Annotated in this window: 57 protein-coding genes and 1 pseudogene (1 of these 58 running past the window's edge); 25 read left to right on the top strand and 33 right to left on the bottom strand. The window is 70.5% G+C overall.

Features of this window, described 5'->3' with window-relative positions; all coding sequences use genetic code 11:
- Positions 1 to 287 carry the 5' portion of a DUF3093 domain-containing protein gene (locus BM199_RS19785; RefSeq protein ID WP_245788482.1) on the bottom strand. Its footprint begins 226 nt before the window's first position, so only the first 287 of its 513 coding nucleotides appear in the window; its start codon is at positions 285 to 287; its stop codon lies beyond the left edge, outside the window.
- 66 nt (positions 288 to 353) lie between these two features.
- On the opposite strand from BM199_RS19785, the gene dut reads away from it, so the two are divergent.
- The 3 genes from dut to BM199_RS19770 all read left to right on the top strand — a co-directional run bounded on the left by dut (position 354) and on the right by BM199_RS19770 (position 2,846).
- Positions 354 to 809 carry a dUTP diphosphatase gene (gene dut, locus BM199_RS19780; protein WP_091674759.1) on the top strand — a complete coding sequence of 152 codons (456 nt, stop codon included), beginning with the start codon at positions 354 to 356 and terminating at the stop codon, positions 807 to 809.
- Positions 810 to 860: 51 nt separating this feature from the next.
- Positions 861 to 1,547, top strand: coding sequence for a DUF3710 domain-containing protein (locus tag BM199_RS19775; RefSeq protein ID WP_091674758.1), 687 nt, complete (start codon positions 861 to 863; stop codon positions 1,545 to 1,547).
- A gap of 87 nt (positions 1,548 to 1,634) precedes the next feature.
- Positions 1,635 to 2,846, top strand: a complete 1,212-nt coding sequence (locus tag BM199_RS19770) for a GDSL-type esterase/lipase family protein (protein ID WP_091674757.1) — start codon at positions 1,635 to 1,637, stop codon at positions 2,844 to 2,846.
- Here BM199_RS19770 and BM199_RS19765 read toward each other — a convergent pair.
- On the bottom strand, positions 2,836 to 3,552 hold the full coding sequence (locus tag BM199_RS19765) for an alpha/beta hydrolase (protein WP_245788471.1): 717 nt from the start codon (positions 3,550 to 3,552) through the stop codon (positions 2,836 to 2,838). The genes BM199_RS19770 and BM199_RS19765 overlap by 11 nt on opposite strands.
- Positions 3,553 to 3,656: 104 nt before the next feature.
- Here BM199_RS19765 and BM199_RS19760 point away from each other — a divergent pair, with 104 nt between their 5' ends.
- Together BM199_RS19760 and BM199_RS19755 are read left to right on the top strand one after the other, a co-directional pair.
- Positions 3,657 to 4,037, top strand: coding sequence for an OB-fold nucleic acid binding domain-containing protein (locus BM199_RS19760; RefSeq protein WP_091674755.1), 381 nt, complete (start codon positions 3,657 to 3,659; stop codon positions 4,035 to 4,037).
- Between the two features lie 80 nt (positions 4,038 to 4,117).
- Complete coding sequence (locus BM199_RS19755) at positions 4,118 to 4,930, top strand: DUF3159 domain-containing protein (RefSeq protein ID WP_425425553.1); 813 nt, start codon at positions 4,118 to 4,120, stop codon at positions 4,928 to 4,930.
- A gap of 74 nt (positions 4,931 to 5,004) precedes the next feature.
- On the opposite strand, the gene BM199_RS19750 is transcribed toward BM199_RS19755, so the two are convergent.
- Together BM199_RS19750 and BM199_RS19745 are read right to left on the bottom strand one after the other, a co-directional pair.
- Positions 5,005 to 5,661: a potassium channel family protein gene (locus BM199_RS19750; protein ID WP_091674754.1), complete on the bottom strand. Its 657-nt coding sequence runs from the start codon at positions 5,659 to 5,661 to the stop codon at positions 5,005 to 5,007.
- Complete coding sequence (locus tag BM199_RS19745) at positions 5,661 to 6,326, bottom strand: potassium channel family protein (RefSeq protein ID WP_091674753.1); 666 nt, start codon at positions 6,324 to 6,326, stop codon at positions 5,661 to 5,663. Before BM199_RS19745 ends, BM199_RS19750 begins: the two co-directional genes overlap by 1 nt.
- A 209-nt stretch (positions 6,327 to 6,535) precedes the next feature.
- Here BM199_RS19745 and BM199_RS19740 point away from each other — a divergent pair, with 209 nt between their 5' ends.
- From BM199_RS19740 to BM199_RS34600, 3 genes are all read left to right on the top strand, one after another.
- Positions 6,536 to 8,599, top strand: a complete 2,064-nt coding sequence (locus BM199_RS19740) for an APC family permease (protein ID WP_091674752.1) — start codon at positions 6,536 to 6,538, stop codon at positions 8,597 to 8,599.
- The gene (locus BM199_RS19735; protein WP_091674751.1) at positions 8,596 to 9,804 is read left to right on the top strand and encodes a class I SAM-dependent RNA methyltransferase; all 1,209 of its coding nucleotides are present in this window, start codon (positions 8,596 to 8,598) and stop codon (positions 9,802 to 9,804) included. Before BM199_RS19740 ends, BM199_RS19735 begins: the two co-directional genes overlap by 4 nt.
- Positions 9,805 to 9,882: 78 nt before the next feature.
- Positions 9,883 to 11,145, top strand: a complete 1,263-nt coding sequence (locus BM199_RS34600; protein WP_091674750.1) for a DUF2786 domain-containing protein — start codon at positions 9,883 to 9,885, stop codon at positions 11,143 to 11,145.
- A gap of 34 nt (positions 11,146 to 11,179) precedes the next feature.
- Here the strand turns inward: BM199_RS34600 and BM199_RS19725 are convergent, their stop codons facing one another.
- Together BM199_RS19725 and BM199_RS19720 are read right to left on the bottom strand one after the other, a co-directional pair.
- Positions 11,180 to 12,730, bottom strand: coding sequence for a GMC family oxidoreductase (locus tag BM199_RS19725; RefSeq protein WP_091674749.1), 1,551 nt, complete (start codon positions 12,728 to 12,730; stop codon positions 11,180 to 11,182).
- Positions 12,727 to 14,232, bottom strand: coding sequence for an aldehyde dehydrogenase family protein (locus BM199_RS19720; RefSeq protein WP_091674748.1), 1,506 nt, complete (start codon positions 14,230 to 14,232; stop codon positions 12,727 to 12,729). Before BM199_RS19720 ends, BM199_RS19725 begins: the two co-directional genes overlap by 4 nt.
- Before the next feature lie 305 nt (positions 14,233 to 14,537).
- Between BM199_RS19720 and dxs the strand changes: the two genes are divergently transcribed.
- The gene (dxs, locus tag BM199_RS19715; RefSeq protein ID WP_091674907.1) at positions 14,538 to 16,469 is read left to right on the top strand and encodes a 1-deoxy-D-xylulose-5-phosphate synthase; all 1,932 of its coding nucleotides are present in this window, start codon (positions 14,538 to 14,540) and stop codon (positions 16,467 to 16,469) included.
- Between the two features lie 2 nt (positions 16,470 to 16,471).
- Positions 16,472 to 17,389, top strand: coding sequence for a homocysteine S-methyltransferase (mmuM, locus tag BM199_RS19710; RefSeq protein ID WP_091674747.1), 918 nt, complete (start codon positions 16,472 to 16,474; stop codon positions 17,387 to 17,389).
- Here mmuM and BM199_RS19705 read toward each other — a convergent pair.
- Genes BM199_RS19705 through BM199_RS19690 form a run of 4 tightly spaced genes read right to left on the bottom strand, consistent with a single transcriptional unit; the run spans position 17,386 to position 22,965 of the window.
- Positions 17,386 to 18,807 (bottom strand): aminobutyraldehyde dehydrogenase, encoded by a 1,422-nt coding sequence (locus BM199_RS19705; RefSeq protein WP_177242697.1) that lies wholly within the window; start codon positions 18,805 to 18,807, stop codon positions 17,386 to 17,388. The genes mmuM and BM199_RS19705 overlap by 4 nt on opposite strands.
- Complete coding sequence (locus BM199_RS19700; RefSeq protein ID WP_091674746.1) at positions 18,804 to 20,471, bottom strand: thiamine pyrophosphate-binding protein; 1,668 nt, start codon at positions 20,469 to 20,471, stop codon at positions 18,804 to 18,806. Before BM199_RS19700 ends, BM199_RS19705 begins: the two co-directional genes overlap by 4 nt.
- Entirely contained in the window at positions 20,468 to 21,448 is a 981-nt protein-coding gene (gene speB / locus BM199_RS19695) for an agmatinase (protein ID WP_091674745.1), read from the bottom strand. The genes BM199_RS19700 and speB overlap by 4 nt, the downstream gene beginning before the upstream one ends.
- On the bottom strand, positions 21,445 to 22,965 hold the full coding sequence (locus BM199_RS19690) for a sodium:solute symporter family protein (RefSeq protein ID WP_091674905.1): 1,521 nt from the start codon (positions 22,963 to 22,965) through the stop codon (positions 21,445 to 21,447). Before BM199_RS19690 ends, speB begins: the two co-directional genes overlap by 4 nt.
- Positions 22,966 to 23,070: 105 nt before the next feature.
- On the opposite strand from BM199_RS19690, the gene BM199_RS19685 reads away from it, so the two are divergent.
- The 6 genes from BM199_RS19685 (at position 23,071) to BM199_RS19660 (ending at position 28,305) form a co-directional block, all read left to right on the top strand.
- Positions 23,071 to 24,582: a PucR family transcriptional regulator gene (locus BM199_RS19685; RefSeq protein WP_091674744.1), complete on the top strand. Its 1,512-nt coding sequence runs from the start codon at positions 23,071 to 23,073 to the stop codon at positions 24,580 to 24,582.
- 200 nt (positions 24,583 to 24,782) lie between these two features.
- Complete coding sequence (locus tag BM199_RS19680) at positions 24,783 to 25,457, top strand: response regulator transcription factor (protein WP_177242696.1); 675 nt, start codon at positions 24,783 to 24,785, stop codon at positions 25,455 to 25,457.
- Positions 25,458 to 25,508: 51 nt separating this feature from the next.
- Positions 25,509 to 26,648, top strand: a complete 1,140-nt coding sequence (locus tag BM199_RS19675) for a sensor histidine kinase (protein WP_091674743.1) — start codon at positions 25,509 to 25,511, stop codon at positions 26,646 to 26,648.
- Positions 26,649 to 26,765: 117 nt separating this feature from the next.
- Positions 26,766 to 27,590 (top strand): aldo/keto reductase, encoded by an 825-nt coding sequence (locus BM199_RS19670; protein WP_091674742.1) that lies wholly within the window; start codon positions 26,766 to 26,768, stop codon positions 27,588 to 27,590.
- A 41-nt stretch (positions 27,591 to 27,631) separates the two neighbouring features.
- Positions 27,632 to 27,913: a type II toxin-antitoxin system Phd/YefM family antitoxin gene (locus BM199_RS19665; RefSeq protein WP_091674741.1), complete on the top strand. Its 282-nt coding sequence runs from the start codon at positions 27,632 to 27,634 to the stop codon at positions 27,911 to 27,913.
- Entirely contained in the window at positions 27,910 to 28,305 is a 396-nt protein-coding gene (locus tag BM199_RS19660) for a type II toxin-antitoxin system VapC family toxin (RefSeq protein WP_091674740.1), read from the top strand. Before BM199_RS19665 ends, BM199_RS19660 begins: the two co-directional genes overlap by 4 nt.
- Before the next feature lie 60 nt (positions 28,306 to 28,365).
- On the opposite strand, the gene BM199_RS19655 is transcribed toward BM199_RS19660, so the two are convergent.
- From BM199_RS19655 to BM199_RS19635, 5 genes are all read right to left on the bottom strand, one after another.
- Entirely contained in the window at positions 28,366 to 30,474 is a 2,109-nt protein-coding gene (locus BM199_RS19655) for a 3-hydroxyacyl-CoA dehydrogenase NAD-binding domain-containing protein (protein WP_425425552.1), read from the bottom strand.
- Positions 30,474 to 31,709 carry a thiolase family protein gene (locus tag BM199_RS19650; protein WP_091674739.1) on the bottom strand — a complete coding sequence of 412 codons (1,236 nt, stop codon included), beginning with the start codon at positions 31,707 to 31,709 and terminating at the stop codon, positions 30,474 to 30,476. Before BM199_RS19650 ends, BM199_RS19655 begins: the two co-directional genes overlap by 1 nt.
- A 111-nt stretch (positions 31,710 to 31,820) precedes the next feature.
- Entirely contained in the window at positions 31,821 to 33,062 is a 1,242-nt protein-coding gene (locus BM199_RS19645; RefSeq protein ID WP_091674738.1) for a ribonuclease D, read from the bottom strand.
- A gap of 289 nt (positions 33,063 to 33,351) precedes the next feature.
- On the bottom strand, positions 33,352 to 34,068 hold the full coding sequence (locus BM199_RS19640; protein WP_091674737.1) for a response regulator: 717 nt from the start codon (positions 34,066 to 34,068) through the stop codon (positions 33,352 to 33,354).
- 825 nt (positions 34,069 to 34,893) lie between these two features.
- Entirely contained in the window at positions 34,894 to 35,460 is a 567-nt protein-coding gene (locus BM199_RS19635; protein WP_091674736.1) for a DUF3000 domain-containing protein, read from the bottom strand.
- Between the two features lie 87 nt (positions 35,461 to 35,547).
- Between BM199_RS19635 and hemE the strand changes: the two genes are divergently transcribed.
- From hemE to BM199_RS19620, 3 genes are all read left to right on the top strand, one after another.
- On the top strand, positions 35,548 to 36,639 hold the full coding sequence (gene hemE, locus BM199_RS19630; RefSeq protein ID WP_091674902.1) for a uroporphyrinogen decarboxylase: 1,092 nt from the start codon (positions 35,548 to 35,550) through the stop codon (positions 36,637 to 36,639).
- Positions 36,636 to 38,063: a protoporphyrinogen oxidase gene (gene hemG, locus BM199_RS19625; RefSeq protein WP_091674735.1), complete on the top strand. Its 1,428-nt coding sequence runs from the start codon at positions 36,636 to 36,638 to the stop codon at positions 38,061 to 38,063. The genes hemE and hemG overlap by 4 nt, the downstream gene beginning before the upstream one ends.
- 167 nt (positions 38,064 to 38,230) lie before the next feature.
- Positions 38,231 to 38,602 carry a hypothetical protein gene (locus BM199_RS19620; RefSeq protein ID WP_245788470.1) on the top strand — a complete coding sequence of 124 codons (372 nt, stop codon included), beginning with the start codon at positions 38,231 to 38,233 and terminating at the stop codon, positions 38,600 to 38,602.
- 26 nt (positions 38,603 to 38,628) lie between these two features.
- Here the strand turns inward: BM199_RS19620 and BM199_RS19615 are convergent, their stop codons facing one another.
- The gene (locus BM199_RS19615) at positions 38,629 to 39,336 is read right to left on the bottom strand and encodes an RraA family protein (protein ID WP_091674734.1); all 708 of its coding nucleotides are present in this window, start codon (positions 39,334 to 39,336) and stop codon (positions 38,629 to 38,631) included.
- A 91-nt stretch (positions 39,337 to 39,427) separates the two neighbouring features.
- On the opposite strand from BM199_RS19615, the gene hemQ reads away from it, so the two are divergent.
- Positions 39,428 to 40,120 (top strand): hydrogen peroxide-dependent heme synthase, encoded by a 693-nt coding sequence (gene hemQ / locus BM199_RS19610; RefSeq protein ID WP_091674733.1) that lies wholly within the window; start codon positions 39,428 to 39,430, stop codon positions 40,118 to 40,120.
- A 9-nt stretch (positions 40,121 to 40,129) separates the two neighbouring features.
- Positions 40,130 to 41,485 carry a CoA transferase gene (locus tag BM199_RS19605; protein WP_091674732.1) on the top strand — a complete coding sequence of 452 codons (1,356 nt, stop codon included), beginning with the start codon at positions 40,130 to 40,132 and terminating at the stop codon, positions 41,483 to 41,485.
- 3 nt (positions 41,486 to 41,488) lie between these two features.
- Here BM199_RS19605 and msrB read toward each other — a convergent pair whose 3' ends face one another.
- The 4 genes from msrB to BM199_RS19585 all read right to left on the bottom strand — a co-directional run bounded on the left by msrB (position 41,489) and on the right by BM199_RS19585 (position 44,690).
- A complete protein-coding gene (gene msrB, locus BM199_RS19600) occupies positions 41,489 to 41,914 on the bottom strand; it encodes a peptide-methionine (R)-S-oxide reductase MsrB (protein WP_091674900.1) in 426 nt (141 codons plus the stop codon).
- Between the two features lie 22 nt (positions 41,915 to 41,936).
- Positions 41,937 to 42,236, bottom strand: coding sequence for a hypothetical protein (locus BM199_RS19595; protein ID WP_091674731.1), 300 nt, complete (start codon positions 42,234 to 42,236; stop codon positions 41,937 to 41,939).
- Between the two features lie 43 nt (positions 42,237 to 42,279).
- The gene (locus BM199_RS19590; RefSeq protein ID WP_245788469.1) at positions 42,280 to 43,797 is read right to left on the bottom strand and encodes a serine/threonine-protein kinase; all 1,518 of its coding nucleotides are present in this window, start codon (positions 43,795 to 43,797) and stop codon (positions 42,280 to 42,282) included.
- Between the two features lie 131 nt (positions 43,798 to 43,928).
- Positions 43,929 to 44,690 carry a TVP38/TMEM64 family protein gene (locus tag BM199_RS19585; RefSeq protein ID WP_425425551.1) on the bottom strand — a complete coding sequence of 254 codons (762 nt, stop codon included), beginning with the start codon at positions 44,688 to 44,690 and terminating at the stop codon, positions 43,929 to 43,931.
- Positions 44,691 to 44,756: 66 nt separating this feature from the next.
- Here BM199_RS19585 and BM199_RS19580 point away from each other — a divergent pair, with 66 nt between their 5' ends.
- Positions 44,757 to 45,317, top strand: a complete 561-nt coding sequence (locus BM199_RS19580) for a GNAT family N-acetyltransferase (RefSeq protein WP_091674730.1) — start codon at positions 44,757 to 44,759, stop codon at positions 45,315 to 45,317.
- A gap of 13 nt (positions 45,318 to 45,330) precedes the next feature.
- A complete protein-coding gene (gene ligD / locus BM199_RS19575) occupies positions 45,331 to 46,350 on the top strand; it encodes a non-homologous end-joining DNA ligase (RefSeq protein WP_091674729.1) in 1,020 nt (339 codons plus the stop codon).
- A gap of 22 nt (positions 46,351 to 46,372) precedes the next feature.
- Here ligD and BM199_RS19570 read toward each other — a convergent pair whose 3' ends face one another.
- From BM199_RS19570 to BM199_RS19515, 12 genes are all read right to left on the bottom strand, one after another.
- Positions 46,373 to 47,956 carry an alpha/beta hydrolase gene (locus BM199_RS19570; RefSeq protein ID WP_177242695.1) on the bottom strand — a complete coding sequence of 528 codons (1,584 nt, stop codon included), beginning with the start codon at positions 47,954 to 47,956 and terminating at the stop codon, positions 46,373 to 46,375.
- Between the two features lie 267 nt (positions 47,957 to 48,223).
- Positions 48,224 to 49,300 (bottom strand): ATP-dependent DNA ligase, encoded by a 1,077-nt coding sequence (locus tag BM199_RS19565; RefSeq protein ID WP_177242694.1) that lies wholly within the window; start codon positions 49,298 to 49,300, stop codon positions 48,224 to 48,226.
- Positions 49,301 to 49,328: 28 nt separating this feature from the next.
- The gene (locus tag BM199_RS19560) at positions 49,329 to 49,934 is read right to left on the bottom strand and encodes an alkaline shock response membrane anchor protein AmaP (RefSeq protein WP_091674727.1); all 606 of its coding nucleotides are present in this window, start codon (positions 49,932 to 49,934) and stop codon (positions 49,329 to 49,331) included.
- Entirely contained in the window at positions 49,931 to 50,467 is a 537-nt protein-coding gene (locus BM199_RS19555) for a DUF6286 domain-containing protein (RefSeq protein ID WP_091674726.1), read from the bottom strand. Before BM199_RS19555 ends, BM199_RS19560 begins: the two co-directional genes overlap by 4 nt.
- 34 nt (positions 50,468 to 50,501) lie before the next feature.
- Positions 50,502 to 50,867, bottom strand: coding sequence for an Asp23/Gls24 family envelope stress response protein (locus tag BM199_RS19550; RefSeq protein ID WP_091674725.1), 366 nt, complete (start codon positions 50,865 to 50,867; stop codon positions 50,502 to 50,504).
- A 2-nt stretch (positions 50,868 to 50,869) separates the two neighbouring features.
- Positions 50,870 to 51,046 carry a hypothetical protein gene (locus BM199_RS19545; protein WP_091674724.1) on the bottom strand — a complete coding sequence of 59 codons (177 nt, stop codon included), beginning with the start codon at positions 51,044 to 51,046 and terminating at the stop codon, positions 50,870 to 50,872.
- A 47-nt stretch (positions 51,047 to 51,093) separates the two neighbouring features.
- Positions 51,094 to 51,372 carry a hypothetical protein gene (locus tag BM199_RS19540; RefSeq protein ID WP_091674896.1) on the bottom strand — a complete coding sequence of 93 codons (279 nt, stop codon included), beginning with the start codon at positions 51,370 to 51,372 and terminating at the stop codon, positions 51,094 to 51,096.
- A gap of 1 nt (position 51,373) precedes the next feature.
- A complete protein-coding gene (locus BM199_RS19535; RefSeq protein WP_091674723.1) occupies positions 51,374 to 51,700 on the bottom strand; it encodes a hypothetical protein in 327 nt (108 codons plus the stop codon).
- Positions 51,701 to 51,762: 62 nt separating this feature from the next.
- The gene (locus BM199_RS19530) at positions 51,763 to 52,236 is read right to left on the bottom strand and encodes an Asp23/Gls24 family envelope stress response protein (protein WP_091674722.1); all 474 of its coding nucleotides are present in this window, start codon (positions 52,234 to 52,236) and stop codon (positions 51,763 to 51,765) included.
- A 130-nt stretch (positions 52,237 to 52,366) separates the two neighbouring features.
- Positions 52,367 to 52,801, bottom strand: coding sequence for an Asp23/Gls24 family envelope stress response protein (locus tag BM199_RS19525; protein ID WP_091674721.1), 435 nt, complete (start codon positions 52,799 to 52,801; stop codon positions 52,367 to 52,369).
- Entirely contained in the window at positions 52,798 to 53,397 is a 600-nt protein-coding gene (locus tag BM199_RS19520; RefSeq protein ID WP_091674720.1) for an RNA polymerase sigma factor, read from the bottom strand. Before BM199_RS19520 ends, BM199_RS19525 begins: the two co-directional genes overlap by 4 nt.
- Positions 53,394 to 54,107: a pyrimidine reductase family protein gene (locus BM199_RS19515; RefSeq protein WP_245788468.1), complete on the bottom strand. Its 714-nt coding sequence runs from the start codon at positions 54,105 to 54,107 to the stop codon at positions 53,394 to 53,396. Before BM199_RS19515 ends, BM199_RS19520 begins: the two co-directional genes overlap by 4 nt.
- A gap of 156 nt (positions 54,108 to 54,263) precedes the next feature.
- Here BM199_RS19515 and zapE point away from each other — a divergent pair, with 156 nt between their 5' ends.
- The gene (gene zapE / locus BM199_RS19510; protein WP_091674718.1) at positions 54,264 to 55,310 is read left to right on the top strand and encodes a cell division protein ZapE; all 1,047 of its coding nucleotides are present in this window, start codon (positions 54,264 to 54,266) and stop codon (positions 55,308 to 55,310) included.
- Here zapE and BM199_RS19505 read toward each other — a convergent pair.
- Complete coding sequence (locus BM199_RS19505) at positions 55,299 to 55,892, bottom strand: phosphatase PAP2 family protein (protein ID WP_245788467.1); 594 nt, start codon at positions 55,890 to 55,892, stop codon at positions 55,299 to 55,301. The genes zapE and BM199_RS19505 overlap by 12 nt on opposite strands.
- Before the next feature lie 55 nt (positions 55,893 to 55,947).
- On the opposite strand from BM199_RS19505, the pseudogene BM199_RS19500 reads away from it, so the two are divergent.
- Positions 55,948 to 56,225: pseudogene (locus BM199_RS19500) on the top strand (IS701 family transposase); the annotation flags it as partial.

The raw sequence follows: 56,225 nt of genomic DNA, 5'->3' as shown, positions 1-56,225 counted from the left end.
GTGAAGCGTACGGGCAGGCGTGCCTCTCCGGCGCGCAGTTCCGTTTCCCCGGAGGGCACGTCGGTCACCTCGACCTTCGCCCGTCCGAGCGAGATCAGCAGTGCCGCCGCGAGCGGGAGCAACACCGCGTACGGGAGCCAGGAGCGCACACCGGGATAGCCCATGTGCACCTCGGCGGCGAGCAGTGCGGCGGCGAGCAGCGGCAGCGGCCAGCCCCACCAGGGCACATAGAGCCGCTCGACGTACCGGGTACCGGCCCTGGCCCGCTTTCCGCTCGTCTCCACCACGTCGCCTACCCGCCGATCACCCGTACTCGTGCTACCGATCACCATCTCAGGGTAGTCTCGCCGCCCGTGTCCAGCGTGCAGGTCCTGCTCTCCAGAATTGATCCCGGCGTCCCCGTCCCGTCCTACGCCAGACAGGGCGACGCCGGCGCCGATCTCGTCACCACGACCGACCTGGTCCTCGAACCCGGTGCCAGGGCGCTCGTCGGCACCGGGATAGCCATCGCCCTGCCCCCGGGATACGCGGGTTTCGTCCACCCGAGGTCCGGCCTCGCGGCACGGGCCGGGCTCTCCGTGGTGAACACTCCGGGGACGATCGACTCCGGCTACCGCGGCGAGATCCGTGTCTGTCTGATCAACCACGACCCGCACGAGCCGATCGTGCTGTCGCGGGGCGACCGCATCGCCCAGCTGGTGATCCAGCGGGTCGAGCACGCGGAGTTCGTCGAGGTCGGCGAACTCGACGAGTCGGAGCGCGGTGCGGGCGGCTACGGTTCGACGGGTGGACATGCCGTTCTCGGCTAGCGGATGTCACACGGCTAGATTGAGCTCACTGGGGAAGGGAACGGAGAGCTAGTGGGGATTTTCGGACGTAAGCGCAGGCCTGCCGAGCAGAACGGGCAGGCGGAGGGGCGGTCCAGGGGACGGCATGCCGCCCCGGACGACGACGAGCTGCCCGGCGCGGACGAGGGGGAGTGGGACGATCCGCAGCCCCTGGAGAGTCCCGATGGACCGTTCGACATCGCCGATGCGCCGGAGGACGAGATCCCGCGCATCGATCTCGGCTCGGTCCGGGTGCCCGTCCCCGACGGTGCGCAGGTGCAGGTGGAGATGGACCAGGCAGCCGGCAACGTCAGGGCGGTCCACGTGGTGACCGGACAAGGCCAGGTCACGGTGAGCGGTTACGCCGCACCCCGATCCGGTGGCCTGTGGGACGAGGTGGGCACGGAACTGGCGGAGCAACTGCGTAAGGACGGTGCCCAGGTCGCCACCGGTGACGGCGAGTGGGGCATGGAGTTGTCGGCCGTGCTGGGCGAGGTCGCGTTGCGATTCGTCGGCGTTGACGGCCCACGGTGGATGCTGCGCGGGGTCATCGCGGGTCCGCAGTCGAAGGCGGCGGAAGCGCCGGGCACCCTGCGCGACATCGTCCGCCACACCATCGTGGTTCGTGGTGACGCGCCGATGCCGGTACGCACGCCGTTGCAGATCACCCTGCCGGACGCCGTCGCCGAGCACATCGCCGCGCAGCAGCAGGGCCAGTAACCCGGCTTCGTGGCGGGGACAGGGCCACGAAGCCGGTCAGCGGAAAACCATTGTGCGGATCAGGCGATCGGTTGGCAGGCTGCGATCATGAGCGCGCGCCCTGAGTCCGACACCCGCTACCACGGCACGCCCGTCACCGCGGACCTCCTGCGCGGCGCGCTCGAGGTGGAACGCACCGACCACGGTGTGCTGCCGCACCGGCTGCCTGCCTGGGCCCGCGCGCAGTTCTCGGACGGGCAGCTGGCCATGTCGGAGGCCCAGCCCTCCGGCGTACGGCTGGTGGTGCGCACCCGGGCCACCGTCGTCGAGCTGGACACGCTGCGCACCAAGGTGGGCTACCGGGACATCCCACCGCGTCCCGACGGCGTGTACGACCTGCTCGTCGACGGCAGGCCGGCGGGACAGGCCAGTACGACCGGCGGCAAGGTGCTGCTGCTGGACATGGCCACCGGGACGGCGGAGACCCGGCCCGGCCCGGTCGGCACCGTCCGCTTCGACGGCCTGCCGGACCGGGTGAAGGACGTGGAGATCTGGCTGCCGCACACCGAGATCACCGAACTGGTCGCCCTGCGGACCGATGCCCCGGTGGCGGCCGTGCCGCCAGAGGGCCGGCGGGTGTGGCTGCACCACGGCAGCTCGATCAGCCACGGCTCGAACGCCGCGAGCCCGTCGACGACCTGGCCTGCCCTCGCCGCCTCGGCCGGCGGCGTCGAACTGGTCAACCTCGGCTTCGGCGGCAGCGCCCTGCTCGACCCGTTCACCGCCCGCACCATGCGGGACACACCCGCGGACCTGCTCAGCGTTAAGATCGGCATCAACGTGGTCAACGCCGACCTGATGCGTCTGCGTGCCTTCACACCTGCGGTGCACGGCTTCCTCGACACCATCCGCGAGGGCCATCCCACCACGCCGCTGCTGGTCGTCTCGTCGATCCTGTGCCCCATCCACGAGGACACCCCAGGGCCTGGCGCCGTCGACTTCAGCACGGGGACCCTGCGGTTCAGCGCCACCGGCGACCCTGCCGAGCGCGCCGCGGGGAAGCTGACGCTCAATGTCATCCGGGACGAACTGGCCGGTGTCGTGCGGCAGCGGGCAGCCGACGACCCCAACCTGCACTACCTCGACGGCCGCGACCTCTATGGCGCGGCGGACTTCGCCGAGCTGCCGCTGCCAGATCAACTGCACCCGGACGCCGCCGCACACCGCCGGATCGGCGAACGTTTCGCCGCGGTGGCCTTCGGCGCGGGGGGACCGTTCGCAACCGGCCGTGGCTCCGCGCGTTTTGCCGTCAGAGACTGATTGCGTCGGCCCACGCCGCCGCCACCGTCCGCCCGAGAGACTCCCGGTCGGCGCCGAGCGCGGCCAGTGAAGTTTCCCGCACCGTCGCCGTCGGCAGTGCCGCCGCCCACTCCCGCGCCACCGCCGCGGGATGTACCGGGTCGTCGACACAGGCCGCGATGCCGACCGGAACCGTAAGACGGGCCAGTTCGCCACTGGTCGGTCCCGCATGGGCAGCCGCGGCGCGCAGACCCGCCACCAACCCAGCGCCGTGCCTGCGCCACGCGCGGCGCAGTTCGGCCGCGAGCCACGGCTCGATCCCGGCCGTGGAGATGGCCAGTGCGGCTTCGAGGCCCTCGCGTTCCACGAGATCGGCGGAGATGCCCGCGGCGACGGCCGCGGGGGCGTGCTGCGCGGTCCCGGTCCACGCGGGCAGTGCGGCGAGCACCCCGGCGCACCGGTCCGGATTGCGCACCGCCCACTCGGCCGCGAGGTGGGCGCCGAGGGAGATACCGCCCACCAGGACGGTCCCGGGTGCCGCGGCGGCGAAGGAGTCGAGCTCGGCAAGGTAGCCCTGGACGAGATCGGTGCCCCGCGGCGGGGCCGGTGTGTGTATCCGCACCCCGAGGGCATGCAGGGGCCCGGCGAACACCGAGCGGACGAACACCTCGTCGGAGCCCGTACCGGGCAGTAACACGGCCTGCATCCCAGGCATTGCGGACGTCACGTTGCGATCCTGACGCAAAGCGGCTTCCCTTGCCGGGAAAGAGTTACGCTGGATTCGCACGGGCCGTGAGTTGTCGGGGGCCCCGGAGCACAGGAGCACCGCATATGCCCGCCAAAGACGGCGGCTACTTCAGCCGGCTGGTTCGTAAGCTGACCAGCGAAGTCGAGGATCTCGACGCCCATGACCTGTCCGAGAAGTCGGAGGCCGGTGGGGCCCAGCGAGCGTGTGACTGCCGTTCGGGCCAGGAAGTAACCGTGCTCGGCAGGTTGCGCACCGTGGAGCTGTGCCCGAACACCGAGGCCGCCACGCTGGAAGCCGAGCTCTTCGACGGCACCGATGGCGTGACGCTAGTCTGGCTTGGTCGCCGCCGCATTCCCGGCATCGAGCCGGGACGCACGATCAAGGTGCGCGGCCGGATGGCCGACCGTAACGGCCGCAAGGTGTTGTACAACCCGTACTACGAACTGCAGACGACGACGTCCTAGGCATTCCAGGCGTCCTGGTAGTTCTAGACGCCCAACGCAGGCGGGTTGCCCGAACCGACGTGGATGAGTGATAGCGCATCGTGAGTGACCCCGCCCGAAGCGGTGATCAGGACACCAAGCCCGACACCGAGCCTGACACGGTGACCGCCGCCGGAGAGGCGACGAACACGCCCGAGCCGGACAGGCAGGACCCGGCGGACACCGAGCGTCCCGAGGCCGCGCCGACCATGCTCGAGCAGATGGGGGGCGTCTCCGGGCTCGCCTACTCGTCGGTCCCGGTCGTCGTGTTCGTCCTCGCCAACGCCCTCTTCGGGCTGCAGCCGGCGATCTGGTGCGCGCTCGGCAGTGCCGTGCTGATCACCGTGGTGCGGGTGGTGCGCAAGGAACCGCTCCAGCCTGCCATTTCGGGGTTCTTCGGAGTCGCCATCGCCGCGTTCCTCGCGTATCGGACAGGTTCGGCGAAGGGCTTCTTCCTCTTCGGCATCTGGGCGAGCGTCGTGTACGGCAGCGTGTTGCTGGCCTCGGTTCTGGTGCGCTGGCCGTTGGCCGGAGTGATCTGGAACGCGCTCAACGGCACGGGCATGGCCTGGCGGCGCGACAAGCAGTCGAGGCGTGACTTCGACATCGCCACACTGGCGCTCACCGCCGTGTTCGCCGCGCGGTTCATCGTGCAGCGGTGGCTCTACGACGAGGACCACACCGGCTGGCTGGCCTTCGCCAAGATCGCGATGGGATATCCGCTGTACGGGCTGGCGTTGCTGGTCGTGGTCTGGGCGGTCCGGCGGTCGGACAAGCGGCTCAAGGCGATCGAGGAGACCCGCGCGGCCGAGGAGGCCGACGTAGAGGCCCGGCTGCGCGCCAAATACGGCCAGACGCCCCCACGGGAAGCCTGAACGGGGCGGTCCTGGGATGTCCCCAATGCCACATTGGGGAACTTCCGCGGGGGGCGTGCGGGCGCACCCGTGCCCTAGTAGCCGAGGGCGGTGCGGATGTCGGATTCGACGTCGGCGTGCGCCACGAACAGGAGTTCGTCGCCGGGCTCCAGCGGGTCCTCCGGCTGCGGGACGATGACCCGATCGCCACGCAGGATCGTCACCAGCGCGGCGTCCCGGGGCAGGTTGAGATCCCGCACCGGCCTGCCCGCCAGCGGCGTCTCCTCGGGCAGGGTCAGTTCGACGAGGTTGGCCTGGCTCTGCCGGAAGGTCATCAGCCGGACCAGATCGCCGACGCTCACCGCCTCCTCGACCATCGCCGCGAGCATCCGCGGCGTGGAGACCGCCACGTCCACACCCCAGGAATCGGTGAACAACCACTCGTTGGCCGGGTTGTTCACCCTGGCCACCACCCTGCGCACCGCGAACTCGGTCTTGGCGAGCAGGGACACCACCAGGTTGACCTTGTCGTCACCCGTAGCGGCGATCACGACGTCACACAGCTGTATCCCGGACTCCTCGAGGGTGGAGACCTCGCACGCATCCCCGAGCACCCAGTCGGCCTGTTCGACCGTCTCCGGCATGAACTGTCCCGACTCGCGCTCGATGAGCATCACCACGTGCCCGGCGTCCACCAGTTCCGTCGCGATGGACCGGCCCACCGCACCCGCTCCGGCTATGGCGACCCGCATCAGTTGTCCTCCTCCGGGGCTCGCCCGGCCACGTTCGTCACGTCGCTGATGGTGCCCGACCGCGCGGCCACGTAGACGACGTCGTCCGCCTGCAGCACGGTCTTGGACTCCGGCAGCACACCGGTGCCGAACCGCATGATGAACGCCACCCGGCAACCGCACGCCCGTTGCAGGTCGCGCACGCTGCGCCCCACCCAGCCCTCGTGCAGGGGCAGCGGCAGGAGAGCGACAGTGCCGGAAGGCTCGCGCCACGAGGTGGAGACACCGTCGGGCAGCAGTGTGCGCAGGAAGCGGTCGGTGGTCCACGGGACGGTGGCGACCGTCGGGATGCCGAGACGCTCGTACACGGCGGCGCGCTTGTGGTCGTAGATCCTGGCGACCACATGCTCCACACCGAAGGTTTCGCGCGCCACCCTGGCCGAGATGATGTTCGAGTTGTCTCCGCTGGACACGGCGGCGAACGCGCCGGCCCGCTCGATCCCCGCCTGAACGAGCACCTGACGGTCGAAGCCGACCCCCACCACCTGCTGCCCGGAGAACTCGCTGCTGAGCCTGCGGAAGGCCTGCTTGTCCTTGTCGATCACGGCCACCTCGTGGCCGAGCCGCTCCAGCGCCGCGGCCAGGGACGCACCGACCCGGCCGCATCCCATGATCACCACGTGCACGCCTTGCCTCCTCCTGTCGGCGTCGCCTGCCCGGCGGCACAGTACAAAACGGCTTCGCCGACCGCGGATTCCCTCGGTCGCGCTCGCGTCCGTGGAGAACGTACCGCGAGGTCGGCGCCGGTGTCCTCGCACGGGGTGTGTGCGCAAGGCGAACCGCACCGCGAGCGGCCAGCGTCGGCGCCTCCGGCGAGACGATCTACCCTTTTCCGGTGTCCAAGTTCACCACTGCGGCGAAGAGGCTGGTACTGGGCCGGCCGTTCCGCAGCGACCGGCTCTCCCACACGCTGTTGCCCAAGCGCATCGCGCTGCCCGTATTCGCCTCCGACCCCATGTCCAGCGTGGCGTACGCGCCGGAGGAGATCCTCCTCATGCTCTCCATCGCGGGAGCGTCGGCGTACGTGTTCAGCCCGTGGATCGGGCTCGTGGTGGTCCTCGTCATGGTCGCGGTGGTCGCGTCGTACCGGCAGAACGTGCAGGCATACACCTCCGGCGGTGGGGACTACGAGGTGGCCACGGTCAATCACGGACAGAAATGGGGTCTCGTCGTCGGCAGCGCGCTGCTGGTCGACTACGTCCTGACGGTCGCGGTCTCCATCGCCGCGGCGGCCGCCAACATCGGCTCCGCGGTGCCGTTCGTGGCGACCCACAAGGTCGAGTTCGCGGTGGCCGCCATCCTGCTGCTCACCGCCGCCAACCTGCGTGGTGTCCGCGAGTCCGGCAAGACGTTCGCCATTCCGTCCTATGCGTTCGTCGTCGGCATTCTCGGCATGATCATCTGGGGTGCGATCCGGGTGTTCGTCCTCGACGAGGAGGTGCGTGCCGAGAGCGCCGATCTCATCCTGCAGGAGGAGGGCGCCCACCTCGCGGGGTTCGGTCTCGTGTTCCTGGTGCTGCGCGCCTTCTCCTCGGGCAGCGCCGCGCTGACCGGAGTCGAGGCGATCAGCAACGGCGTACCCGCCTTCCGCAAGCCGAAGGGCCGCAACGCCGCGACCACCCTGCTGATGATGGGCGTGCTCGCGATCACGATGTTCCTCGGACTGCTCTTCCTGGCGCGGGTGACCGGCGCGGTGATGGCGGAGCACCCGGAAACGCAGCTGGTCAACGCGCCCGAAGGCTACGAACAGAAGACACTGGTGGCGCAGCTCGCCAACGCGGTGTTCACCGGCTTCTCGCCCGCGGTCTGGTTCATCATCTTCTTCACCGGGCTCATCCTGGTGCTCGCGGCCAATACGGCCTTCAACGGGTTTCCGGTCCTGGGCTCGATCCTCGCCCAGGACCGGCATTTGCCCCGGCAACTGCACACCCGCGGCGACCGCCTCGCATTCTCCAACGGCATTCTCTTTCTCGCGGGATTCGCGATCCTGCTGGTGATCGTGTTCGAAGCCGAGGTCACCCAGCTGATCCAGCTCTACATCGTCGGCGTGTTCGTGTCGTTCACGCTCAGCCAGAGCGGGATGATCCGGCACTGGAACCGCCTGCTGGCCACGGAAGCCGATCCCGATGCGCGGCGGCGGATGCGGCGGTCCCAGGCCATCAACTCGTTCGGCCTCTTCATGACCGCGTCCGTTCTAGTCATCGTGCTGGTGACGAAGTTCCTCGCGGGCGCCTGGATCTCCATCGTGGCGATGGCGGCCATCTTCTGGCTGATGACCGCGATCCGCAAACACTACGACCGGGTCGCCGAGGAACTGCGTGATGTGGATCGCAAGCCTGCCGTGCTGCCGTCGCGAAACCACGCGATCGTGCTGGTGTCCACACTGCACCGTCCCACGCTGCGGGCACTGGCCTACGCCAAGGCGACCAGACCCGACGTACTGGAGGCGGTCACCGTCAATGTGGACGACGTGGACACCAAGAAACTGGTGGAGAACTGGGAGAAGCACGGCTTCTCGATACCGTTGAAGGTGGTCGAGTCGCCCTACCGGGAGATCACCAAGCCCGTCCTGGACTACGTGCGACGGGTTCGGGGGGACAACCCGCGCGATGTGGTGACGATCTTCATCCCGGAGTACGTGGTGGGCCACTGGTGGGAACAGTTGCTGCACAACCAGAGCGCACTGCGGCTCAAGGGCAGGCTGTTGTTCGAGTCGGGGGTCATGGTGACCAGCGTTCCGTGGCAGCTGGAGTCGTCCAAGCTCCGCTCCCGCAAGGCGAAGGTCGAACGGCCCGCCGCGGGCGACGTCCGGCGTGGCCTCTACGGCGCGCGTCGCATCTCCGGTTCGAACGGCCGGGGTGCAAAGGACCCCAACGGCGCGAAGGACCCGGAACGGTGAGCGGCCAGCAGCACCCGGACAGCTGGGCGGGCCGCACCGTGGAGCTGGAGGTCGGTTCCGTCGCGCACGGTGGCCACTGTGTGTCCCGGCTGGACGGACGCGTCGTCTTCGTGCGGCACGCGCTGCCCGGGGAGATCGTGCTCGCGGAGGTCACGGAGGACAAGGGCGGCTCGTTCTGCCGGGCGGACGCCGTCCGGGTACTGCGCTCGTCCCCGCATCGGGTGGAGCCGGTCTGCCCGCTGGCCGCTCCCGGACTCTGCGGTGGCTGTGACTGGCAACATGCGGCACCACAGGTGCAACGGGAACTCAAGGCACAGGTCGTGAGTGAACAGTTGCGGCGGCTGGCAGGGCTGGACAGGACCGTCGAGGTGGAGGCCCTGCCCGGTGGACCGCTCGGCTGGCGCAGCCGCGTCCGGCTGGTGGCCGACGCCGAGGGCAGGCCCGGTCTGCGGGCACACCGGAGTCACCGGGTGATCCCGCTGGCCGGGTGCCCGATCTCGGTGCCGGGCGCGATGGACGACGCGATGGCCAGGACCTGGCGTCCCGGGACGGAACTGGAGATCACCCGCGACGGCGAAGGCCGGACGCACCTGCGTGAGCTGACCACCGTGCGCGGGCGGGACAAATCGCGGCAGATCAAGGGCGGTATCGCCGTGCAGCACGCCGCGGGGCGCGACTGGCGGCTGGCCGCGCACGGCTTCTGGCAGGTGCATCCCGCCGCGGCCGACGCGCTCGCCGACGTTGTGGGTGAGTGGGCCGACGCCCCCGCGGGTGGCCGGGCGTGGGATCTGTACGCCGGGGTCGGGCTCTTCGCGTCGGTACTGGCCGAACAGGTCGGCCGCCACGGCGATGTGCTCGCCGTCGAGTCGGGACGGCGTGCCGTGGCCGACGGGGAGGCGAACCTCGCGGACCTGCCCCAGGTGCGCTGGCGGGCGGGGCAGGTCGACCGGGTGCTGGCCGGGGCCGGCGAGCGGCCCGACGTCGTGGTGCTGGATCCACCGCGCAAGGGCGCGGGGGCAGCGGTGGTGCGGGCGATCGCGGCCGGCGCCCCTGATCGGATCGTCTATGTCGCGTGCGACCCGGCCGCACTCGCCAGGGACATCGCCACCTTCGCGGGTCACGGCTACCACCTGCACGAACTCCGGGCGTTCGACGCGTTTCCCATGACCCATCACGTGGAGTGTGTGGCCCTGTTGCGAGCGTGACGACAGAACTGTCGGTGGCATCCGGCAGGCTCACGAGCCGGACGTCACGCGCACGGTCACATCACGAAGGGGGAGAACATGGCAACGGGGGAGCGGCACGCGGGCAGGGAAGACCTGGTGCAGGCAGCGGTGGACGCCATCCGGCTGGCCGCACGATGGCACCCGGCGGCCCACCCGTCTTCCGCCACCGCCCAAGCGGAGACGCTTCGCGCCGCAGCGCTGGCCACCGACGTCCAGGAGCGGTACGCGGACTCGCCGCGGTCGGTGGAGGCCGCGGCGGACCTGGTGCTCGTCGACCTCGCCGCGACACTGCGAACGCGGGGATGGCCTGCGGCCGACCTCTGGCAGGTGACCCACCGGAAGCTGGACGGGCTCGCGGAGAGCCTGCTGGTCGACACGATCGCCGCCGAGTGCGCTCGTCGGCCCGCCGCCGCCGTGTCCGCACGGACGCGCGAGCAGTTGACCCGCCTCGGCGCCGTCGTCTGGTGGGAACGGGACCGCCCACACCTGGGGCAGTGGGCACACCGGCACGGCCTCTCCGGTCCCGATGCCGTCGGGGTCGTCCTCCGCGTGGCCGGTCTGGGGGGCCGCCTGCCCGCCCTGCCGGTGCCGGCCCCGGATTCCCCGGACAGGTCAGGAGTGGACGAACGGATGCTCGCCAAGGTGCGGGCACTGCTGGCCAAGGCGGAGTCCACCCAGTTCCCCGAGGAGGCCGAGATGCTCTCGGCCAAGGCGCAGGAGTTGATGAGCCGCTACTCGGTCGAGCGGGCACTGGTGGACGACCAGGGCTCGGGTGCGGCGGCAGGCGCTCGCGGCTCGGTGCGCCGGGTCTGGCTGGACAGCCCGTATCTGGGGCCCAAGGCCCATCTCGTCGCGGCGGTGGCCAGGGCGAACCGCTGCAGGGCGGTGTCCTACGAGCGGCTGGAGTTCGCGGTGCTGGTGGGTCACGAGGTCGACCTGGACATCGCGGAACTGCTCGCCACCTCCCTGCTCGTGCAGGCCACCGAGGCGATGCTGCTCGCGGGCAGGGACGCAGGCCGTGCGGGCCAGTCCCGTCTCCGGTCGTTCCGGCACGCCTTCCTGCTGGCCTACGCCGCCCGGATCGGCGAGCGGCTGCGGGAGGCCGACCGGGTCAGCACCGAACAGGTCCGCGACGAGCGGCTGCTGCCGGTGCTCGCCCGCCGGGAACAGGAGGTGGAGCGGCTGTTCACCGACCTGTTCCCGCGCACCGTCGCGCGCCGCACCACGGCGAGCAACCCCGAGGGCTGGGGCGCGGGCCGGGCGGCGGCGGACGCGGCGGACCTCGGGGTCCGCCGCGCTCAGCTCAGTGTTTTTCGGTGAACCCGCGCCCGCGAGCACCGCCCGCCGTAGCTCCTCAGCGCGCATCCTCACTGATCAGCTCGGCGCACTTCTCGCCGATCGCCATCGTGGTGATACACGGGTTCACCGCGACGAGGAACGGCATCACCGACGCGTCGGCGACCCGCAGGCCGTCCACGCCGCGGACGCGCAGGCGGGCGTCCAGCGGGGCGAACCGGTCGTTGTCGGCGCCCATCTTCACCGTGCTCGCAGGGTGATAGACGGTGTTGTGCGTCTTGCGCAGATAGTCGGCGATCTCGTCGTCGGTCCTGGCGTCCGGTCCCGGCGCCAGTTCGGCGCCTGCCCATTCGGCCATCGCGGGCTGGGACACGATCTCCCTGGCCAGCTTCACGCCGTAGGTCATCACCCGCACGTCGTGCTCGTCGGTGAAGTAGCGCGGGTTCACCTTCGGCTTGTCCCTGAAATCGCGGGTCCGCAGTCGGACCGAGCCGGTCGAGCGGCTGCGGGTGACGTTCGGGGTGAGGCAGAAGCCGTTCTCCGTCGTCGGATACCCGTGCCGCAACGTGTTCAGGTCGAATGGCACCGAGCCGTAGTGGAACATGAGATCCGGCCGGTCGAGGCCGTCCTCGGTGGTGGTGAAGATGCCGATCTCCCACCACTGTGTCGAGTCGGTGACCATCGGCTTGCGGGCGTCCCACTGGACCAGGCCCTCGGGGTGATCCTGCAGGTTCTCCCCGACGCCGGGGGAGTCCACCAGGACCTCCACGCCGACCTCACGCAGGTGCTCCGCGGGCCCGATCCCGGACAGCATCAGCAACTTCGGGCTGTCGATCGCGCCGTTGCTGAGAACGACCTCGCGCCTGGCCCTGACCTGCTCGCTGTGCAGCAGGTCCTCGGTCAGCACCTCGACGCCGGTGCAGCGGGTGCCCTCGAACGTCAGCCGCTTCGCGCGCGCACCCGTGCGGATCTCCAGGTTGGGCCGGGAGTCCATGATCGGGTGCAGGTACGACACGGACGCCGAGGAGCGGGTGCCGTCCTCCCTGGCGTTGATCTGGAACCAGTTCGCGCCGTGCGTGACGGTCTTTCCGGAGTTGAACTCGGTGCGCGGGATTCCGGCCTGCTCACAGGCCTGCAGCAGCGCGGCGCCGGTCGGGTCGCGGGGCGGGACCGACCGGATCGTCACCGGCCCGGAGCGGCCGTGGTGCTCGCCCGGCCCGTCGTTGGTCTCCAGCTTCTTGTACAGCGGGAAGATGTCGGCCGCGGACCAGCCGGGCAGGCCGAGCGAGGCCCACTCGTCGAGGTCCTCCGCGGGCGCCCAGAAGGCGATGCACGAGTTGTGCGAGGAGCAGCCGCCGAGCACCTTCGCCCGCGCGTGGCGCAGATAGGAGTTGCCCGACTCCTGCGGTTCGACCAGGTAGTCCCAGTCGTATCCGGACTCCAGCAGCCCCATCCAACGGTTGAGTTCGAGAATCGCGGGATCGCCCACATCGGACGGACCGGCTTCGAGCAGGCAGACCGTCACGGACGGGTCCTCGGACAGCCTGGCGGCAACGACCGAGCCGGCGGTACCGCCGCCGACCACCACGTAGTCGTACTCCTTGCTCACTTGCCCGCTCCCTCGTCCGTGCCGGTCACCGGGCCACCGGAGAACCAGCCGCTGGGGCCGGCCTTGAGGTTCTGGTAGATGTGCTTGGCCTCCTGGTACTCGGCAAGGCCGGTGGGGCCGAGCTCGCGGCCGAAGCCGGACTGCTTGAAGCCGCCCCACTCGGCCTGCGGGAGGTACGGGTGGAAGTCGTTGATCCAGACCGTGCCGTGGCGCAGGCGGCCCGCGACCCGCTGGGCACGGGAGGCGTCGGTGGTGAAGACCCCGGCCGAGAGCCCGTAGATGGTGTCGTTGGCGATCTCGACCGCCTCGTCCTCGTCCGCGAACGTCTCGACGGTGAGCACGGGGCCGAACGACTCGTCGGAGACCGCGAGCCCGCCACGGGGAACGTTCTCGAGGATCGTGGGCAGGTAGTAGTAGCCGTCGGTGAACTGCTCGCCCTCCGGGCGCCTGCCGCCGGTCCGCAGCACCGCGCCCTCGTCGAGTGCGCCCTGCACGTAGGCCTCCACCTTGGCCAGATGGTCCGCGGAGATCAGCGGCCCGGTCTCGGCGTCGGGATCGAACGGTCCGCCGAGACGGATGTTCTCGGCCCTGCGTACCAGTTCGTTGACGAAGGCCCCGTGGATCTCGCGCTGCACGACCAGCCGTGCGCCCGCCGAGCACACCTGTCCGGAGTGCAGGAAGATCGCGGTGAGGGCGTAGTCCACAGCGGAGTCGAAGTCGGCGTCGGCGAACACGACGTTCGGGTTCTTCCCGCCGAGTTCGAGCGCCACCTTCTTCACGGTCGCCGCGGCGGCGGCGGCCACCCTGCGCCCGGTAGTCAGCCCACCGGTGAAGGAGACCATGTCGACGTCGGGATGCTCGGACAGCGGCGCGCCCACCTCGGCCCCCGCGCCGAGGACCAGATTCGCCACTCCGTCGGGCACCCCGGCGTCGGAGAGCAACCGCATCAGCAGGATCGATGTGCTCGGGGTCAGCTCGCTCGGCTTCAACACGAACGTGTTGCCCGCCGCGAGTGCGGGGGCGACCTTCCACACGGTCTGCAGCAGGGGGAAGTTCCACGGCGTGATCAGGCCGCAGACACCGACCGGCTCGTGCACGATCCGGCTGATCGCGTCCGGGTTGCCCGTGTCGACCACGCGGCCGGCGTCCTGCCCGGCCAGCTTGCCGAAGTAACGCAGGCAGGCGGCGATGTCGTCCATGTCGAGCTCGCTCTCCACCATGCGCTTGCCGGTGTCGAGCGACTCGGCGCGGGCGAAGGCGTTCTTGCGCTGCTCCAGCAGCGCGGCGGCGCGCAGCAGGACATCACCGCGTTCCCAGGCGGGAGTCGAGGGCCACGGACCGGTGTCGAAGGCCGTCCTTGCCGCGGCGATCGCGGCCTCGGTGTCCTCCCGTGTGCCTTCGGCGACCGTGGCGACCAGTGACCCGTTGGCGGGACACCGGATCTCCCGGGTACTGCCGGCCCGGGAGTTGACCCACTGGCCGCCGATGAAGAAGTCAGCCATCGTTCCTCCTGCTCGTCGCGGTGCGGCCCGGTCGTCGTGCAGGCAACACCGCCGCGTCACCCGCGTCGGCTTGATCGATCGAAGGGGGATCGTACGGGTTGTGACCTGGGGCACCATGTCACCGCGTAACCGCGGTCACGATCCGTGATGCCGAAGCGTAGCCGAGAGTGCCCTGCCCGTCAGATCGGCGAGGCCCCGATGGTGTGGGCTGCTCCGGCGGGGCGTGGTCGCACTGGTGGGCCTCCGTAGACTGGGCAGAGCATTCCCGGATCGGGATGACGGGCGGCGAACAGGCGAGGTGGAGCGTGACGTTGCTGGAGTCCGTGCACGGACCGGCTGACCTGAAGCGGATGGACCACGACGAACTGGGGGTTCTCGCCGAGGAGATCAGGGCGTTCCTGGTTGAGAAGGTGTGCAAGAACGGTGGCCACCTCGGCCCCAACCTCGGCGTCGTCGAGCTGACGATGGCCCTGCACCGCGTGTTCGACTCGCCGTCCGACGCGATTCTCTACGACGTCGGGCACCAGTCCTATGTGCACAAGATCGTCACCGGCAGGCACGCGGACTTCGACACGCTGCGTCAGCGGGCCGGGGTCGCCGGGTATCCGGCCCGCGCCGAGAGCGAGCACGACTTCGTCGAGAACAGCCACGCCTCCACGGCGCTCTCCTACGCGGACGGCCTTGCCAAGGCGTTCCAGCTCGCGGGCGACGACAGGTACGCGGTGGCCGTCGTCGGGGACGGCGCCCTCACCGGCGGCATGTGCTGGGAGGCGCTGAACAACATCGCCGCCGACCCCCACCGGCCGGTCGTCATCGTGGTCAACGACAACGGCCGCTCCTACTCGCCGACGATCGGCGGCCTGGCCGATCACCTCGCGGCACTTCGGCTGCGGCCGGGTTACGAGCGGCTGCTCGACGGTGGCCGGGAGCTGTTGCAGCAGACGCCGGTCGTGGGCAGGCCGCTCTACGCCGCGCTGCACGCGGCCAAGGCGGGTATCAAGGACGCGCTGAGCCCGCAGATGATGTTCTCCGACCTCGGGCTGAAGTACCTCGGCCCGGTGGACGGACACGACCTTCCCGCGCTGGAGAAGGCACTGCACAGCGCCCGCTCGTTCGGTGGCCCGGTGATCGTGCACGCGGTGACCGAGAAGGGGCACGGCTACCCGCCTGCGGTCAACCACGAGGCCGACCAGATGCACCAGACCGACCCCATCGACCCGGAGACCGGCCTGCCGCCGGTGAAGGGGACGAGCTGGACGTCGGTGTTCGGCGCCGAACTGGCCGCGATCGGCGAGGAGCGTGCGGATGTCGTGGCCGTCACCGCCGCGATGCTGCGCTCGACCGGGCTGGAGAAGTTCGCCGATGCCTTCCCCGACCGCTGGTTCGACGTCGGCATCGCCGAGCAGCACGCCGTCACCTCCGCGGCGGGCCTGGCGATGGGCGGCCTGCATCCGGTGGTCGCGATCTACTCCACGTTCCTCAACCGCGCATTCGACCAGGTGCTGATGGACGTCGCGCTGCACCGCCAGCCGGTGACGCTCGTGCTGGACCGGGCCGGGATCACCGGGCCCGACGGCGCCAGTCACCACGGCATGTGGGATCTCTCGCTGCTCGGCATGGTGCCGGGCATGCGGGTCGCGGCCCCGCGCGACGCGGAGACGCTGCGCGAGGAACTGCGCGAGGCCGTCGCCATCGACGACGGGCCGAGCGTGCTGCGCTTCTCGAAGGGCGGTGTGGTCGAGTCGATCCCGGCCCTGAACCGCACCGGCACGGTCGACGTGCTCCGTGCGCCCGGTGCGGGGACCAGCGCGGACGTGCTGCTGGTCGCGGTCGGTGCGTTCGCCCGGCTCGGCCTCGCCGCGGCCGACCGCCTCGCGGATCAGGGCATCGGCGTCACCGTGGTCGACCCGCGCTGGGTGGTGCCCGTGCCGCAGGACCTGGTGCGGCTGGCACAGGAGCACCGCATGGTGGTCACCGTCGAGGACAGCGGCAGGCACGGCGGTTTCGGCTCCGCACTCGCCGCGGTGCTGCGGGACGCCGACTGCGACACCCCGCTGCGCGATCTCGCCGTACCGCAACGGTTCCACGCCCACGGCACCCGCGACGAGGTGTTGGCCGACGTCGGCCTGACCGCACAGGACGTCGCCCGCAGGGTGACCGAGTGGGCCGCCACCCGGATCGGTCAGCCCGCCACGAGCCCCGGTGCGCGGTCCGAGGCCCGTCCCGCGCGGGACTGAGGGTGCCTGAGCGGGCGTCCGGGCGGCTCGGGGAGGCACTGGCCGCCGCAGGGACGCCGCTCGTGCTCGACGGCGGTCTCGCGACCGAACTCGAGGCCCGCGGCCACGACCTGTCCGGGGCGCTGTGGTCGGCCCGGCTGTTGCGTGACGCGCCCGAGGAGATCGTGGCGGCCCACGCCGCGTTCTTCGCGGCCGGTGCGGAGATCGCCATCACCGCCAGCTACCAGGCCAGCTTCCCCGGCTTCGCCGCGGCGGGCATCGGCCACGACGAGACCGTGGCCCTGCTCCGCCGCAGCGTCGAGGTGGCGCGGCAGGCGCGGGACCAGGTGCCGGGAACCGGACGACGACGCTGGATCGCGGCTTCGGTCGGCCCGTACGGTGCCGCACTCGCCGACGGCTCGGAGTACCGCGGCCGGTATGGCCTCGGCGTCGCGGAACTCGCCGACTTCCACCGGCCCCGGCTGGAGGTGCTGGCCGGTTCGGGCGCCGACGTCCTCGCGCTGGAGACAGTGCCGGACCAGGTGGAGGCGGTGGCCCTGCTGTCGGCCCTCGACGGCCTCGACGTTCCGGTGTGGCTGTCCTACACCGTCGACGGCGGCCGGACCAGGGCCGGGCAACCCCTGGACGAGGCGTTCGCGGTGGCAGCCGAGCACGACGGCGTCGTGGCCGTCGGGGTCAACTGCTGTGCGCCCGGCGAGGTCACCCACGCCGCGTCCGTGGCGCGCGCGGTCACCGGCAAGCCGGTGATCGCCTACCCCAACAGCGGGGAGACGTGGGATGCCGCCGGGCGCCGCTGGACCGGACGGAGCGACTTCGGCGTGGACGTACGCGACTGGGCCGCGGCGGGGGTCCGGATCGCCGGCGGGTGCTGCCGCGTCGGCCCGGCACAGATCTCCGCGATCGCCGCCCGGCTCGGCTAGCGTCCCGTGTCGCTCATGACGTGCTTGACCCTGGTGTACTCGGCGAACGAGTAGGCCGAGAGGTCCTTGCCGTGACCGGAATGACCGAAACCTCCGTGCGGCATCTCCGCGACCAGCGGCCCGTGGGTGTTCAGCCAGACACAACCGAAGTCCAGCTCCGCGGACACGCGCAACGCCCGGCCGTGATCCCTGGTCCAGACCGAGGACGCGAGGCCGTAGGGCACACCGTTGGCCAGTTCGACGGCCTCCTGTTCGGTGGCGAACCGCTGCACGGTGAGCACCGGGCCGAAAATCTCCTCCTGCACGATCCGGTCCCGCTGCGCCAGCCCGGAGATCACCGTGGGCGCGAAGAAGAATCCCCGGTCCGCCGCCACCTTCCCGCCGGTGTGGATTCGCGCCCGTCCCGGCAGGTCGCCCACCAGGCCGGTGACCCGGTCGAGCTGTGCCGCGCTGTTCAGCGGCCCGAAGTCCACGCCCGTGTCCTCCGGTGGACCCGTCCGGGTACCTGCCGCCGCCGTGGTCAGCGCCTCCACGAATTCGTCGTGGACGGACTCGTGGACCAGTACCCGGCTCGCGGCCGTGCAGTCCTGGCCCGCGTTGTAGCAGGCCGCTTCCACGACCGCGGCGGCCGTGGCCGCCACGTCGACGTCGCCGAACACCACCAGCGGCGCGTTGCCGCCCAGCTCCAGGTGAGTTCGCGTGAGGTCGGCCGCCGCTACCGTGGCCACGTCGATCCCGGCCCTGGTCGACCCGGTGATGGACACCAGGTCCGTATCCGGGTGCGCCACCATCGCCCGCCCCGTGTCGCGGTCGCCGCAGACGAGGTTGACCGCGCCCGTCGGAAGGAACTCCGCCGCCGCCCGCACCAGCAGTGCCGCGCTGGACGGGGTGGTCTCGGCCGGCTTGAGCACCACGGTGTTGCCCGCGGCCAGTGCCGGCGCGATCTTCCACACGGCCATCATCAGCGGGTAGTTCCACGGGGCGATCTGCGCGCACACGCCGACCGGTTCCCTGCGGATCATCGAGGTGTGCCCCGGGAGATACTCCGCGGCCGCGGTGCCCTCGAGCATCCGCGCCGCACCCGCGAAGAAGCGCAGGGCGCTGACGCTCTCCGGGATCTCCTCGTCCAGCACCACCGCGCGGGGCTTGCCGGTCTCGCGGATCTCGGCCTCCGCGAGCTCCCCGGCATCGCGTTCCACAGCGTCGGCCAGCTTCAGCAGCGCCAGCTGCCGCTGGGCGGGGGTGCTGCGCCGCCACTGCCCGAACGCCGTCCGCGCGGCGCGCAGCGCGGAGTCCACATCGGACCCACGGGACAGTACGCTCTGCCCGCAGAGTTCGCCGGTGCTCGGATTCACCAGGTCAAGGGTGCCCCCTTGCCCGGATTTCTCCTCGCCAGCGATCAGGTTGGAAACGGTCACGCGTCCTCCAGGTGAGTCGGTTCGAACATGCGCAGCACAGCGGGCAGTACCACCACACTCGGACCGGGGGTCCGCAGCGCCGCACCGAGGTCGTCGGTCAGAGAGTCCACAGAGGACACAACGGCCGGGACGGCGAACGCGCCCGCGAGTGCCGCGAAGTCCGGTCGGGCGAGTTCGGTGGCATGGGTGTGGCCGAACGTGCCGGTCAGGTACTCGCGGAGGATTCCGTACCCACCGTCGTCGACGACGAGCCAGGTCACGTCCAGCCCGTGCTGCGCGGCCGTCGCCAGCTCGGCGATCCCGTACATCGCCCCGCCGTCGCCGGAGACCGCGAGCACCGGGCCTTCGGCCGCCGCCGCGGCACCCAGCGCGGCGGGCAGCCCGTAGCCCAGGCCACCCGCTCCCTGCGCTGTGTGGATCGGGGCGCCATCGGGATTCCACGCCGACCAGGCCCAGTAGCCGAGGATCGTCATGTCCCAGAAACTCGGGGTTCCCGGGGGCAGCGCCGCCCGGATGTCGGCGAGCAGGCGCTGTTCGGTATCCAGTCGCTGTGTCCCGATCCGCTCCCGGATCCGGCCGCGCAGCCCGGCCACCGCCGCCTCCGCGCGCCCGTCCGCGTCGCGCCGGGGGACCGCCGCGACGAGCGCGTCCAGTGCGAGCGCGAGGTCGGCGTGGATGCCGACGGCCGCGTGGTTGGACTCCAGCACACCGTGGTCGGCGTCGATCTGGATCAGCCGACCGCGAGGGGTGAAGCGGTGGTAGTTGCTGGACAGCTCTCCGAGACCGGAGCCGAGGACCAGCAACACGTCCGCGTCCGCCATGAACTCGGTGCTGTGCCAGTCCTCCAGCCAGGACTGCCCGGACAGCGGATGTTCCCAGCCGAACGCGCCCTTGCCGCCGAAGGTCGACAGGACAGGGGCCCGCAGCGCCTCCGCGAGCTCCCGCAGCTGGCCCCGTGCGCCCGCACGGACCACCCCACCGCCCGCGAGGATCACCGGATTCTCCGCCGCCGAGAGCAGCCGGGCCGCCTCGGCGACGAGGTCCGGAAGCGGTGCGGGCCGGACCACGTCGACTTCGGCGGAGGTGATCGGCGGGAGGGTGGCAGGCGCGAGCAGCACGTCCTGCGGAATCTCGACCCACACGGGGCCGAACGGCGGGCTCGCCGCGCTCGTCCACGCCTGCCGCAGCACGGCCGGGATCTGGCTCGCGGTGCGTGCGACGTGCGTGGACTTGACCACGCCCCGGAAGCTTGCCCGCTGGTCCGGCAACTCGTGCAGATAACCGTGCCTGCCGCCGCCGAGGCCTGCCACGGGCACCTGGCTGGAGATCCCCATCACGGGCACGGATGACGCGCGTGCCTCCTGTAGTGACGCGAGCGTGAGCAGGGCTCCCGGCCCGGTCGAGACGATCATCGGCGTTACCGGCACCGGCCCGTTCGGTTCCGCGTCGAGCCGGGCGCGGGCATGGCCGTCGGCGGCGAACGCGAGGTTGTTCTCCACGCGGGCGCCGATCAGCCGGAGATCGGGTGCGCGCCGCAACGCCTCGAACAGGCCGAGCGCGTGCTGCCCGGGGAGCCCGAACACGGTCTCCGCGCCGAGCGCGCGCAGCGTCTCGACCACGAGATCGCCGCCGATGCGCGGTGTGCCGGCCGCTCCGCCGCTCACTGCTGCCGTCCCGGCCCCGGGTCCGCCGGGGCGTGCCGCAGCGCCAGCAGGCTCACCAGGTCGTACGCGACATGGGCGGCGGCGATGGCGGTGATCTCCGCGTGGTCGTAGGCCGGGGCCACCTCGACCACGTCCGCCCCGACCAGGTTGCAGCCGGCCAGCCCACGCAGGATCTCCAGCAGTTCCCGGCTGGTCATGCCGCCCGCCTCGGGGGTTCCGGTGCCCGGCGCGTGCGCGGGATCGAGGACGTCGATGTCGACGGAGATGTACAGCGGCCGGTCGCCGATCCGCTGGCGCAGCGCGTCGACGGTCTCGGCGACTCCCCGGCGCAGCACGTCTCCCGAGGTGACGATGCCGAAGCCGAGACGGCTGTCCTCGTCGAGGTCACCGCGCCCGTACAGCGGTCCCCTGGTGCCGACGTGGGAGAGCGCGCTGGTGTCCAGGATGCCTTCCTCCGCCGCCCGCCGGAACGGGGTTCCGTGCGTGTAGCGCTCGCCGAAGTAGGTGTCCCACGTGTCCAGGTGCGCGTCGAAGTGCAGCAGTGCCACCGGTCCGTGTCGCTCGGCGGCCGCCCGCAACAGCGGCAGCGCGATGGTGTGGTCGCCGCCGAGCGTGACCAGCCGCGTGCCGCCCGCGGTGAGTTCCGTGGCCTCGTGCTGGAGTGTCTCGATCGCCCTCCCGATGTCGTACGGGTTGACTGGGATATCGCCGGCGTCGGCGACCTGCGCGGAGGCGAACGGTGAGACGTCGAGGCCGGGGTGATAGGGCCGCAGGAGTCTGCTGCCCTCGCGGACCGCGTTCGGGCCGAACCGTGCGCCCGGCCGGTAGGACACTCCTGTGTCGAAGGGGACCCCCGCGACCACGACGTCGGCGTGGCCGACCTGATCGGTTCTCGGCAGCCGGGCGAAGGTGGCCGGCCCGGCGAACCGGGGGATCACCGAGGAGTCCACCGGTCCGATCGGGGGTTGTGCGGTCACGTCGTCCTCCTGATGGTGTTCGTAGCTGGCTTGGGCGTGGTCGGATCAGCGTCCGTGGACTCGCCGCGCCGGGACTCGCGCGCCTCGTCCGGATCATCGGTGCCGCCGCGCAGCCTCGCGTTCCACACGCTCAGTACGTCGGCACTGGTTCGTGGGGTCAGCAGGCTCACGACGACGTAGGCGAACAGGCTCGCGCCGAGGCCGTAGTAGATCGGCTCGTTGGCCAGCAGGCCCTCGGTGATCATCGAGACGATCACCACGACCGAGCCGGTGACCATCGACGCGAGGGCGCCCGCCCTGGTTCCGCGCGGCCACAGGAGCGCGCCGAGGATGGCCACCAGCAGCCCGCCGACGAGGATGTTGTAGGCCACCGTGAGCGCCGCGACGACGTCGGTGACGATCATGGCGATCCCGATCGCCAGCACACCGAGCACGAGCGTGGTCCAGCGGTTCGTGCTCACCGCGGTGTCGTCGGTGTCCTTGCCGTGGCCGCGCCGGAAGCGGGCCAGGATGTCCATGCTGCTCACGGTGGAGCAGGCGATGAGCGCGCCGCTCGCGGTGGACATGAGCGCGGACAGTGCCGCCGCGAGCACGAGGCCACGGAGGCCGGTGGGCAGCAGGTCGGCCACGATCGTCGCGAACGCGTCGTCCGCGTCGGCCAGGTTGGGGTACAGCGTCTTGGCTGCCGCGCCGATCAGTGCTCCGGCGATGGCGTAGACCACGCAGTACACGCCGGACCCGATACCACCGATCGTGGCGACCCTCGGCGAGCGCGCGGTGAAGACCCGCTGCCAGATGTCCTGCCCGATCAGCAGCCCGAACCCGTAGATCAGGACGTAGGTGAGGATCGTGCCCCCGCCGATGCTGTCGAACTCGAAGTAGCTCGGGTCGAGTTTGTCCGCCATGCCGTCGAGGCCGCCCGCCGCGGTGAGCGCGATCGGGAACAGCAGGAACAGGAAGCCGATCGTGGTGATCACGAACTGGGCGATGTCGGTCAGCGTGATCGACCACATGCCGCCGAGCACCGAGTAGAGCACCACGATGGCGCCGCCGATCGCGATTCCGGCCAGGCTGGGCAGGTCGAACAGGACGTTGAAAATGGTGGCGAACGCGAGCGTCGAGGTCACGGTGAGCATGAGGGTGTAGCCCCACATCACCACCCCGGAGATCGCGCTGGTCGAGCCGCCGTAGCGCAGGTCGAGCATTTCGGAGACGGTGTAGAGCCGCAGGCGCACGAGCCTGCGGGCGAACAGGGCGTGCAGGACCAGGATGCCGAGCCCGATCGTCAGCACCAGCCAGGCGCCGGAGATGCCATGGGTGTAGCCGAGCCCGACGCCGCCGATGGTGGACGCGCCGCCGAGTACGACGGCCGACATGGTGCCCGAGTACATGAACCCGCCGAGCCGCCTGCCCGCGACGAGATAGTCGCTGCGCGTCTTCGCGAGCCGCAGGCTGTACCAGCCGATGCCGATCATCCCGGCGATGTAGAGCCCGATCACCGCGTAGTCACCGATCACGGTGTCCTCCTCGAATCCGGCGATGTGATGGCGGCAACCGTAGATTCGCCGGACCGTCATCGGGCCTGGATATTCCATCCTGAATGCACGTACGCTTTGGCCGATATGACTAACTCCTGGTCCAGTGATGACACCGGGGTCGCGGTGACACTACGAACCGTCACCGAACATCCTGCGTTGTCGGTGGATCTCGTGCCGGGCACGACCCGGCCGGGTGACCTGGACAAGCCAGTGCGGTGGGCCCACGTCAGCGAGCTCCGGGAACCGGCGCCGTACCTGGTCGGGCAGGAGCTGTTGCTGACCGCCGGGGTGAACGTTCCGGAGGATCCGGCCGACGTCGACCGCTACGTCCTCGGACTGCAGTCGGCCGGGATCACCGCGCTCGGCTTCGGGCTCACCCCGCCGATGCACCCCGAGCTGCCGCCGGCGCTGGCCGCGGCCTGCGTGCGACACCGCCTTCCGCTGCTGGTGGTCGGTGTGCGAACGCCGTTCCTGGCGATCAGCCAGGCGGTGTCGGTCGCCCTGACCGAGGTGATCCAGCGGGAACAGCGCACGGTATCCGCGGCGCGTGAGGCTTTGACGACGGCCACGGCCGACGGGCTCACGGAACTGGCCGCCGAACTCGCGCGCAGGCTCGGTGCCTGGGTGTGCCTGGTGGGTCCTTCGGGCGAGCAGGTCGTCGAACGGGGCGCGCCGCGTCCCCTCGACGGCCGTGTCACCGCGCTGGTCGACCGGGTGCGCGCCGGGCAGGGGATCCGCAGCGCCACCACCGAGGTCGACGGCACCGTGGTCGTGGCCCAGCCGGTCTACCCGCAGGCGACCGCGTCGCAGGTGCTGGTGATCGGGCGCGCCGAACGGCTTGGCAGGGCCGAACGGGCGATCGTCGCCGTGGGAGCCGCCCTGCTCGGCCTCGCGGCGCGGTCGGGCTCCGACACCGCCGCCGTCGGTGCGGCCGCGACGAGCCTCCTGCTGGACTCGACCGCTCCGGCGGAGCTGCTCGCCGAGATGCTCGGGGCAGGGCCGTACCACCTGGTCGCGGGTGTTTACGACGGCGCGGGACCGGATCGGGTGGCCTCGGGACACGAGTGGCTGGCCACCCGGCTCGGGACCCCGCTGGTGCGCATCGGGCCGGGCTCGCGGTTCACGGCACTGGTCCGCACACCACCGGCCGGGCACGTGCTGGACGAGCTGCGCGGGCGGGGCTGGCTCGCCGTGGTCGGCGGTCCTCGCCGAGGTGATCGGCTCACGGGCGCCACCACCGAGGCCGACGGGCTACTACGCAGGGCGCGGGCACTGGGCAGACCGATCGTTTCCGGGGAGCAGCGGGATCTCGGCCTCGACGCGCTGATCGGGCCGCAGGAGGCCGGGGCGTACGCCGAGCGGGTGCTGGGACCGCTACGCGAGCTGGACGCCGCCAGGGGCGGCGAACTGGTCGACACCCTGGGGGTCTGGCTGGCCTGCCACGGCGGGTGGGACCGTACGGCGGCCGCGCTCGGCGTGCACCGCAACAGCGTGCGGCACCGGATTCGGCAGGTGGAACGCGCACTCGGCGTGGACCTCGGCGACCCCGAGACCCGGATGCAGCTGTGGTTCGCCCTGCGGTGGCGGTCCGGCTAACACCCGGCCGGGGGATCGCACTTTCCCGGGAAAGTGCGCAAGGACAAGCCCGCGAGCTGGGACGAGAGTTCCTCTCCATTGCACTTTCCCGGGAAAGTGCAATGGAGTGCCCCCGCGTGGGGATCGCACTTTCCCGGGAAAGTGCGGATTCGCGGCGCGGTTTCTCAGGTGCTCTCAGGAACGTATGGCACGGTTGTGACGTGCGGATTCTGGTAGTAGAGGACGAGGAACCACTCGCCGAGGCGATCGCCCGTGGCCTTCGCCGCGAGGGGATGGCCGTCGACGTCGCGTTCAACGGTGATGACGGACACGAGAAGGCGACGGTCACCAGGTACGACGTGGTGCTGCTCGATCGCGACCTGCCCGGAATGTCCGGGGACGAGTTGTGCAAGGAGATCGTCGAGTCGGGTGAGCTGACCAGGGTGCTCATGCTCACCGCGAGCGGGGCGGTGGCTGACCGGGTCGAGGGGCTGTCCCTCGGCGCCGACGACTACCTGGCCAAGCCGTTCGCCTTTCCCGAGCTGGTGGCGCGGGTGCGCGCACTCGGGCGCAGAGCGACGCCCGCGGCACCGCCGCTGCTCACCGCGGGGGACGTCGAACTCGATCCCGCCCGGCGGACGGTCCGGCGGGCGAGTGGGCCGGTGGAGCTCACCCGCAAGGAGTTCGGTGTGCTCGAGGTGCTGCTCGCCGCGGGCGGCTCGGTGGTCAGCAGCGAGGAACTGCTCGAGCGGGTCTGGGACGAGAACGCCGACCCGTTCACCACGACCGTGCGGGTGACCGTGATGACGCTGCGCAAGAAACTCGGCGAGCCCGGGATCATCGAGACGGTCGTGGGCTCCGGATACCGGGTCCCCGGTGCCGCCACGGCAGGCTGAGCGTCACCTCCCGCCGAACACCGTCGTGCGGCGTTGGGGTGAGATGAACCGATGAACGTGCTGGGCCGAGGAGTGCCCTTCCGCAGCCTGCGGGCCCGGATCACGCTGCTGGCCACCCTGCTGGCAGCCGGCGTGAGTCTCGTCCTGCTCTGGCTCGCCTGGCGACTGGTCGGGGACGCGGTGGCCGCGGTGCCGCAGATGCCGCCTGGTACGTCGGTCCGGGTCGACGGGGTCGATGTGGACGCCTCGGCGCTCGCCGAACATCTCCGGGACCAGGCGCGACAACGGGTGCTCCTGGTCGGAGCCGTGGCTTTCTGCTGCGTCGTCGGCGCTGCCGCGATCCTCGCGTGGACGCTCACCTCACGTGTGCTGCTACCGCTGCGGGAGATCACCGCCACCGCGCGCCGGCTCTCGGTCGAGTCGATGGGGGAGCGCATCGGCGGACTGCGCAGCCGTGACGAGCTGGCCGAACTGGCGACAACGTTCGACGAGATGCTGGACCGGCTGCAGGCCGCATTCGAGGCCCAGCGCCATTTCGTCGCCAACGCGAGCCACGAACTCCGCACCCCGCTCGCCGTGATCCGCACCGAACTCGAGGTCACCCTGGCCGACGAGGAGGCCGACGCCTCCGAGTTGCGGCGGATGGGCGAGGTGGTGCGGGACGCGACCCATCGCGCCGAGCAGTTGGTGGGCTCGCTGCTCCTGCTGGCCCGCACGGACGGCGCGGGGGTTGCCGTGCGCGAACCGGTTGATCTCGCGGCGGTGGTCGGCAGCGCCTGGCGGGCGGTGGCGGACGAGGCCGGGCAGCGACGACTGCGGACGGAGTTCCACACCGGTCAGGCCGTGGTCACCGGAGACCCCGCGCTCCTCGAACGGGTGGCGGGCAACCTGCTGGAGAACGCCGTGCGGCACAACGTCGACGGTGGCTGGATCGAGGTCCACACCCAGGCCGGGCAGCGGTGGTGCGTGCTGCGGGTGCGTTCCTCCGGCGGTCTGATCGATCCGGTCACCGTGACCGAGTTGTTCGAGCCGTTCCGCAGGTCGGGTATCGCCAGGACGGCCCGCTCGGGTGCCGGTCTCGGACTGTCGATCGTGCGCGCGGCGGTGCAGGCGCACGAGGGGACAGTCACGGCGGAGCCGGTCGTTGGCGGGGGCCTCACCGTGACGGTGCACCTTCCCGCCGCGCACTGATACGTCCCCAATGTGGCATTGGGGACGTTGGATGTCCCCAATGCCACATTGGGGACACGTCACACACCGCCACCCCGCCGGTTCGCCTACGGATCAGTACCGGGTTACGGTGCGGCCATGGTTCCCACTGTCCCGCTCAGCGAAGACGTTTCGATGCCCCGCCTGGGTTTCGGGGTCTACAAGATCCCGGACGACGAGACCGCCGAGGTGGTGCGGACCGCGATCGAGGCGGGCTACCGCAGCATCGACACGGCCACGCTGTACGCCAACGAGCGCGGGGTGGGCGCCGCGGTGCGGGAGTCGGGGCTGCCGCGCGAGGACCTGTTCGTTACCACGAAACTGTGGAACACCGACCACGGGTACGACGCGGCACTGCGCGCCTTCGACACGAGCCTCGGTGAACTCGGTCTCGACTACGTGGACCTCTACCTGATCCACTGGCCGCTGCCCGCGCTGGACCGGTACGTCGAGACCTGGCGTGCGTTGCAGAAGATCCTCGCCGACGGGAGGGTCCGGGCGATCGGTGTGTCGAACTTCCAGATCCCGCACCTGCGGCGGCTGATGGACGAGACGGGGGTGACGCCCTCGGTCAACCAGGTGGAGGCGCATCCGCGGATGCAGCAGGCGGAACTGCGTGCCTTCCACGAGCGCCACGGCATCGTGACCGAGGCCTGGAGCCCGTTGGCCCGCGGGGGTGATCTGTTCCACGAGGAGGTCGTGCGCACGGTGGCGCACAAGCACGGCAAGACCCCGGCTCAGGTCGTGCTGCGCTGGCACATCGAGATGGGGCACGTGGCCATCCCGAAGTCGGCGACCCCGGAACGTATCGCGGAGAACGTCGACATCTTCGACTTCGAGTTCGACAGCCAGGACATCTCCGGCTTCGCCACGCTGGAGCAGGCCAAGCGGATCGGACCGGACCCGGACATACTCGGGGCGTAGCGCCTTGTAGCACTTATGGAGAGAAGTGCTACAGTTGTGCTATGACAGAGACCATCGGGCAGCGTGAGCTGCGCAACGACAACGCCGAGATCATGCGGCGGGTCGAGGCAGGCGAGAGCTTCACCGTCACCCGCAACGGCAAGCCGGTCGCGGATCTGGTGCCACACCAGGAGTCCGGCAAGCCTTCCCGGCGTCTGTCCGCAGGCGAAGCATTGAATCAGCTGCGAGCACTTCCGCCGATCAACGTCGAAAGCTGGTACCGGGAACGTGCGGCGGACGACGCCATTTTTGGTCCGGATGATCCGGACGAGGCGCTTCGGTGACCGATGCGGTTCTTTTCGATACGTCGGTCCTGATTGATCCACGGCCCGCCGACCTTGGCGAGTTCGCAGCGGCAAGCCCTTCGGTGAGTGCGATCAGCGTAGCGGAACTGGCCTATGGTCTCGATGCTGAGGATCCACTCGAACGGCACGTTCGCGCCGAAAGACTCGACTGGGTGCTCGACCGGTTTCCGGTGCTGCCGTTTGATCTCGCGGAGGCGAGGATCTACGGCACCCTGGCCGCGCTGGTCCGGCGAGCAGGTCGCGATCCCCGGCCTCGGCGGCTGGATCTGCAGATCGCCGCGACCGCGGTGACGAACTCACTGCCACTGCTCACCCGCAACGAGAGGGACTTCACCGGTCTCGAGCGCCTGCTGCGAGTGATCTCCGTCTGACGGTCGTTCGTCGGCGAGTTCCCTGGCACGGAACTCGCCGACGAACGCACTGATCCAGTGTCAGTTCGCCGGGACCGAGGCCGCGCCCGGTGACAGGAACCGCCCGCCGTTGACCTTCTCCGAGATGCCCGAGCGGTCCAGGTACGGCGTGATGCCACCGAGCCAGAACGGCCAGCCCGCGCCCAGGATGAGGCACAGGTCGATGTCCTGTGCCTCGGCGACCACACCCTCGTCGAGCATGATCCGCACCTCCTCGGCGATCGCGGACACCGCCCGTTCGCGGACCTGCTCCGCGGACTGCGGTGCGTCGCCCTGCTGCCACAGCTCGGCGACCTCGGGGTCGAGCGTCGCGTTGCCCTGCTCGTCCCAGGTCCACACCGCCGACTTGCCCGCGTCGACGAACCGTTTCAGGTTCGCCGAGACGCCGAAGCGGTCCGGGAACGCGGCGTGCATCGTCTCGGCGACGTGCAGCGCCACCGGCGGTCCGACGAGCTGGAGCAGCGTCATCGGCGACATCGGCAGGCCGAGTGGGTCGAGTGCGGTGTCCGCGACCTCGAACGGTGTGCCCTCGTCCACGGAGGCCAGCACCTCACCGAGGAACCGTGTCAGCAGCCGGTTCACCACGAACGCGGGCGCGTCCTTGACCAGCACACTGGACTTCTTCAGCTGCTTGCCCACCGCGAACGCGGTGGCGAGTGTCGCGTCGTCGGTCCGCTCCCCGCGTACGATCTCCAGCAGGGGCAGCACCGCGACCGGGTTGAAGAAGTGGAACCCCACCACCCGCTCGGGGTGCTCCAGCCGCTCCGCCATCTCGGTGATCGACAGCGAGGACGTGTTGGTGGCCAGCACGCACTCCGGGCCGACGACGGCCTCGACCTCGCTGAACACCTGCTGCTTGATCCCGAGCTCCTCGAAGACCGCCTCGATCACGAAGTCGGCGTCGGCGAACGCCGACTTGTCCAGCGAGCCGGAAACCAGCGCCTTCAGCCGGTTGGCCTCGTCCTGTGAGACCCGCCTCTTGTCGAGCAGCTTGTCGACCTCACCGTGCACATAGGACACACCCTTGTCCACGCGCGCCTGGTCGATGTCGGTGAGAACCACGGGAACCTTGAGCCTGCGGACGAACAGCAGCGCCAGCTGGCTGGCCATCAGGCCCGCTCCGACGATCCCGACCTTGCCGACCTTGCGGGCCAGCGACTTGTCCGGTGCGCCTGCCGGCTTCTTCGCCCGCTTGTTGACGAGGTTGAACGAGTACAGGCCCGCGCGCAGGGTATCGGTCATCAAAACCTCGGTCAGCGCGTCCGTCTCGGCCGCGTAGCCCCGGTCCAGGTCTTTCGCCCTGGCCAGTTCCAGCAGTTCGATCGCCTTGTTCGCGCCGGGGGAGGCTCCCTTCGTCTTACCATCCACAATGGCCTTCGCGCGGCCGATGGCGGCGTCCCACTCCTGTCCCCGGTCGATCTCCCGGCGTGGGGGAGTGACCTCGCCGCGGACGACCTTCGCCAGCCAGAGCAGGGACTGCTCCAGATAGTCGGCGGAGCCGAACACCTCGTCCACGATGCCCAGCTCGGCGGCCTGCGCGGGTTTGAGCATCTTGTTCTGGTTCAATGCGTTCTCGACGATCACCGTGACGGCGGCGTCCGGTCCGATGAGGTTCGGCAGCAGCTGTGTTCCGCCCCAGCCGGGGAACAGTCCGAGGAACACCTCGGGCAGCGCGATTGCCGCCGTGTTGTCCGACAGGGTGCGGTAATGACACGAGAGAGCCAGTTCCAGTCCGCCGCCCATCACCGCACCGTTGACGAAGCCGAAGGTCGGGATCTTCGATTCGGTGAGCCTGCGGAACACGTCGTGGCCGGTCTGCGCGATCTGCCTGGCGAGGTCCGGGTCGGAGATCTCCTCGACGCCGGAGAGGTCGGCGCCGACGGCGAAGATGAACGGCTTGCCGGTGACCGCGATCGCGGCCGGTTCGGCGGCGAATGCCTCGTCCAGTGCGGAGTTCAGGCTCACCAGGCCCTGCGGACCGAATGTCGAGGGCCGGTTGTGATCGAGACCGTTGTCGATCGTGATCAGTGCGACCTGCCTGTCGAGTCCGGGCACCGAGATCAGCCGGGTCACGGCGGTGGTCACGACCTCGTCGGGGAACGCGGCCTTGGCCTGTTCGGCGGAAATCATCAGTTCGTGCTCCCATCGAAAGCCGGGTTCTCCCAGATGACCGTGCCACCCATGCCGATACCCACGCACATCGTCGTGATGCCGTAGCGGACGTCCGGGCGCTCGGCGAACTGGCGGGAGAGCTGCGTCATCAGCCGGACACCGGAGGAGGCCAGTGGGTGACCGCAGGCGATCGCACCGCCCCATGGGTTGACCCGCTCGTCGTCCTCGGCGATGCCGAAGTGGTCGAGGAAGGCCAGCACCTGCACGGCGAACGCCTCGTTGACCTCGAACAGGCCGATGTCGTCGATCGTGAGGCCTGCGCGGGCCAGCGCCTTCTCGGTCGCGGGGACGGGGCCGATGCCCATCACCTCGGGCTCGACCCCGGCGAAGGAGTAGCCGACCAGGCGCATTCCGACCGGCAGCCCGAGTTCACGCGCCGTCTCCTCGTCCGCGAGGATCGCGCCGGTGGCGCCGTCGTTGAGGCCCGCGGCGTTGCCCGCGGTCACCCGGCCGTGCGGGCGGAACGGCGTCTTGAGACCGGCCAGCTGCTCCACCGTGGTTCCGGGCCGGGGCGGCTCGTCCTCGGTCGCGAGGCCCCAGCCGAGTTCCGCGGAGCGGGTGGCCACCGGGACCAGCTCGGGGCCGATCTTGCCGGTCTTGACCGCCTCGGCGAACCGCTCCTGACTGCGGACCGCGAAGGCGTCGGTGCGCTGCTTGGTGATGTCCGGGTACCGGTCGTGCACGTTCTCCGCGGTCTGGCCCATGACCAGCGCGGTCGGGTCGACGAGCTTGTCCGCCACGATGCGCGGGTTGGGGTCCACGCCCTCACCCATCGGGTGACGACCCATGTGCTCCACACCGCCCGCGATCACGACGTCGTACGCGCCGAAGCCGATTCCGCTGGCCGTGGTGGTCACGGCCGTCATCGCGCCGGCGCACATGCGGTCGATCGCGAAGCCGGGCACCGACTTGGGCAGCCCGGACAGCAGCGCCGCCGTGCGGCCGATGGTCAGGCCCTGGTCGCCGGTCTGCGTGGTCGCGGCGACCGCGACCTCGTCGATCCGCTCGGGCGGCAACTCGGGGTGCCTGCGCAGCAGCTCGCGGATGACCTTGACGACGAGATCATCCGCCCGGGTTCCGGCATAGATGCCCTTGTCGCCTGCCTTGCCGAACGGGGTGCGCACCCCATCGACGAAGGCCACAGTGCGTACCGCGCGCGCGGTCGGCGCCTGCGGAGTTGCGGGAGTGGCCACGAATACTCCTCAGCTGGAATCGGAAAGTCGAATGACCGCACGATAGTGCAAGTTACTCTCCGGTAACCAGAGGGATCCCACTGTCGAGTGCCTCACAGGCACACGCATGAGTCAGGCCTGAGCGTGCAGTGCCTCGCTGAGGGGGGCGGCGGCCAGCTCGATCTGCCAGGGACGGGCGCCACCCGCGCGCAGCGCCTCGGCGACGCCCTCCGGCGACAGGTCCGTCGGCGGACGCCAGCAGGTGCGCCGCAGCAGGTCCGGCAGCAGCAGGTTCTCCACCGGAAGGCGGTGGTGCTCGGCCAGTTCACTCAGGGCCGTGCGGGCCGCGGCGAGTCGCGCTGCGGCGTCCGGGTCCTTGTCCGACCAGCGGTTCACCGGGGGAGGGCCGTCGCCGGGGGTGGCGGGTGTGGGCAGTTCGCTGGCATCCAGCGTGCGCGCCGCCTGCAGGTGCCGTAGCCAGTTCCCGGTGTACCTGCGTTGCACCCGGCCGCTGAAGACCGGCAGTGCCTGCAGGTCCGCGCTGGTCTTGGCGTTGGCGAGTACCGCGTTGATGATCGCGCTGTCCGGTAGCACCCGGCTCGGGGCACGGTCACGCTTGCGCGCCAGCTCGTCCCTGGCCTCCCACAGCGCCCGCACGGCCGCGAGTCCACGGGGACTGCGGATCTTGTGGATACCCGACGTCCGCCGCCACGGCTCGACCCTCGGCGGTGGCGCCGGAGCGGCGCGGACGTACTCGAATTCCTGGTACGCCCATTCCAGCTTGCCCTGGGCAGCCAGTTCGGTCTCGAGCTTCTCCCGCAGCGGCACCAGCAGTTCGACGTCGAGCGCGGCGTAGTTCAGCCACTCCACCGGCAGCGGACGCTTCGACCAGTCGGCAGCGCTGTGGCCCTTCTCCAGCCGGTAGCCGAGCAACTGCTCGACGAGGGTGCCCAGTGCGACGCGATCGTAGCCCGCCAGCCTGCCCGCGAGTTCCGTGTCGAACAGCGATTCCGGGTAGAGCTCCAGCTCCGCGAGGCAGGGCAGATCCTGCGATGCGGCGTGCAGCACCCATTCGGTGTGGTTCAGGACCTTCGCCAGCGGCTCGAGCCTGCCTTCGAGCGGGACGGGGTCGACGAGGAAGGTGCCCGCGCCTTCCCGGCGCAACTGCACCAGGTAGGCCTTGGGCCAGTACCGGTATCCGGAGGCCCGCTCGGTGTCGACGGCGACGGCGCCACTGCCCTGGGACAGCGCTTCACAGGCCTGGCTCAGTGCCTCGGCATCGGCGATCACCGGCGGAGTTCCCTCTGCCGGTTCCGTCAGGGTGACTGCCGCAGGCTCCTCGGTCGAGTCGAGATCAGGATCCGCGTTGTCCACTATGCCCTATTCGAAACGTGCGACCGTGAACTCGCTGGTCCCGCGGGTCGCAGGAGTGATGTAGATCCACGACTCTACGGGACGGGCTCACCGCGCCTGGTTCGCCCGCCCCGTAGAGGCCGTGGATTCAGAGGTCACGCAGGTAGAGCGATGCCTGCTGCGCGGGGGCCGAGGCGGCGATCCGCGGCGTTGTCCTCAGTCACCGGGACTCCGTCCCGCCTCCCTCGTCCGCCTTGCGGCTCATCCACCTCGATCCCCGCTCGCGACGGCAGCCTCTACCTGTGCGACCTCAGCGGATGACGCCCGCGCGCATGGCCAGTGCGACCATCTGCGCCCGATCACCCGTGCCGAGCTTGCGCCCGATCCGCGACAGGTGAGATTTCACCGTGAGCGCGGAAAGGCTGAGCTCCTCACCGATTTCCTTGTTGGACTGGCCGTCGGCGACAAGCTGCAGCACCTCCACCTCGCGAGCCGAGAGCTCACGTGGGGTGTTGTCGGTGCCGGCGACTCTGGTGCCGGTGGCCAGGACCGGTGCCACGCTGGGATCGGCGTACACGCCGCCCTCGAGCACCCTGCGTACACCGTCGGTGACAACCACCGGCGATGCGGACTTGAGCAGGTATGCCTGAGCACCGGCCTGGAACGCCGACCGCACCGCGTACGGGTCGTCGGATGATGCGAGTACGACCACGCGTGGCCAGCCGTTGCTACGGAGTTCCGTAACCAGCTCGATGCCACTGCCATCGGGCAGACCGAGGTCGAGAATCGCGAGGTCGCACGGCCCGGTGGCCGTTGCCCTCGCCCTTGCCTCGGCCACCGTGGCAGCCTCGTGGACGGTACCCGCACCCATTTGTGCGAGTCGTGCGGCGATTGCCTCCCTTAACAACGGGTGGTCATCGACCACCAGCACAGAAAACAGCTCTTCCCGCGGGTGCGGAACCATGCTCGCCGGCAAAGCACCGGCTGGCGTGGATCGGACGGCCTGAGATAAGCCGACGGCAGCCACGTCACTACCTCCCTGGAGTCGGTCGTGCCCCCCGACCGGCACCGGGACTTTCGGCCGATCAGCCGCGCCAGCTTTAGACCGAAAGTGGTGTCGTCGGAAGCACTGTAGCCGCACGAGTGGGTCAGTGGGGGGTTCGAACGGGTATCTATCCCGATCGAGTAGTTACTTTGGGGAATCGATGTAGCACAATCGGGGGACAACACGGGGAGTGGCTAACGCATCGCCGAGCGAACACGATGAACTAGGATTGCCGACGATTTACGGCGCGTGCAGATGCCTCGTGCATTGCACACGCGGAGCTGTCCGGGACGGCTCCGCGGCGCTCTCCGTGCCGTCGGAGTCCGGCCGCTGTCGACACAGGCGAGCCGAATCCGGGGCCAGTGGGTACGGGCTGTACCAGGCAGTGTGCCCGCCGCGGCCCGCTCGGTCCCACGTGGTGGAATCCTCGACGCCGAGGACCTGAGTGCTTCCGATCTCGCTGCGTCACCCGGCTTTCGTGGTGCCATCACAGTCTTCTGGAAGCTCACGCACGGCGGTCGAAGAACGTTGCCGGACCGATGGCGGCAATTCTCCCCGTGGCGCGTCCAAGGCCCGCACCGGTCCCGGCGCCCGCGTTTTCCGGTCGCGCCCCGGGAGTTCCTCCCCGATCGCGACATCCGGGTGAGACGGCCGTCACCGCGCCGTCGGAGCCGCTCGCAGGACGGTCACAAACCGCGTCGAAACAGGTAGCTGAAGCGTCTCACTGCCGCCCAAAACGCATGACGATTGGTTACGCAAAGTAGTAGTAACGGTTCGATATCGTGTGCGGAAGGGGGACGCGGGGCGTCAGGACGACTGCCGCTGTCCGAACATCGTCACCCCGACCGGTGGCAGGCCGACCATGCTCGACATGAGCTGGCAGAAGGCCTCGCCGTGCGGGTGCAGCCCTGCCGCGTCCGAGGGCGTCCAGGACGCTCGCAGTTCGAGGTCGTCCGTCCTGGGCGGTCCGGAGATGTCGCCGAACCGCGCCGAGGATGTCTCGGTCACCGTGCCGCCGAGCGCGGTCCAGTCCGCTCCCGAGTTCTCCAGTGCCTCGGTGAGCCAGGACCAGCCCACAGCGGGCAGGAACGGGTCCGTCGCCAGTTCCCGGTCGAGTTCCGCGCGCACGTAGACGACCAGCCGCAGCACGCCGTCCCAGGACTCCTGCCCCTCCGGGTCGTGCAGCAGGACCAGCCGACCCGAGGCGAGTACCTCGGCGGGCCCGGTCGCCTCCGCGCTCAGCGCGTAGGACCACGGGGCGAGCCGCTGTGGCGCCCGGATCGTCTCCAGGGTCACCTCCGGCCGGGCCTGGACGGACTCCAGCGCCGCGACGGCCTCGCGGAACAACTCGGGCGCATGGGTCAGGGGGGTCACCGATCGACTGTAAGGCGGGAACACCCGCGCACGGGAGCAGGCGCGCCGAGAGAAGGCCGCCTGTTGCCTCGTGGCACGATAACGATGATGTCTCCCTCCGCTCAGACCCCTTCGCCCGCCGCGCGGGCGCACCGGCGCCGTGACCTCTCCGGCGCCCCGTTCCTCGTTGCCGCCAGGGGCGGCAGGCCCGACCGGCTGCCCGTGTGGTTCATGCGGCAGGCGGGCCGGTCGCTGCCGGAGTACCGCGCGCTGCGCGAGGGCGTGCAGATGCTCGACGCCTGCTTCGAGCCGGAACTGCTCGCCGAGATCACGACTCAGCCGGTACGCAGGCACGGCGTCGACGCGGCGATCCTGTTCAGCGACATCGTGGTGCCGCTGCGCGCCGCCGGCCTGGACATCGACATCGTCGCGGGCACCGGCCCCGTCGTGGCCGAGCCGGTGCGCTCCGAGGGCGCGATCGCCGCGCTCCCGCGACTCGATCCCGGCCAGGTGGCACCGGTCGCGGAGGGGGTGCGGCTGCTGGTGGACTCGCTCGGGGACGTGCCGCTGATCGGTTTCGCGGGCGCGCCGTTCACCCTGGCCTCCTACCTCATCGAGGGCGGGCCCAGCCGCAACCACGAGCACACCAAGGCCCTGATGCACTCCGAGCCCGCGCTCTGGCACGCACTGGCCGACCGGCTCGCCGACACCGCCCTCACGTTCCTGCGGGCACAGATCGACGCCGGGGTGGACGCCGTCCAGTTGTTCGACTCGTGGGCCGGCGCCCTTTCGTTGCGGGACTACCGTGAGTTCGTGCTGCCGCACTCGGCGAAGGTGCTCGCCGGGGTCGCCGAGGCCGGCATTCCCCGGATCCACTTCGGTGTGGGCACCGGTGAACTGCTGCCCGCGATGCGCGAGGCCGGCGCGGACGTCGTCGGGGTGGACTGGCGGATCCCGCTGGACGAGGCCGTCCGCAGGTTCACCGCGCACGCTCCGGACGCCCCGCCTCCGGTCGTGCAGGGCAATCTCGACCCCGCGCTCCTGCTCGGGTCCTGGTCCGTTGTCGAGTCCGAGGTACGCCGGATCGTGGGCGAGGGGCGCGCCGCGGCCGGACACATCGTCAACCTCGGTCACGGAGTACTGCCCGGCACCGACCCCGAGGTCCTCACCCGGGTGGTCGAGCTGGTCCACTCGCTGTGAGCCGGCACGTCGCCGTCATCGGTGGCGGGATCTCCGGCCTGACCGCCGCCTACCGGCTACGGCAGCGGCTGGGGGAGTCGGTGATGATCACCGTCTGCGAGTCGACCGGGTCACTCGGGGGCAAGCTGCGCACCGCCACCCTCGCCGACCGCCCGCTCGACGTGGGGGCCGAGGCCTTCCTGGCGCGTAGGCCGGAGGCGCTCGCCCTCGTCGAGGAGATCGGGCTCGGCCCGGCGTTGACCCACCCGACTTCGGCGCGGTCCACCGTCCGTGCTGGCGGGGTGAACCTGCGCATCCCGCCGGGCACTCTCATGGGTGTCCCCGGCTCGCCCGAGTCCGTCACCGGGCTGCTCTCCGCCGACGGCGTGCGCGCGGTCGCCGCGGAGGCGGGCCTGCCGCCGGTGTCCCTGCCAGGGGGCGGCGACGTCGCACTCGGCCCGCTGCTGCGTGCGCGGTTCGGGGACGAACTCGTCGACCGGCTGGTGGACCCGCTGCTCGGTGGCGTCTACGCGGGCGGAGCCGATGGTCTCGGCCTGCGCGCGACGATGCCCGCGCTGGCCGCGGCGCTCGACGCCGGTGCCCCCTCGCTCACCGCTGCCGCGTCCGCGGTGCTGCCCGCCGAGCCGAGTGCCGCGCCGGTGTTCGCCGCACTCACCGGCGGAATGGGCACGCTGGTCGAGCGGCTGGTGCGACTCTCGGGCGCCCGGGTCCGGCTCGGCATCCCGGTTCGCGAGCTACGGCGCCGTGCTGAAGGTGGCTGGCGGTTGCTGCTCGGTGCCGCGGCCCCCGCGCACGCCCCCGAGGTTCCACAGTTCGACGCCGACGCCGTCGTGCTGGCGCTGCCCGCGCCACAGGCGGGCAGGCTGCTCGCCCGGGTGGAGCCTGCGGCCGCCGCTGCTCTCGGCGAGATCGAACTCGCCTCGATGGCCGTCGTCTCGCTGGCGCTGCCGCCGGGCACCGAACTGCCGGAGGCGTCGGGGCTGCTCATCGGCGCCGCGGAACGGAGGGCCGACGGCTCATCCTTCGCCACCAAGGCGTTCACGTTCTCCGCGCGAAAGTGGGCACATCTCCATGCCGCGGGTGCTCCACTGCCGATCCGTGGCTCGGTCGGCCGGTTCGCCGATCCGGGAGCGTTGCGGGCCGATGACCCGGAACTGGTGCGTCTCGTGCGCAGAGACCTGGCCGAACTGACCGGGGTCGATGCCGAGCCGGTCGACGTCCTGGTGACCCGCTGGGGTGGTGGCCTCCCGCAGTACGGCCCCGGTCATCGCGAGCGGGTCGAGCGCGTCGAGCGCGCGGTACGGCGAGTCCGCGGTCTGGAGATCGCCGGTGCCGCGCTGCACGGCGTCGGCATTCCCGCCTGCATCGCTACGGCGAATGCCGCCGCCACCCGGCTGGCGTCGGAATTCGGCAGCCGTAACTGAGCCATCCCGGTGAACACGAAGCCGACTCCTGTTCTTCGTCCCCATTTCTTCCCTACACTCGAAATCGTCCAGGGGGCAGGGCGCTGGGGTTCAAGGGGAAGTTCCGTCCATTTCGGACCTGAATGCCGAGACGTCCGCACCCACAGCAAATATTCTGGGGAGAGACAATGCTGCGTTCGGACATCAGAAGGACCGGCGCGATCGCCGCTGTGGCCGTAGGGGCCACCGTTCTGCTGGCCTCGCCCGCCTCGGCCGCGGAGGAATCGCCCGCGGGGATTCTGGCCCAGTCGTGCAAGACCCTTTCGGGACCGGCGGGTGGCAGCCTGCCCCTGTGCAAGACCTGGGTCTGGGACGGTAACGACTACGACGGGCGGTGGTGGACCAATGGCCCCTCATCGCTGCCGTCGTACAGCTACCTGCAACGCTATGAGGACGGCTGGGTGACCAATTCGGCTTACTCCGGCAGCTATTCGGACCGGAAGAAAGTGCATTTCCGGATTTGCGATTCAAGGGCGGGACGCTGTACCAGTTGGTGGTGAAGCGACAGCTCCCGCCGCGGGTCGCGTTACTCCTCGATCGCTCCGCCCACCGACCGCAGGTGCTCGCGGAAGCTCAGCGCGGGATCGTGCTCGCGTGCGGCGAGGAAGGCGTCGAACCGCACCTGGCTGCGCAGTGAGACGCCTGACCGGATGCGGTCGGCCTGGTGGCGTTCCGTCTCCCGGATGGCCTCCGCGAGCGCGCACAACTCGGCGGCCCTGGCGGCCGGGACGAACAGAACACCGTCGTCGTCGCCGAGCACCAGGTCGGCCCTGCTCACCCGCCACTCGCCCACGGTGGCGAGCTTCAGCGCGTCCGGGGAGCGTTCCCGCAGGCTCAGGGGGCCGGTCGGGATCGTCCCCGTGCTGAAGACGGGCAGGCCGATCGCCAATATGTCGGTCGTGTCCCGGTGCAGGCCCCAGATCACGACGCCGGCCAGTCCGGCGGCCTGTGCCTCCAGCACCACCAGATCGCCGACGCAGCTCTCGTCGACGCGATCGCCGTTGTCGACAACCAGCACGTCGCCGGAGTCGGCCTGCTGGAATGCCTCGAGGAAGACGTCGACGCTGCCGGCGTGCCGTGCGGGAAGCGCCCGCCCGAACACGCGGCTACCCGGCCGGACGGGGCGCACGGTCGCGGGTGCGCACCGCACGGGGACCCTGGCACGAATGCACGCGTCGGCGACATGAGCGGTGGTCAGCGTCGCGAACCGCCGCCCGAGTTCGTGGTGCTCCATGGTTGACGACACTAGCGAGTCGGCGGGCGTGCGGCGAGAGTGTGCGGACGGCCACCGTCCGGCCTGCTCCGCGAGGTGGGATCATGGCGATATGGCGAGGTTGAACTACCAAGAGCTGAACGACACCATCCGCTACACCGCATGGTCGGTGTTCCGGGTCGAGCCGGGTGTGCTGCCCGAGGACCGGGGCGACGCGGCCGCCGCCACGGTGGAGTACCTGGACGCCCTCGAGGACAAGGGGGTTGTCGTGCGGGGGGTCTACGACGTCTCCGGTCTGCGGGCCGACGCGGACTACCTGATCTGGTGGCACGCCGAGGAGATCGAGCAGGTGCAGGCCGCCTACACCGGTTTCCGGCGCACACCGCTCGGCCGGGCTTCGGTTCCCGTGTGGAGCCAGGTCGCGCTGCACCGGCCCGCCGAGTTCAACCGCAGCCACATCCCCGCGTTCCTCGCGGGGGAGGAGCCGCGCAAGTACGTGTGCGTCTACCCGTTTGTCCGCTCCTACGAGTGGTACCTGCTGCCCGACGACGAGCGCAGGAAGCTGCTCGCCGACCACGGCAAGGAGGCGCGGGACTACCCCGACGTGCGGGCCAACACCGTCGCGTCCTTCGCGCTCGGCGACTACGAGTGGATGCTCGCCTTCGAGGCCGACGAACTGCACCGCATCGTCGACCTGATGCGCCACCTGCGCGGTACGGAGGCCCGGCTGCACGTACGGGAGGAGACGCCGTTCTACACGGGTACGCGTGTCCCGCCCGCCGAGCTGATCCACGCCCTGCCCTGAGCGAGTGAGGTGACGGTCGAGTTCGCCGCACTGTGGCGTGCACTCACCGGTGACCGGTCACCGGAGGTCCGGTTCACCGGCCCGGAGTCGGCGCTGCCGGGCCGCTACCGGGTGACCACCGCCGCGGCAGCCGTGGTCGCGGCCACCACGAGTGCCGCCGCGGAGCTGTTGCGGCTGCGCGGCATCGCTCCGGGCCCGGTGGCGGTGGACACCCATGCGGCCGTTGCCGGGTTCGCCAGTGAGCGGTTCCTGCGGGTCGGCGGGAAGACTCCCGGCGAGACGTGGGCGCCGCTGTCCGGGAACTACCGCGCCAGCGACGGCTGGGTCCGGCTGCACTGCAACTATCCGCACCACGCCGAAGCGGCCTGCCGGGCGCTGGCGGTCGCACCGGAGCGGGCCGACCGGCCCGCGCTGGAGCGCGCGGTGGCCCGGCTCGGCGCGCTCCAGGTGCAGGAGTCGGTGATCGCCGAAGGTGGGGCCGCGGCGGCGATGCGCAGCGGCGCGGGGTGGCTCCGGCACCCGCAGGGCGACGCCGTGGCACGACAACCGCTCATGGAACTGAGTCCGATCGCGCCGGCACCCCGGCGGCGTGTGCCCGAGTCGTCCGGTACGCCTCTCGGCGGGGTGCGGGTGCTGGAGCTGACCCACGTCATCGCGGGACCTGTGGCGGGCCGGACGCTCGCCGCACACGGCGCCGACGTGCTGCATCTCGGCGCGGCGCACCTGCCGGCCGTCGGTCCGCTGGTGATCGACACCGGAATGGGCAAACGGTCGGCGTTCGTCGACCTGCGCACGGCGGAGGGCCGGGAGCGGCTGTGGCGGCTGGTCACCGACGCCGACGTGCTGGTGCGCTCCTTCCGGCCCGGTGCGTTCGACCGGCTCGGGTTCACCCTGCCCAGACTGGCGCAGGCCAGTCCCGGCCTTGTCGTCGTCGACCTGTCCGCCTATGGCTGGGCAGGGCCGTGGGCAGGACGCAGAGGATTCGACAGTCTGGTGCAGCTGGCCTGCGGCATCGCCCACGAGGATGGCGCCGACGCACCGCGCCCACTGCCGGTGCAGGCACTCGACCACGCGACCGGCTGGTTCGCCGCCTGCGCCGCGATGCTCGGGCTGTGGCGGCGCGCGACCGAAGGCGGTAGCTGGCACGCCCGGCTGGCCCTGGCGCACACCGCGCGCTGGCTGGACCAGCTCGGCAGGCAACCGGACGAAAGCGTCGAGTTCGACGCAGAGCACCTGCTCAGGCGCACCGAGAGCGGGTTCGGCACGCTGACCCACGTCCCGGTGCCCGGCACACTGCCCGCGGCACCACCGCACTGGCGCTGGGGGACGCCCAAGCCGGGCAGCAGCGCCCCGGCCTGGTGGTGACCGTCAGCTGTCCGCGGGGACCAGTTTCAGGGCGATGGAGTTGATGCAGTAGCGCTGGTCGGTGGGGGTGTCATAGCCCTCACCTTCGAAAACGTGGCCGAGGTGGCTGTGGCAGCTCGCGCACAGCACCTCGACGCGCTTCATGCCCATCGCGCGGTCCTCGCGCAACAGCACCGCATCGGAGTCGGCGGGGTCGAAGAACGACGGCCAGCCGCAGTGGCTGGCGAACTTGGTGTCGCTGCGGAACAACTCGGCGCCACACGCGCGGCACTCGTACGCGCCGGTGGTTTCGGTCTCGTTGTACTCGCCGGTGAAGGGACGTTCCGTGGCGGCCTGGCGGAGCACCGCGTACTCCTCCGGCCCCAGTTCCTCCCGCCACTCCTGCTCGGACTTCACAACGCGCGGGGTCGCCCCAACGACGGGTTTCATGCCGGAACTCATATGTGTCAGGCTACCCGCCGAGCCAGCTCAGCACCTGTCCGATCGTGTCCCATGCCGCTACCACGACACCGAGCAGAATCAGCACGACGACAGCGACCGCGCCCCACCAGCGCAACCCGGCCGCGCGATGACTGGATTCGGCGAAGTCGGCGACGCCGCTGATCGAGGCCTCGACGGTGAAGGCCGGATTGCACCGCTGTATGCGGTCCAGGTGCGCGGCAAAAGCCTGCGCCTCGGGATCGTGCGGGTCCAGCCCGACGAGATCCTCATGAAAACGCGGATGCGGTGTGGGGCCCTGGTCGTTGGCCATGGTCCAACGGTAAGCCACGCGGCCCGCTCTGCCTACCTGTGCCTCAGCGCGGGTCGGAGTCGATCAGCAGCTTGCCACCGGAGTCGATCACCCGCACGGTCTTCTGCTGCTGGCCGGCGTCCTCGAACTCGACGTTGATCCGGATGTCCACGGAGCCGTCCTCGTTGTTGGCGTGCTTGTACGCCGTGGCGCCTTGCGCGGCGACCACCTCGTAGTCATCCCAGTAGTCGGCAAACGACTCCTGGGAGCCGAAGGACTGCTGCACGCCGGGTGACAGCAGGTTCCACGCCGCGGCGGGGTTGTCGAGCCCGTTGTAGAAGTCGACGGCGACATTGCCCGCGGGTCCCCATTTGACCGGCGCTCCGTTGGAGGGTTGGCTGGACACCGGAGCACTGCTGGACGTCTCCTGAGGTGTCGAGGGAGCGGGGTTCTGCGCCTGGTTGTTGGGTTCATCGCCGCCGGAGTTCAACGCGATGATCAACACCGTGGTCAGCACCAGGATCGAGGCCGCGATCGCCCCGAAGATCAGCGGCTTACGCCGGTCGCGTGGCTGCCGCGCCTGCGCCGGAGGGCTGCCGTTGCCCGCGGCCCGCATCGCGGCGCCGCGCGGCGGGGTGGCCGGTGGCGTCGCGGAGAACGTCGAGGTCGGCGGGGGAGAGGCGGGCGCGACAGCGGTGGCCGACGGGGTGCGCTGCCATGGCGGAGTGATGCCGTTGCCCGGAGTGTCCGGTTTGAGCATCGGTGCCGCGGGCTGGCGCCCCCCGTGGGGCAGCGGTGGTGACACCATCGTCGCCGCCGGGCTCACCTCACCACCGGAAATGGCCGCGAGCCGGTCGCGCGCCTCGAGCATCGTGGGCCGCTCGTCGGGCTCGGAGCGCAGCAGGCTCATCAGCAGCGCCGTGGCCTGGCCCGCCCTGGCCGGCGGGATGACCTTGCCGTTGGCCGCCGAATAGAGCAGGGCCAGCTGGTTCGCGTTGTTTCCGTACGGCGCCTGGCCCTCGATCGCGTGGTAGAGCGTTGCCCCCAGGGCGAACACGTCGGAACTGGGAGCGGGATCGGCGCCCCGGGCCAGTTCCGGAGCGAGGTAGGCGGGAGTACCGCCGATGAGGCCGGTCTGCGTCAGCGTCAGGTCGCCAGCGGCCCTGGAGATACCGAAGTCGGTGATTTTGGCCGTGCCGGTTTCGTCGATCAGGATGTTGCCCGGCTTCACGTCCCGGTGCACGAGCCCGGAGCGGTGTGCGGCGACCAGCGCGGCCGCGACCTGCTCTCCGATGCGGGACACCTCACGCATCGGCATGGGGCCGCGCTCGGCGATGATCGCCGAAAGACTTTTCGACGGCAGGTATTCCATCACCAGACACGGATCGCCGTCGTGTTCGGCGATGTCGAACACCACGATCGCGTTGGGGTGCTGGAAGCGGGCAGCGTTCTTCGCCTCGCGCATGGCGCGCTGCCGGACGTTGACCCGTTCCGCCTCGGACAGGCCGGGCTGGGTCAGGATCTGCTTGACCGCGACGGAACGCTCGAGGCGCTCGTCCACGGCTCGCCAGACCACACCCATGGCACCGCTGCCGACGTGCTCTACGAGGCGGTAGTGCCCTGCGATCAGGTGACCGGTCTCGATGACGCCTACTCCTGTCGAAACTATCCGCGATCGTGGATTGACTGCGCGCAAACACCATGGCCGCGCACTCAATCGAGTGTAGCGGGCGATGTGCCGGAATCTTCGGCAGCCGCCTGGCAGGTCGCCAATTCACGTTTTTTGGTGGGAGACGGGGAATCCGCCGTTGCCGCACTGACTTCGGTGGCTGCACAGAGTGCTGGAGGAGTCGCCCTGCGCACGACGCGGTACAGGCCGAACGCCCCGAGCGCCGCGAAAGTGCCGTAACACGCGAGCAGCACCGGAGGTGTGCTGCCGGTGAGGGCGTCGCCGAGTAACACCACCGCTGCCGTGCCGGGGAAGCTGCCGAGGACGGTTCCCGCGAGATACGGCGGAAGCCGGATCGCGGACATTCCGCAGCAGTAGCTCAGCGGTGCGAACGGAATAACCGGGATCAGCCGCAACGAGGTGACGGCGAGAACACCGCCTCCGGTCAGCCGGTCGTGCACGGTCCGCACGGCGCCCCGATGCAGGTGCCGGGCCACCAGGTTCCTGCCGAGCAGCCTGGCCAGCAGGAATCCCAGCGCGGCCGAGATCGCGGTGGCCAGCATCGCGATCACGATCCCGAGCCAGTGACCGAGCAGCAGGCCCGCGGCGAGGCTGAACACGGTACGGGGGATCGGCGCCACGGTGAACATCGCGTACACCAGCAGGAACAACATCGGCGTCGCCGCGCCGGCCCCCGCTGCCCAGGCGCGCAGTTCCGCCGGACTGGGTACCGGCAGGGTGAACCCCGCGACCGCGAGCCCGATGAACAGCACGCAGGCGAGGAACAGCTGGGCACGTCGGGGCACGGATCCACGGTAGGCCACCGGAAATCTCAGGTGACACGAGCGGGCCCGCTGTGGTGCGGTTGACTGATGCTGAACCAGGAGGCACTCGCCACACAACCGCAGCTGCACGGGGACACCGTGGTGCTGCGTGGCCTCGACGACTCCTATCTCGACGAGATGTGGGTGGCGCTGCACGACCCCGAGACAATCCGGTACACGGGTACCCACGCGACGTTCACCAGAGAGCAGGTCGAGCGCTACCTCGCCGCCCGGCCTGCTGCGACGGACCGCGCCGACTGGGCGATCACCCGGGCCGAGGACGGAGCGTTTCTCGGCGAGGTCGTGCTGTTCGAACTCGACGCGCTGAACGAGTCGATGAGCTTCCGGATCGCGCTGGCCGGCCCGCACGCCTTCGGGCGCGGCTACGGCACCGAAGCCACCCGGCTGGTACTCGGCTTCGCCTTCGCCACCGTCGGTCTGCACCGGGTCGGCCTCGAGGTGTTCGACTTCAACACGCGGGCGCAGCGGGTGTACGAGAAGTGCGGGTTCGTCCGCGAAGGAGTGCTGCGCGACGCCCTGTTGTGGGACGGAACGCGGCACGACACGGTCGTGATGTCCGTTCTGGCCACCGATCGTCGGTCCTGGTGACTACGGTGGGCGGGTGGCCAAGAACGGTGAACCGGTGGAGTACCAGGTCGGCACACGAACCGTCCGGGTGAGTAGTCCGAGCAAGGTGTATTTCCCCGACAGCGGGATCACGAAGCGGCACGTGGTCGAGTACTACATCGCGGTCGCGGAACCGCTGCTGCGGGCGATCGGCGAGCGGCCGACCACGCTCAAGCGGTTCCCGGACGGGGTGACCGGCGAGTTCTTCTACGCGAAGCGAGTGCCGAAGGGCGCCCCGGACTGGGTGCAGCGCGTGCAGATCGCGTTCCCGTCCGGCCGGACCGCTGAGGAGGTGTGCCCGACGGAACCGGCAGTGCTCGCCTGGGCGGCGAATCTCGGCACCTTCGACTTCCACCCGTGGCCGGTCCGCAGGCCCGATGTGGACCATCCGGACGAACTGCGCATCGACATCGACCCACCGGACTCGGCGGGATACGACGACGCGGTGGTGGTCGCCGCCGCGGTGCGGGACGTGCTCACCGACGCGGGACTCACCGGCTATCCGAAGACCTCGGGCGGGCGCGGCATCCACGTGCTGGTGCGGATCCGGCCGGAGTGGGACTTCATCGACGTGCGGCACGCGGTGATCGCGCTCGGGCGGGAGGTGGAGCGCAGGGTGCCGGGCAAGGCCACCATCGCGTGGTGGAAGGAGGAACGCGACGGGCGTGTCTTCCTGGACTACAACCAGGCCGCGCGGGACCGCACCGTGGCGTCGTCCTGGTCGGTCCGCGGCACCCCGAAGGCGACGGTCTCCACGCCGCTCACCTGGGAGCAACTGCCGGAGGTGCACCCGGACGACTTCGACGTGACCACCGTGCCCGGCTGGCTGGCCGAGCACGGCGACCCGCATGCCGACATGGACGCGCGGCCGTTCGGGATCGAGACCCTGCTGGAGTGGTACGCGCGGGACGAGCGCGAGCACGGTCTCGGCGAGATGCCCTATCCGCCGGACTATCCGAAGATGCCGGGGGAGCCCAAACGGGTGCAGCCCAGCAAGGCCAGGGACGACACCTGACCGAACCCGCAGGGGCACCCGGTTATGCCGGGCAGAGCGTCCCGTCGTCCGGTACGACGCCGTCCACCAGGAACTTCTCGACCGCGCCCGCGACGCAGGACGACTCCAGCGCGCCGTGGCCCGCACCCTGCCAGGCGACGCGGACGGCGCTGCGCATCTGCTCGGCCGCCCTGATGGTGCCGCGCTCGGGGGTCACCGGATCGGCCGCTGTGCTCGCCACGACGATCGGCGGCACGCCGGTCATGCTCGGGTCCGGGGCGGCTTCCCTGCGCACCGGCCACGGGCCGCACCAGGCAAGCCGCTGCGCGACGAGGCCGCCGAAGACCGGGTACTTGCCCGCCATGTCCGTCACCACCTGATCGATCCGGTCGGCAGGCAGGCGGGTGGACGTGTCGTTGCACCACGTCGCGAGTGCCGCGTCGAGACGGGCAGGCGCAGCCCTGGTGTCGTTGAGCATCGGTTCGAGGAAGCTTGCGAGCTTCGTTCCGTCGCCGGAGCGCGCCGCGTCCAGCGCGGTGGCGAGTTCGGCCCAGCGTTCCGGCTGACCGAGCCCGCGCAGCGTGGCGTGCAGGGCCAGGCCTGCTCCCATCGGCGTGCCCGTCGAGGTGAACAGCGGCCGGGTCCGAAGCTGTTCGCCCAGGTCGGTGAGGGCTGCGCGGACGTCGTCGCCGAGGGGGCAGCCGCGCCTGGCACAGTCCTCGGCGAAGGCGTCGAGAGTCTTGAGTGCTCCGGCCGCGATGCCGTCCAGTGTGGCCGCGAGATCATGGGAGGGGTCGGGCACGCCGTCGAGCACGAACCGCCCGACCCGGTCGGGAAAGCGTTCACCGTAGGCGGTGAGGACGTTGGAACCCTCGCCGTGGGACAGCGCGTGCAGGTGCTCGACACCGAGCTGGTCGCGAAGCTCCTCCAGGTCACCCGCCGCGCGCCAGCTGTCGATGGCGGTCTGCTCGTTCTCCAGGGTGATCGTGCACTGCTGGCCCGCGGTGCGGGCGGTTTCCAGCAGGGGCTCGATGTTCTCGGTGGCCGGGTCGTGACCGAGCAGGCCGGACCGGATCTCGGGCGGGACACAGACGACCGGGTCGGACTGGCCGGTCCCCCTGCGGTCCATGCCGATCAGCGAGAAGCGCTCCAGCACCGCAGGTGGCAGGCTCGCGGCGAGCCGGGCGGCGTACAGCGTGCCGGGTTCGCCGTCGACGTCGTTGACCACGGCCAGCGGGATGGGGCCGTCGCCGACCTTCAGCACGGCGATGCGCGCGAGACCACGGCGGGGAAGGTCGGGAGCGTCCACAGTGGTGTTCACCAGGGCGCAGCTGAATTCGAGGGAATCAGGGACGGCAGGCGATCCGAGGCGCTGTCTGGTGTCGGCGTCGCAGGGTGACCACTGCACCGACGAAGAGTTCGATTCCCGTAGCGGTGGCAGTGGCGGGATCTCGGTCTCGGCGGCGGGTTCCTGTGACGGCGGCGGGCCGTCGTTCTCCACGACGGCGGGGCGACTCGACGGTCCGGCGGTGCAGCCGGTGAGAATCGCCGCCACCACGGTGAGCACGACGACCGGAGCCGGTCCGCGCCCCCGGCCGCGCGGGGCCGGGGTGAAGCCACGGCGCACTGAGTGGTCCTCGCTTGTCTCGGCACAGCTTGTCTCTGCACGGTTCCCACCGACTCTCCCACGCCCCCCGTAAGCACCCCGTGAGCGGCCCCCGCGGGGCCCCGTCCCGGGATGGAGTGTCTGCAAGTACCCCCAAGTAAGATCAACAACGTCGCTAACCGCTACCTAGTGCCCTGTTGGGACCTACCGGTTGGTGGTGGTTGGGGGCGAGTTCGATCTTGCTTGGTGGTACTTGCAGACGCACCATGCGAAGTGCGGAAGGGCGGGTCAGCGGGTGCGGACCACTTCGCCGCGGAAGACCGCGTCGAGGTCGTAGCGGGCGGGTTCCTCGAGTTGCTCGTAGCCGCAGGAGGTGGGCTCGCGATCGGGGCGCCAGCGCTTGAACTGCGCCGTGTGGCGGAACCGGGACGGCATGCCGCCCTCGGTGTGCTCGTAGCCGACCTCCACGACCCGCTCGGGCCGCAGCGGCACCCACGGCTGCTCGGTGGACCGCCATCGACTCACCCCGCCCGGCAGCCGCTGTCCCTCGGTCGTGGCCTCGCCGAGCCACGGGTGCTCCCCATCGGTGATCAGCGGGGCCAGCTCGACGGCCAGTTCCCTGCGGCGCTCGACGGTGAAGGAGCCGACCACCCCGACGTGGTGCAGGACGCCCGCCTCGTCGTAGAGCCCGAGCTGCAGCGACCCCACAGCCTCGCCCGGCTCGGAGTCCGCATGCCAGCGCAGCCCCGCGACCACGCAGTCGGCCGTCCTGGAGTGCTTGTACTTCAGCATGATCCGCTTGCCGGGGGAGTAGCCCTCGGCAAGCGGCTTGCCGATGACGCCGTCGAGTCCCGCGCCCTCGAACAGGGTGAACCAGTGGCGCGCCGTCGCCGGGTCGTCCGTGGCCGGGGTGACGTTCAGTCCGGCGCCCCCGAGCTCGGTGAGCCGGTCCCGCCGATGGTCGGTCGGTTGTTCCAGGAGCGACTCGTCGCCGAGGGCGAGCAGGTCGAACGCCACGAACTGGGCCGGGGTCTTCTCCGCGAGCATCCGCACCCTGCTCTCCGCCGGATGCACGCGTTCGCTGAGCGCGTCGAAGTCGAGCCTGCCGCCCACGGCCACCACCAGCTCACCGTCCATGACCGTCCGGTCGGGAAGCACCTCCGCGACGTGGTCGAGAACCTCTGGGAAGTACCGGTTGAGCGGTTTGCCCGCCCGGGACTGCAGGGTGATCTCCGCCCCGTCCCGGAAGACCAGACAGCGGAAACCGTCCCATTTGGGCTCGAACAGCAGGTCCGTGGAGTCGGGGATCTTGGCCACCGCGCGGGCCAGCATCGGCTTCACGGGCGGTGTGAGCGGCAACGACATGGCCGTCATTCTGCCCCGGAAGCGCCGGTCACCGCACCCGCTGGCCGTCCACGGTGTCCAGTTCGAGCCGGACGGCCGTCGGCAGGGTTTGCACCCCCAGTGCCTCGCGGGCAGGGGCGAGCACGGTGATGTCGAGTTCCTCCCACACCTGGCGCACGTCGGTGCCCTGCCGCAGCCACAGACTGAGCCGCAGCGCGGGTTGCTCTTCGTCGCCGACGGACCGCGCCCGCGCCTTGGTCACCCCGGTCACCTGCTCGGCGTCGGCCTGGACGGCCGCGGCGATCGCGGTCGCGGTCACCGTGACCTCCTCGCCAGGCGTGCGATCGAGGGCGAAGTCAGGGCGGGGTTCGGGGCGCAGCGAGCGAACCAGCCACCACATCCCGCAGGCGAACAGGGCCAGGGCGGCGGCGATCACGATGCTCTTGACCAGGGCCTCGGGTCGCGCCTGCAACCAGTCCACGGCCAGCGGATCCAGCACCGGCCGCTGTGCCCGGAAGGACCCGAGTACGCCGAGGCTGACCAGCAGTACGACACAGCCGGCCGCCAGTGCGAGCAACCCCACCAGCAGGGTCAGCGTTCGTTCGACGCCGTAGGAGCGGGCCAGGGCTCGCTCGGCCACAGATGCACGGCTCATCGGCGGTCCTTCGGTGAGTCGACGACCACGGAGACTTTCGGAGTCCTGGCCAGCGGTATCTCACCGAGCAGTTCGGACACCGTCGCCAGCAGTCGCGGACGCAACTCGCCCTCCGTCTCCATCGTGCTGATCGCGCGCACCCGCACCTTCTTCGCGCTCGCGGTCACGGTGGCCCGCTCCACTTTGTCCTGGGCACGTACCCGGTGGCCCACCAGCCGGGCGAGCGACCGAGGGGAGGTGCTGACGCTGACGTCGGTGGCCGGATCATGCAACAGCACGCCGCGCCTGCGTGCGGCCAGGGCGATGAGCACGAGCAGCAGGCCCGCACCCGCGACGACCGCGGCCAGCACCCGGACCGCACCCGAGTCCCAGGTGAGTTCCGCGAGGGCGTCCCGCCACCGCGGCCAGGGCGCCAGCAGCGGTGCCTCGGCAGGTCGCCACCACTGCCAGGCGACCTCGAGCGCCACGACAGCGCCGATCACCACGGCGGCAAGGGCGAGCAACGTCGACAGTAGACGGACGAGAACTCGCACTTCTGTTCCTCTCCTTGACGGGTGGGGCCGCGCCTCAGCGCACGCGGGGCGGCCGCGCGGCCTCGAGCGCCGACACCGTGACCGACAACGTGCGAACGCGGTACGACGTGATCCGTTCGACCTCCTCGGTCACCGACGCGCGCACGGCCGAGGCGGTCTCGCGCACCGGGCTCGGATAGCGCAGGGCCAGGTCCAGTGCGAGGTCGACGTCGTTGTCCCTGCCGCTGACGTGCACGTTGGCCCCGTGCGCGCCGACACCGAGTCCCGCGACCCGCCGCTGCGCCCGCGTGGTGCCGGGCACGTCGTCGGCGGCCCGCTGAGCCACCTTGCGCACCACGGTGTGCCCGATCGAGAGCGATCCCCGTTCCTCCGGCTCGGGCAGCGGCGGGGAATCGGGCATGCTCACTTGTCCCTGCCCCGGCCGAACACGTCACCGAGGTCCAGCGCGCCGTCGAGCACGCGGCCCACGACGAGACCGATCACGCCGACGGCGAGGGTGATCAGGAAGGTGGTGAAACTCTGCGCCGCGGCGAGGCCGAGCACGAGTCCCGCGATGATCCCGGTCTGCGTTGCGTTCATCACTGGCTCCTCGAGTCTTGTTGAAAGCTGTGTGTCGGGCTCGCCGCTTACCGCACTCGCGGCGGGCGCCTGCGCCGCTGCCGCCAGCGCTTGACCCTGCCGACCACTCCTGGCTCCCGCGCGGCGAAGTACACGGGCGCGTCGTACCGGTCGTGCCCCGGTTCGTCCGGTCCCTGCCGAGTGGACCGCGGGCCGCGAGCCTCACGGAACCGGGCGAGCCCCGCCAGGAACTCCTGTGGATCGCCGCCGACATCAGGATGGTGCTCGCGGACGAACGCGCGGAACTCAGCCCGTTCCCGCGCCTCCCGATCCGGCTCGTGACTCACGTCACCGCCGCTCCGCGGCACGGGCCTGGGCGGGGACCTCCGCCTGCACGTCGGTGACCGTGACGTCCACCCGGACTGCGCCCGCGAGCGTCCGCACCCGTGCCCGGAGCTCCTCGGTCACCTGCGGCAACGGGTCGCCGAGTCGCACGACCACGCCGACCTCCACGGGTTCCCCATGGCCCGGCGCCCGTACGCCGGTGACCTTCCGGCCCGGCAGGTGGGTGGCGAGTACTCCCAGCGGGCCGCCGCTCAACGCCACCACCGCAGGGTGAGCGAGCAGCTCCTTCGCGATCGCCTCCGCGAGATCGGTGTCCTGGTCGGTACTCATCGGATCGGCTCCTTCGGTCTGCGGACGTCCCCTTCGAAATCTTTCCGGTGTGGACAGAGGCCTCATTCGACCCGGGAGGACTGCTGTTCGGATTCGTCCTCGTCGTCCTCGGGAAGGTGGATGTCGTTGACGGCGATGTTCACCTCGATCACCTCGAGCCCGGTGATCTGCTCGACCGCGGAGATGACGTTGCGGCGCACGGAACGGGCGACGTCGACGATCCGCGCGCCGTACTCGACGACGATGTCGAGATCGACGGCTGCCTGCTTCTCGCCGACCTCCACCGAAACTCCCGACGTCGTGACCGTGCCCGAGCCGGGGATCCGCTCCCTGATCGCGCCGAACGCACGGGACACGCCCCCGCCGAGCGCGTACACGCCGGAGACCTCTCGTGCGGCGATTCCGGAGACCTTCTGCACCACCGCTGAGGAGATTGTCGTCTTTCCGGTCGAGTCGTCCTCGTTCAACGCGGTCGTCGTGCCGGGCTTGGTCACGGGGGCGGACTTGTCGTTCCTGCCCTCTCCGGTCTGCGCCATGACGCTTGCTTCCTTCCTGCCGGTGAAGTCTGTGCCGGGTCGCGCTCCGCGAACCGTTGCCGTCTGACCTCTACGATGTCCCCTTCCGCCCCAATCTTCCGCTGTCTCCCCCGAATGGGCTATCGGCGGTTCAGTTCCGGTGTACGTCCGCGATGTGCACGTTCACCGGGGGTGCGAGGCGGCCGAGGTGTTCCACCAGTGTTTCCCCGAGCCTGCGCCGCAGGGTGTCGGCGGCCTCCGCGGCCGGCACGCCGTACCGCACGGTCAGCAGGACTTCCAGGCCGCCGTCCTCCATGGCGACAGCGGAGACGTGGATCCCGCCGACCTCCGCGCCGATGTCCGCACCGAGCTTCCTGGCGAGGAGCACGATCACCTTCTCGCTGATCCGCAGGGTGCCGCCGTGCTGCCGCAGTTCGAGTGGCTCGGCGAGCAGCCTGCCCCGGACGCCGCGCACGGAGCTGAGCACGCGGGCGATCAATCCGGGCGGGGTGGGCACGGGAGCGCGGGCAGCAGCCCGGACCAGGTCCCACCGCGGGTCGTTCCGCGGGTCCTCGCCGGTGCTCATCGCAGCTCCCTCAGTTTCGCGAGCAACGCCACCCTGGCGCGGTGCAACCGGGAACGCAAGGCCGGGACGCTGACGTCGAGCACTTCGGCGACCTCCTCGTAGCTCAGCCCTTCCAGCTCGCGGAGCACCAACGGCACCCGCTGCGGCATGTCGAGCTCCGCGATGGCACGCAGCACGGCGTCGACCTGCTCCGCCCGAACGAGGAGCCCCTCGGGGCTACCACGCGTGTCGGCGAGTACACCCGACTCGAGGAACGACCGGGCCCCGCCGCCGTCGTCCGACAGCCCTGACAGCGCCGCGTCGAGCGAGACCGTCGGCCTGCGGCGGCGCACGTGCCCCAGTGCGGTGTTGGTGACGACCCGGTACAGCCAGGTGGAGACCGCCGACTCGTTGCGGAAGCCGGCCATCGCCCGCCACGCCGAGATCCAGGCGTCCTGCACGACGTCCTCGGCCTCCGCGGCGGTTCCGGTGACCCGCAGCGCCACCCGGTACATCCGTGGGGTGTGCCTGCGAACCAGGCGGTCGAAGGCGGCGTGGTCGCCTCCGGCCGCCCGGCCGGCCAGTACGGCGTCGGACACCGTCGGCTCGGTGCTCACCCCAGCCCGCCAGGGTCCCGGCGATATCGCAGCATCAGGAAGTCGTCCTCCTGGAGCAGGGAGGCCAGCCGCATGTCCTGCGGCTTCTCGATTCCGGGCCCCGCGGTGATCCGGTCTGGTCCGGGACCAGCCAGCAGTGGCGCCATGGTCAGGCACAGCTGGTCCACCAGGCCCGCGCCGAGCAGGCTGCCGAACAGATGCGGCCCTCCCTCGCAGTCCACCCTGCGCAGGCCCCGCTCCTCCAGCGCCTTCAGCGCGGCGTGCAGGTCGACCATCTGCTCACCCGCCAGTACGACGTCGGCCCCGGCGTCGGCCAGTTCCGCTCGCCGCTCCGGCGGAGCGGCGGAGCAGGTCAGCACGATCGGCGGCACGTGGGTGTCGGTGAGCAGGCGGGAGTCGGGGTGGATGGTGCACCGGTTGGTGACCACCGCGATCGGCGGGACACCGCCGCGATCGAGCCGGGCCCTTCGCTCTGTCTGCCGGGCGCCCCGGTAGTCCTCGGCGAGCACCGTGCCCGCGCCGACCAGAATCACGTCGGCGAGGTCGCGCCCGAGCAGGAACAGGCGCTTGTCGGCCGGATGGGACAGGCCTTCGGAGCGCCCGTCCACGGTGACGGCCCCGTCCGCGGAGGACACGAAGTTGACCTGTACCCACGGTCGGTCGAGTTGCTCGGGGTAGTCGTAGATCCGCTCGAGGTCGGCATCGGTCATCGATTCGGACGGGTTCTCACCCGACGGTGTCGGCCACAGGATCTGCACTCCCTCATCCCAACACGGGAGGCGGCAAACGACCATTCGGGTGGGCCAGGTCTCGATCCTCCGGTCGCGGGCGCGGTGGTCCGGCTTCCCCTGATTACCCTGGCTGCCATGCCTGCCGCAGCGCTCACCGATCGATGGCCGGAGATCGGCGCGGACGAACTGATCACCGCGCTGGTGCCACCACCGCGGTTCGACGCCGTGCGCTTCTCCACCTACGTGCCGAACCCCGAGGAACCGAGCCAGGCCGAGGCCGTAGAGGCGTGCTCGGCCTTTGCGCACGAGGTCGCCGACGGTGGGCGGAAACGCCGATCCGGGTGGCGGTCGCTCTTCGGTGGGGGAGCCACTGCCGGTCCGGAGCAACCGGGGCTCTACCTCGACGGCGGGTTCGGCGTCGGCAAGACCCACCTGCTGGCCTCGATCTGGCACGAGGTGCCCGCGCCGAAGTCCTACGGCACGTTCGTCGAGCTGACCAACCTGGTCGGCGTGCTGGGGTTCGCCGAGGCCGTGCGCAGGCTGTCGGAGCACCGGCTGCTCGCGATCGACGAGTTCGAGCTGGACGACCCCGGCGACACCATGCTCGTGACGAGGCTGCTGCGCGAGCTGACCGACGCCGGGGTGAACGTCGCCGCCACTTCCAACACCCTGCCGGACAGGCTGGGCGAGGGCCGGTTCGCCGCCGAGGACTTCCTGCGGGAGATCCAGTCGCTCGCCGCGCGGTTCGGTGTGGTGCGGGTGGACGGTCCCGACTACCGGCACCGCGGCCTGCCCGACGCACCCGATCCGGTGAGCGACGCGGAACTGACGGCCTCGGCCGAGCGGCGGCCGGATTCGACACTGGACGACTTCGCCCCACTCTGCGAGCACCTGTCGCGCCTGCACCCCTCCCGCTACGGGCGGCTGCTCGACGGCGTGTCGGTGATGCACCTGCGCGACGTGCGGACCGCGCCGGACCAAACGGTGGCGCTGCGGCTCGTGGCCCTCGCGGACCGGCTCTACGACCGGGCCATCCCGGTGGTGACCTCGGGCGTGCGGCTGTCCGAGCTGTTCGACGAGGACATGGTGCACGGCGGATACCGCAAGAAGTACCTGCGTGCGGTCAGCAGGCTGACGGCACTGGCCAGGGACGCGGCGGAAACACCGGCCTCAGCGAGCTGACTTCTCGGCGCCCGGGAGGCGTTCGAGCCCGGCCGCGATGCCCAGCACCACCGCGATGGCGAACGCCGCCGCGCCGAGCACGTCGGTGGGGTAGTGGTAGCCGAGGGCCGCCATCCCGACCCCCGCACCGAGGGTGAGCAGCACACCGATACCCACCACCAGGCGGGTGGCGACGCCGGGGCGAGCGAGTACGGCGAGCACCGTGAACACCGCGACGAGGCTCACCGCGTGTCCGCTGGGATAGGCCAGGTGGTCGTCGAAGTAGCGCCCGAAGGCGGGCTTGAGCAGCCAGGTGTTCAGCGCGACGGCGACGGCGGGGCCCGCCAGGACGAGCGCGAGTTCCCTCTTCCCTCGGCCGAGCAGCGCCGTCAGCGCGAGTACGGCGAGCAGCGGGAGGAGCACGATCGGCTCGGTGGGCAGCACCAGCAGCCGCAGCAGCGTGTCCTGATTCGCGGTGGACTCCTCGATCCGAGACATGATCGACTGATCGAACGGGCCGGGGCCGCGGTCACCGGCGTACACGATTCCGAGCAGGAGCGTGACGATCAGGCCCGCGACGACGGCCGAGCTGGAGCGGACCACGCGGTGCAGCCTAGTACTGCAACGGCAGTTGGTCGTCGTGTGGTAGATCATCGTTGTGGTGGTCGATGTGGTGATGGGGCAGCTGGATCGGGTTCATGATCGGATCGCGGGACGGTTCAGGCGGTCGGAGCCGCGGGGCCGGGCTCGGGAGTATGTGTCCGGGCTGGTCGCGGGGTTGGAGCGGAAGAACGGCTGGACACTGGCGGAGCAGTCCGGTGAGGTGTCTCCGGATGGGATGCAGCGGTTGTTGCGCTGGGCGGACTGGGACATCGACGGGGTGCGTGACGACGTGCGGGACTACGTGGTCGAGCATCTCGGCGAGCCGGGCGGCGT

The sequence above is a fragment of the Amycolatopsis marina genome (assembly GCF_900111885.1).
Lineage (GTDB): Bacteria > Actinomycetota > Actinomycetes > Mycobacteriales > Pseudonocardiaceae > Amycolatopsis > Amycolatopsis marina.
This window is presented reverse-complemented; position numbering and strand designations above follow the sequence as displayed.

Bases quoted from the DNA above. Each gene is read 5' to 3' on its own strand.
- BM199_RS19515 (WP_245788468.1), bottom strand. From the start codon at position 54,107: ATGACCGATGCCGACCTCGAGCGGATCTACGACTACCCCGAGCAACTC.
- BM199_RS19770 (WP_091674757.1), top strand. From the start codon at position 1,635: ATGAGCGCGCGCCCTGAGTCCGACACCCGCTACCACGGCACGCCCGTC.
- BM199_RS19655 (WP_425425552.1), bottom strand. From the start codon at position 30,474: ATGATTTCCGCCGAACAGGCCAAGGCCGCGTTCCCCGACGAGGTCGTG.
- BM199_RS19565 (WP_177242694.1), bottom strand. From the start codon at position 49,300: ATGTCGTTGCCGCTCACACCGCCCGTGAAGCCGATGCTGGCCCGCGCG.
- hemE (WP_091674902.1), top strand. From the start codon at position 35,548: ATGTCTCCCTCCGCTCAGACCCCTTCGCCCGCCGCGCGGGCGCACCGG.
- BM199_RS19545 (WP_091674724.1), bottom strand. From the start codon at position 51,046: ATGAACGCAACGCAGACCGGGATCATCGCGGGACTCGTGCTCGGCCTC.
- BM199_RS19620 (WP_245788470.1), top strand. From the start codon at position 38,231: ATGCTGCGTTCGGACATCAGAAGGACCGGCGCGATCGCCGCTGTGGCC.
- BM199_RS19720 (WP_091674748.1), bottom strand. From the start codon at position 14,232: ATGGCTGACTTCTTCATCGGCGGCCAGTGGGTCAACTCCCGGGCCGGC.
- BM199_RS19530 (WP_091674722.1), bottom strand. From the start codon at position 52,236: ATGGCGCAGACCGGAGAGGGCAGGAACGACAAGTCCGCCCCCGTGACC.
- BM199_RS19535 (WP_091674723.1), bottom strand. From the start codon at position 51,700: ATGAGTACCGACCAGGACACCGATCTCGCGGAGGCGATCGCGAAGGAG.
- BM199_RS19750 (WP_091674754.1), bottom strand. From the start codon at position 5,661: ATGCGGGTCGCCATAGCCGGAGCGGGTGCGGTGGGCCGGTCCATCGCG.
- msrB (WP_091674900.1), bottom strand. From the start codon at position 41,914: ATGAAACCCGTCGTTGGGGCGACCCCGCGCGTTGTGAAGTCCGAGCAG.
- BM199_RS19560 (WP_091674727.1), bottom strand. From the start codon at position 49,934: ATGAGCCGTGCATCTGTGGCCGAGCGAGCCCTGGCCCGCTCCTACGGC.
- BM199_RS19590 (WP_245788469.1), bottom strand. From the start codon at position 43,797: ATGGGTGTGGTCTGGCGAGCCGTGGACGAGCGCCTCGAGCGTTCCGTC.
- BM199_RS19550 (WP_091674725.1), bottom strand. From the start codon at position 50,867: ATGCCCGATTCCCCGCCGCTGCCCGAGCCGGAGGAACGGGGATCGCTC.
- hemQ (WP_091674733.1), top strand. From the start codon at position 39,428: ATGGCGAGGTTGAACTACCAAGAGCTGAACGACACCATCCGCTACACC.
- BM199_RS34600 (WP_091674750.1), top strand. From the start codon at position 9,883: ATGGCAACGGGGGAGCGGCACGCGGGCAGGGAAGACCTGGTGCAGGCA.
- zapE (WP_091674718.1), top strand. From the start codon at position 54,264: ATGCCTGCCGCAGCGCTCACCGATCGATGGCCGGAGATCGGCGCGGAC.
- BM199_RS19760 (WP_091674755.1), top strand. From the start codon at position 3,657: ATGCCCGCCAAAGACGGCGGCTACTTCAGCCGGCTGGTTCGTAAGCTG.
- BM199_RS19595 (WP_091674731.1), bottom strand. From the start codon at position 42,236: ATGGCCAACGACCAGGGCCCCACACCGCATCCGCGTTTTCATGAGGAT.
- BM199_RS19670 (WP_091674742.1), top strand. From the start codon at position 26,766: ATGGTTCCCACTGTCCCGCTCAGCGAAGACGTTTCGATGCCCCGCCTG.
- BM199_RS19615 (WP_091674734.1), bottom strand. From the start codon at position 39,336: ATGGAGCACCACGAACTCGGGCGGCGGTTCGCGACGCTGACCACCGCT.
- BM199_RS19580 (WP_091674730.1), top strand. From the start codon at position 44,757: ATGCTGAACCAGGAGGCACTCGCCACACAACCGCAGCTGCACGGGGAC.
- BM199_RS19665 (WP_091674741.1), top strand. From the start codon at position 27,632: ATGACAGAGACCATCGGGCAGCGTGAGCTGCGCAACGACAACGCCGAG.
- BM199_RS19525 (WP_091674721.1), bottom strand. From the start codon at position 52,801: ATGAGCACCGGCGAGGACCCGCGGAACGACCCGCGGTGGGACCTGGTC.
- BM199_RS19675 (WP_091674743.1), top strand. From the start codon at position 25,509: ATGAACGTGCTGGGCCGAGGAGTGCCCTTCCGCAGCCTGCGGGCCCGG.
- BM199_RS19685 (WP_091674744.1), top strand. From the start codon at position 23,071: ATGACTAACTCCTGGTCCAGTGATGACACCGGGGTCGCGGTGACACTA.